The sequence below is a fragment of the Vibrio sp. genome, assembly GCF_984391705.1.
In genome coordinates this window covers 57,672-115,342 of sequence record NZ_CFHWOM010000005.1, presented here as the reverse complement: position 1 = coordinate 115,342, position 57,671 = coordinate 57,672, and the positions used below count along the sequence as shown (strand labels likewise).

Here is a 57,671-nt window from a genome sequence, read left to right as displayed (position 1 = left end):
GTCTCTAGAGAATTTGTTAAGCATCGAGTTAGGCTGGGATTGCCTTACAGAACTCAAGCGCGAATACCTAAGGTATAAACCCACCAGCAGTTGCTTATGCTTGTACCAAGTTAAGCAAAATGAGCATCATCATCTGGTTTATCTAAAAGCATTCTCAGAAAGAGTAAAAGTAGAAAAAGCCCAGCAAAAGATTCAAAGCAGCTCCTCTCTTGCTCAAACTCATTGTAGAACGGACACTCAACATAACATAGTCATTCATCGTTACCCGTTTGATGCTCAATTACCCGCCTTAGAACGCTTAGTCGACCCAGAACAAAGAGAGCAGCTTCTAGAGCGTTCATTCTTCACACCACACAACACGACGCATACCCAACTGACACCGCTGCAATACAAACCCGAAAGACGTTTTGTCGCGAAACTAACCCTAGGAAATGGTATGCGCGCAGTGGTTAAGCTCTACACACCACAGCGCTATCAGTGTTTGAATGTCAGCTACTTAAAGCGTCCACACAGCCCCTTTGGAAAAATCCTAGGGAAAAGCGACAAGCATTGTATGCTGATTTACGAATGGGTCGATGGTGAGCCGCTCCATCAACAAGATCCAATGGATGCAGAACACCTCACGCATTACTACATTTGCGGGCAAAAACTGGCGCAATTTCATATGCGTCCACTGTCGAAAAAAGTCCCTCGAGTTAAAGCCTCTCATTTTGCCCACTTGCTTCGCCAACATGCCAAATCCATCAGTACAATACTGCCACAACAAACCGATCTCGCTCTTTGGCTGGCCCACGAGATCGCCCGTCGTCTCTCTAACCAAAAAAAAGAGAAATGCTTTATTCACGGAGACTTTTATGCTGAGCAAGTCTTAATTACCTCTGACGGCGCTGAGTTCCTAGATTTTGATAATTTAAGCTGCTGGTTTAGCGCATTTGATTTGGGGAACTTTCTCTCTCACTTACTTTACAAATCAGAAATAGGTTTACTCTCAAGGGGCAACTTTGACAAAGTGAAGCGCATATTCCTGGATGGTTATTCAGGAGAAAGAAAGGTTGATCAAGAGCAGGTTAGTCTATTCCTTGCTATTGGCGTATTCCAGTTAATCTATCATCCACTTAGATTTGGGTTACCCAATTGGCAAACCAGCTCCAAACGATTGCTGACCGAAACATTCATAAACTTAGTAGAATCGCATGTCAGCGAGCCTAAGTGGACATTCCGCCAATTAATTGCCCGTTGTTTAGATGCCAATATTGTCCAGCAGGAGTGTGACTCAAATGTGGTGGCACAATACCCAATAACCCAGACATTTTTGGCTCGTTTCAAAGCAGACAAAAGAGCCTTAATAGAGTACACAGTTGATGCAGGCGACGAGACCACAATTATCGGGAAAGTACGAGCGAAAGGATTAGACAAACGCAGTTGGGAGATTCAGAAAACGCTATACGATCAAGGTTTTGATGATAAGGCTCATGACAACATTCAGGTACCCAAACCGCTCTTCGCTTTGGCTAACCTTAACGCTTGGTTTCAATTAAAAGTGGATGGAGAGATAGCCTTCACTCCATTTTGTGAAAGTACCAATTCCGAGTTTCCTCAACATCTTGCACTTGCAATTTACAAGCTTCATAACACTGGATTACAGCCAAACAAAGAACATTCTGTTGAAAAAGAGTTGGAGGTTCTTAGGACCAATCTCGCACACGTTATCGTCCACAGGCCTGACCTAACACAGCGACTCCACCAGCTACTCGAAGCATGTACGGTCTTGTGTTCACCATTAAACACTGAGGTTATCAGGCCTATCCATAGAGACTTCTATCATGATCAAGTGTTGTGGGATGGTGAAAAAATCTATCTGATCGACTTCGACCTTGTGTGTTTTGGGTCTCCATACCTCGATATAGGCAATTTTATCGCTCATATCCAAGAGCAGTGTCTTCGATTACACGATAACCCATTCTACGCACAAAATAACATTCAACAGTTCGTAAACCGATACCTTCTCCTCTGCGGCCACAAAGAAGCAATGCAAGATATCGAAATCTATCGTTTGCTCACTCTAGTTCGTCACATAGCCATTAGTGACAGAATCCCCCAGCGACAACCATTCACTGACAAAATTGTCTCTTTTTGCGAAGAACAAATCCTAAACTTCGGCCAGTAAAAATAATCGTCATCAATTCACTTTTGATTGATCGTCTTTCTAATAGCAGCGTATCAGGTATTGAACTTTGGACTAGTCCCTGATGACCGCCTATTTGCCTCATAAATGGGTTGAGGCGGTGACAAAGTAAGTAAATTCAACACTTGTTGTTGAAACAAAATCTAATTACGTTTTTCTGGCAGTGATCTAGTCATGGCCAGGGATGGGGACAATACAATGAATGTAAAATTAAGTGCTATAGCAGCGACCGCTTGCTTTGCTCTGATTGGCTGCAATGACGATGACGAATCCAGCTCCCTTCAAGCAGTACATGCCACTGTTGATGCACCTCTAGCAAATGTTTGGGTTAATAATGCACCAACTTTAGTCGGGGTCGATTATGGCGTAGGTTCTGGATACCTTGAGGTTGATGCAGGATACAACCGAATTGAAGTCGAAGTTCAACTTCCGGGCGGAACAACGACAACCGTTATTCCTAAAACTAAGCTCTACCTAGATGAAGACAACAAGTACACTGTTTTTGTTGTTGGACAAGCCGACACTGGTTCAAGTAACCCAGTGGAAGCTCTTGTAGTCGAACGTTCTGCTGAAGGTGAGGCTAACGCCTCTACTTTAGACGTCCAAGTCGTCCATGCCTCTGCTGGCGTACCGGATGTAGACCTCTATGTAACTGCACCTGGCGCAGACATTAACAGCGCTAGTGCTCTAGATACCTTAGCGTTTAAAGATGCAACTGGTGTACTAAATATTGCAAGCGGGGATTACCAGGTTAGACTAACTTTAGCCGGAACAAAAACCGTGGCTTTCGACTCGGGCACAATCAGTTTAGCGGCAAACAGTGAGTTGACTATCGCGGCAATCCCAAACCAGGACAGCGACGGCAGCGCCCCAGTTAAACTGCTCGTTTTAGATGGTAATAGCTTTTCAACTATTTTCAATGAATCAGAAAGCGCAGAGATTCAAGTCGGGCATTTAGTCAGCGACGCACCTAGGGTAGATGTGTCTCTAAATGGTTCTGAAGCGATTTCTGATCTCGACTTCAAAGACCTGTCATCATATACAGCTATCACTGGTGGGACTTACGACATTGGGGTGTACCCAGATAATACTCCTGGAACACTTGTTATTGACGCTCAAGACATTGCTCTTGATAAAGGGCTTGATTATGCAGTATTCGCCGTAGACAAACTCGCGACTATTGAAGCCTTATTGATTGAAACAGAAAGACGCCCAGTCGCGACTAGTGCGGTACTTAACGTGATTCACGCTGCGCCTTCGGCATCGACTGTTGATGTCTACCTCACTGCATCAACAGACATTTCAGCAGCCTCTCCAGCTATAACCAATTTCGACTTCAAAGAGTATGAGCAAGGTATTTACGTTGCAGCAGGCGATTACTATGTAACCATAACTCCAACAGGAACAAAAACACCGGCCATTGGGCCTGTATTTGCCACACTTAATAATGCGACGGTCTATCAAGCGATTGCTATTGATGAAACTCCAACAGGTTTTGGATTATTGCTTTCAACCATTACAGACTAACGAGATATAGGCAATTTAAAATTAGGACGTTTCCTACAAATGCCTATTAATATAAAAAAGCTGGCTACTGCCAGCCTTTTTTATGCCTAAACGAAATAACCATTTCACCTTTTTTTATCGCTCTCTACCACATCAAAAAATCGCACAAAGCTAGCACTAAAGTACTAATTTATATAGATTTTGATTTTTACATGATATTTTTCACAGTAATAAATATGGATATTAATTTGGTTTAAGGTTAAATATATAGTGTCATGTAAAGTTATTTCATATTAAACGAAATTATCAACCAAAGACGCGGGATCTAAAAATTCCTTAGTAATTTATCTAATGCTATAAGGTTAATATATCCATGCTTTTATTACGGAGGTGCCAATTGAATGACTAGCCCATTACCTAGAAGGCTAAGATACATTAGAAAAAAACAAGGAATAACCCAGGAAGAACTGGGAAATAAGCTAGGGATGGAGCCGGCAGGCGCAAGTGCAAGAATCAGTCAATATGAAACGGGAAAACATGCTCCAGATTACGCAACGGTTAAGCGTATATCTGAGGTACTCAATGCACCTGTCGCCTATTTCTATTGTGAAGATGACCTATTGGCGGAGATTGTCATTAGTGTCTCTGGACAAAGTACAGTAACAAAACTAGAAATACTCGACTTTATCGACTCTTACCACTTAGCCAAATAGTTTACTTATGTGACATGAGCAATCTTCTTGCCTCAGACATCAAAAAGTAGCACTGCACAATTTCTATACACCTTTAGTTATGGCTAAGCCCAGCAACATTCCTGAGGCAAGCGAGGTTTGGGCCAAGAATCAATTTCTCAACAAGATTTACTCCCAAAGCTCTCCCATGCCTTATCTTTGTGCTGACTTGGCCTAGACTATAAGTATGGCCTTAAAAACTATAAGAAATACTTAATAACATGAACATTAGAAGAGTCTTACGTTGTTGTACTCTTTCTCTGCTGGCTCTACTCAACACCAGCTGTTTACCAGAGAAAAGTAGTATCAAAATTGGAGTGGTTTTGCCACTCACCGGCACATTCGCCATTTATGGCGAACAATCATTGCGCGGAGCTCAACTTGCTGTTGATGAAATCAATAATGCGGGCGGGGTTCTCGGCCGGTCTATCGAATTAGTCGTTCGAGACAATCAAACGAACCCAGCCAAAAGCGTCAAGTTTAGTCGAGAACTTATTCAGCAATACCAAGTATTTTCATTGCTTGGTCCAGTAAGCAGCGCTTCTCGCTATGCCATGTCGGAAGTCGCTGAGGAGTTCAAAACACCGCTCTTTTATGGTATCGACTACGAAGGACGCCACTACAGCCGCTATCTCGTATGCTACAGCACTATCCCCGAACACTACATTGAACCCATCGTGCCCTACCTTATCGAAAATGTGGGTAATAAATTCTATATCTTCGGCTACGACTATATTTGGCCCCATCGAATGTCAGAACGCATTATCGAATCGGTAGAAGAACATGGAGGCACAATCGAGAATACTGAGTTTACCGCCTTTGGCGTTGGTAATTACTCGCCAGTATTCGAACGAATCAAGCAATCAGGTGCAAACAGCCTAATGCTCATTTTACCTGGAGGCGATGGCTTCAATTTCTTGTCTCAAATGAAGTCCTTTAATTTTGAACGAGAAATTCAGGTTGTTGCTTTCGCAGCAGATGAAACCTATCTAGCTAATTTGGATTCCGCCTCTTTAGATGGCGTGCTAACTGCCCTTCATTTCTTCAACAGCTTAGAAACTCCAGAAGCAAAAGCGTTTGTTAATAATTACCAAAAAAAATTCGGCGAAGACGCGGTCGCGACCTATTCCAGTAAAGCTCACTACGACCTAATTTATCTGCTCGCAGCATCATTGGAGGAAATCGGAGAAGTCGACCGAGAAAAACTATTGGATGCACTGCCCAATACAACGCTGTATCGCGGGAGTTCTATGCTTACGGTAAGAGAAGACCATCATTTTGATCTGCCAATGTACCTAGCGCAGTTCAAGGAAGATCAACTCACCGTCATAAAAAACCTTGGTACCATTAGCCCTAGAGATCAGCGTCGTACTCCAAGCAATGACTAAGCTCAGTATTAAAGTATTTTTCATTCTATTGCCTTTGGCCGCTAGCATTCTCGGATTTGGCTATGCCTACTTTGAAGCTAAGCAGAAGCTGACTCTTGACCACATCTTCCGGTCTAGTCAGCTTTCAGCCTTACTAGGAGCAAACGAAATTAGCCACTATATTGAAGGCCGTTTTGCAGAATTTGATCGCTTAAGCAGTGCAATCTCATTCTGCAGAGATCCATCGCAATCTTTAACTGAACTGTCTTCTAACGCACTTAGCTTTACCAACGGTTTCTCAGCACTCGTCGTCACGGACCTGACAGGGAAAGTCGTTAACTTTCATTTATCTGCAAATAAAAGTAACCGTTACGTGTTACGACAAGACCTAAAAAATGCGCGAGTATTGCCACCCAGTGTCATTTCACTATTGCAAAGTTCATATGAGGAATGGCGGTTAAACTACCCGCGTAACATAGCGTTAGAGAAAAGCATTCAAGAAAAGCTTCTTAACCTCCAAGGGCACGGTGAAGAGAACTCCCAGGCTAGCAGAGACTTGAGCTCCCAGCTCAACAAGTTAAGAGGGAAGCAAAACTTACCTAAACAAGTCGTTAATCTTTCAACCACTGACGTGATAACTAGGTTGGGGTTAATATTTGACAACGAAACCTATTTCTACTCGCGTCCACTGATCAACTGTGAAAAAGAACTGGTTGGTTATTACACTGCGGTACTTGACCGAACCCTCATAGAAAATCAATTGTTTGATATAAAACGCTCTCTCACTGATAGTGGGCTCGAATACGTTGACGTCTTTGTTGTTAGGAATGATGGCCTGACATCACTCTCTAGCTCCAACTACATGCGACTAGACAAATTGCAACGAAACGGGCTTAACTCAACCATTAGCCCTGCTATTCGTAATGATCTGGGAGGAGTCATGATCAATCAACCGATCGGTATCAATGTTGAGCAACACCTAGTCTTTGACGACAACATCAACATGAGAACGGATAGTCAAGGCGTAACCCTAGTCGTCTTTGTTTCAGAAAAAGAAATAGAAAAGCAAAACAAAACGCTGGTTCGTGAGGTTTCGTTATACTTGGCATTAGCAGCCATTTTGTTCATTGGCCTCAGTTTCTATTTATCTCACTACATTGCCTCCCCTATTTCAGATTTACGACGCCGAATATCGAAATTATCTCGGATTGGACAAGCCGATACCGACTATAAAGTTCGCGACGATGAAATTGGTGACCTCTTTGACGCATTTTCCGATATGGCAACGAAGATCAAACAGAAAGAGTCACAATTAACGCGTTTGGCACGTGAAGACCCTTTAACTGGCGTGCTTAATCGTCGCGCATTTGTAGATAGTGCAGCGGAGCTAAGAAGGCTTAACGCATCTTGCTGCATTTGCATGATGGACTTAGACCATTTCAAACAGGTCAATGACACATGCGGGCATGCCGTTGGTGATGATGTGTTGATCGCCTTTTGTCATGCCGTGAGCAAAGAAACAAGAGAAGCAGACGTATTCGGCCGCTTAGGTGGTGAAGAGTTTGCCCTATTGTTACCAGAAACCGCACTCTCTGACGCTAGTCATATTGCCGAGCGCATTAGGATTAGAGTTGAGGATGAGCTAGCCGAAAAGCTTTGTTCTAGCCATAGCCAATCTGTCACTGTAAGTATTGGCATAGTCGACTGGCCCAAAGAGTTAGAGTTTAACCAAGCACTTGCTCACGCTGACAGATTTCTTTACCAGGCCAAAGCAAATGGCAGAAACCAAATTGTGGTGGAATAAAAAAGGCTCGCCAACCAGGCGAGCCGATTATTATTCTGGTGGTTACACATCAATAGATAAGCCAATTTGATCGAGTTTAGATTTAAACTCATCAATACTTCCAGCTTGATAGGTTGGTGAGCCGTTAAAATACCTCGGCTTTTCAGGAAGCATCGCATTCTTCAGCGTTTTCTCTTGTTCAAGATCATCGTGATAAACCGTTACACGATTTGGAATATCTTGTCTCAATGTCGCCATTTATGTTCTCCTTTTCATCTGACGTTGTTCTTATTAAGGTTAGAAAAGAACGAATTATTGTCAAAATCAACGAAAGAACCACACCCCAACCTCTCAAACATGTTAATTTATTGAAATATATAGATTTACAACCAATTCCATATCAAAAAACAAGCTCACCGATTAGTCAATTTGTGAGCTTGAATCCATAATTATATGGGTCAATTAACTCATTGTTGCATTGTAAAGGCAGGAATAATGTACTCTTGCATCATCGCTTGATTAGGAGTAGGAGAATTAAAACTTGTGGCAGTTCTCACAACTACCAAGTTGAGCGCATCCACAATGGCTATCATTTGTCCCCCAAAGCCGAGTGCATACACCACATCATAGTGAACACCATTGACTTCAGCGTCATCCAGCCACCAGTAATAACCATAATCATGGTTTCCTGCCGGAAGATAAGGAGTAGTAGAGCGATCTATCCACCCTTCAGGTAACAAACGTTTACCTTGCCAAACCCCATCTTGAGCAACGAGTTGACCGATTTTTAGCATGTCTCTTGGGCGTAACAAACCGCCGCCAGCTGAATTAGTGACTCCTCGGTTTTGGATAGTCATGTAAGCGTTGGTCAAACATACTGCGGCCAGCGGACTTTGTCGCCAATAGCTTGCAAAGTTGCTTACTCCCGCCTTTTGAGCAAGAAGACTTCCAACTACAGTCACGAGCCCTCCGTTGTATCGAAACTTATCACCCGGTACTGCTTCAAGCTCTCTATCCAAAACAAAAGTAACTGGGTCAAGGCTTGCCATCTCCTTTGACCTTGGGTTATTTGGGTTTTCATACGAAATAGCCCATTCATCCCACTTCAAACCCGCGCCCATCATCAGCATATGAGCGAGTGTAATTTTCGCCTTGTCGCCTTGTAATAAAGAAGCATAGGCTGGCATCAACTCTGTCAGCGTCTGTTGGTCATTTTCAATCAAACCTTCGCCAATTGCAGCGCCAACTGCCAATGATGTCATACTTTTGCTGATAGACTGAATTGTGTGAGGAAAGTTTGCATCCCAGCCATTCAAGTACTCTTCGACAACCAGCTTACCATCCTTTGCAATCAGCAAACTGGTCGTATATTGATAAGGGTTACCGGTTTCCCCACTTAAACGCACAAGCTTTTCTATGGTCTCTTTATCAAAGCTTACTTTGTCATCTGACTCCCAGTCCTGACACTCTTCACTGCCAATGGGCGTCATCATGTAGGGCAAATCGAATAGCTTGCTTACTCGATTCTTCCCCGCCAGAGTAGGTATTCGATTGAAAGTATATTGATAACTCTGGTACCTCAGTTCTCCTGCTTGAAATAAACCTTCTTCTAGCCGATTGAACTTACCCGACAAATCAACATCATCATAAATCGACGTAAACTCACCATTAGAAGAGATCACCACAGGCGCTTTCCCCCAAGCAGACGCGATATAGTCCACCCCGTCAATGCGTTCTACCTGAATGGAGTGCCCATAACTTTGATTCGCGAGAAAGGTGCCTAAATGAGCATTGGAGGGAGTATCAACAGCGCCACAGATAGCGGGAAGAAACAAACCGAGAGCCATGAAACCACAAGCAAGCCAAATCTTTGCTTTCTTTCCTGATAAAAACATAGATAAAAACTCCACATTTAAGACAATTACCAGGCTTATTTTATAAAACCAAACTTAGGCACAGTGATAATTGCTATCAATATGCGATCGATTACGCATTCAGTACAATGACCAAAGAGATTGGCCCCGAAGAAAATTATTCTGGCCAAATCACATTTTTGTTCTCTACGCCCCCAAAATATAGGCATAAGGATGAGTAGCGAGACGATGTGATGTTTTAGCCTGCAAAAAACGTTGAAACGAGAGGATGCTCTCCAAATGAAAAAATCTAATATCTACCAGGTGTTTACCCGCTTGTTTGGCAACACCAATACTACGAATAAGCCATGGGGTACCATTGAAGAAAATGGTGTCGGTAAATTTAGCCACTTCACCAATAAAGCGCTGCATGAGATCCAACAACTTGGTATTACCCACATTTGGTATACCGGAGTGATGCATCACGCCTTGATCAATGATTATCAAGATTACGGAATTGAAAATGATCACCCAAGTGTCGTTAAAGGGCGCGCTGGCTCTCCGTATGCGGTTAAAGACTACTACTCCGTCAACCCAGATCTCGCAGATGATCCAAGCCAGCGCAATGAAGAGTTTTATCAGCTAATTGAACGTACCCACCAAGCGAACATGAAGGTGATCATCGACATAGTGCCAAACCACATTGCACGCGTATACAAAGGGCTTAACAACCCCGACGGTGTAGAAGATTTTGGTTTTCAAGACGACACGTCCATTGAATACTCTCGTGACAACAACTTTTATTATATTCCGGGGCAACCTTTCCAACTACCCGAAGACCTCAGCAGTCAACCTCCGCTTGGAGGAGAACGTCACCCTCTCTTAGACACCGTCTATGATGAGTTTCCGGCTAAATGGACTGGAAATGGCTCAAGGCTCGCTCAGCCAAATTTTGATGATTGGTATGAAACAGTAAAAATAAACTACGGTGTTCGCCCCGATGGAAGCAAAGACTTCGATACTCTCCCCGATGAGTATCGATATAAAACGCACCAGGAGCACTATGAATTCTGGCAAAGTAAATCTGTCCCAAATTCATGGATAAAGTTCAGAGATATAGCTCTGTTTTGGATTGATCATGGCGTTGATGGCTTTCGTTACGACATGGCGGAAATGGTCCCTGTCGAATTCTGGAGTTACATGAACTCATGGATCAAACACGTTAACCCTAATGCCTTTTTGATGGCAGAAGTGTACCAGCCTAACTTATATCGAGATTATATTCAGTTAGGAAAAATGGACTATCTATACGACAAAGTTGATCTATACGACTCGCTAAAAGCCATCATTCAAGACCGCGGATCTAGCAAAGAAATTGGCCGCATCCAGCATGAACTTAAGGACATAGAGCATCATATGTTGCACTTTCTCGATAACCATGATGAACAACGTATTGCCTCACCTGAGTTTGCCGGAAGTGGCGAGAACGGTAAACCTGCCATGCTCGTATCTGCATGCTTATCGAGTGCCCCAACCATGATCTACTTCGGCCAAGAAGTGGGGGAACCAGGTGCAGAGTATGCCGGGTTTGGTACACCTTCGCGCACATCAATCTTTGATTATATTGGCGTTCCCCACCATCAACGATGGGCAAACAACGGTCTATTTGATGGTGGACAGCTGAGTGACGCAGAAACCCACTTACGTAATTTCTACAGAAAGCTTCTCAACGTGACACTTTCAAGCCCTGCGTTATGCGGAGAATACCATGACTTGTATGCCGCCAATTTCGAACACTTTGGCGATATGCAAAACAAGCTCTATACATTTGCTCGTTCATGCTCAGAGCAAAAAGTCATCATTGCCACCAATTTCTGTGACCAACACGGACGATCTCAAACTCTCCAGATTCCGCATTCACTCGTTCAACACTGGGCACTAAACGATGGCGATTGCCCTTGCCAAGATTTGCTCAACGACACCCGTTACACACTCAAGGTAAGTGACGGTAGTGGATGCATAGAGGTAGACCTCCCACCACTCGCAACTTTGTTTATCGAGATCCAACCTTTTGTTCAAGAGGAGCAACAGTGATGCCCTTTCCATTTATTTACCATGGGCAGTCTTCTCAATGGGTAACAAGAGAAGGCAACACCTTAACCGTTAAGTTAGCTACTGAAAAAGCGACCAAGTTCGACAAAATATATCTTCGCCATGAACCCGATAATGAAGAGTACTTAGTCGACATGATCCACTGCGGAGAAACAGATTTTCTTAATTATTGGCGAGCTGAATTTGAACTTAACAGTGACCGAGCAACAACTCATTACGTATTTAAGTTGTTAGTTGGAAACTGCCAGTATTGGCTCGACGCCAAATGTATTCAACCGCGCGTACCAAGTAGAGAAACGCATTTCAAACTCAATGCTTGTCATCAACCGCCAGAATGGGTATCTGAGCAAGTTTTTTATCAGATATTTCCTGACCGCTTTTGCAATGGAAAGCCCGAGATCAGTGTTCGAAACAATGAATATCAAGTCTCTGGTGGCACAAAATCAGTCGTGGCCAAAAAATGGGGAGAGCCCGTCGATACACAAAATGGGTTGGGTGGCTGCGAATTTTATGGTGGAGACTTGTACGGCATTGAAAACAAACTCGATTATCTTCAAGAGCTTGGTATCACTGCGTTATATCTAAACCCTATTTTCACTGCGCCGAGCAACCATAAATATGATACCGCAGACTATAAGGCGGTTGATCCGCACTTAGGTACCAACCAACACTTTGCCGAGCTCTGTGACAACCTGCATCAAAGAGAGATGAAAATCATGCTCGATGCTGTGTTTAATCACACCTCAACCGATCACCCATGGTTTAACTTACAAGGCTTGCACCCTGAAATTGGAGCATATCAAAGCACTTCTTCGCCCTATCGAGATTACTACTTCTTTACTAGTGATAGCCAAGAGTATGTGGGCTGGAAAGGTATAAAGTCTCTCCCCGTGCTCAACTTTAAACATCCTGAAATCCGTGACTACATCTATCAAAGTGAAGATGCAGTTATTAAGTATTGGCTTCAACCACCCTACAAGATCGATGGTTGGCGATTCGATGTAATTCATATGCTTGGCGAAGGAGAAGGGGCTCATAACAATGCCCACTATGTAAAAGCATTCCGAGACTCCGCCAAAGCTGTTAACCCGGACTGCTACGTTCTAGGTGAACACTTTTTTGAGGCTACTCAATGGCTACAAGGTGATCAAGAAGATGGCGCAATGAACTATTATGGCTTTGCTCATCCCGTCCGAGCATTACTCGCCAAGCTTGATATCTCATTTGATCCAATTCAAATCTCTGTCGATGAGTTTCTTGATTGGCAAGCAGAAGCACGAGCTAAGGTACCCTGGGCAAACCAATTGAGCCAGCTCAATCAACTCGATAGTCATGACACAGCCCGTTTTTTAGAGTTAGTTAAAGATGACCCTCGCCTCTTCAAACTTGCCGCCACTTTGCTGTTTAGCTACGTGGGTACACCATGTATTTACTACGGTACAGAATTGGGGCTATTAGGGGGCCATGACCCCGATAATCGTCGCTGCATGCCTTGGGAGCAAGTTGAACATAGCCCGTTCCTACCATTCTTCCAACAACTCATTGCACTCAGAACAGGGAGCCCTGCCCTGCAGAAGGGGGATTACATCCCTCTTTACAATGACGAAGACTGCTTCATTTTTGGGCGCCAGTTCGAGGGCGAAGTGGTTATCTGCGGTTTTAACCTGACGGAGAAGACCAAAACCGTCCCAATCGAACTATGGAAAATGGCAGTAGACGATCTTACTTTAGTGTCTCTGTTTAGCCAGCAGACCTTAGCTATGAACAAAGGTAGTACCAAGGTAACGCTACCACCTTTATCCAGTGAGGTTTTCACTCTCAAACAGAGTTGCTAAAGCTCACAATAATTTAATCTGATATAAGCGGCACAATAAAACGATTGTGCCGCTTTTGTTATATATAGAGCTCTAAACCGACTTTGATATAGCCTATAACTATACCAAGCTACTGATTATCTATTTTTGTTTTATATGCACTGGGTTTAAATTGGGGCATAACCTAATGACAAGGATTGATAACAATGAAAAAGTTCGTGAAACCTCTTTCTCTTATTACGCTTGCTGTACTTGCTTCTAGCCCGGTCGCAGCCATGACCGAAGGTGAGATTACTATTTGGATCAATGGAGACAAAAGCTACGAAGGTCTCGCACAAATCGGTAAACAATTCGAGGAAGATACAGGGGTTAAGGTGATCGTCCAACACCCTGAATCATTAGAAGCACGATTTGAGAAAGTCGCAGCAAAAGGTATGGGGCCAGACATCATATTTTGGGCTCACGACCGATTTGGTGGCTACGCAGAAGCTGGGCTTTTAAAGGAGATCAATCCAAGTCAAGAGTTTAAAGACAAGCTAGTTGACTTCAGCTGGGACGCTGTAACTGTCAACGGTAAGCTAATGGGTTATCCAATGGCTATTGAAGCACCATCCCTTATTTACAATAAAGATCTACTTCCTGAGCCTCCAAAAACATGGGAAGAGCTTGCTGAGATCCACAAGAAAATGCAGGCACAAAACAAGACCGCCATTATGTGGGATGTGAAAAATGCCTACTTTACTTGGCCTATGATCTCATCTGGAGGCGCTTACGCATTTGAGAAAGTCGATGGTGGCTACAACGGAGCTAAAACTGGCGTAAACAACGAAGCGGGCTTGAAAGGCTTACAGTTCCTGGTTGATATGGTCAAGCAAGGTGTCGTCAATCCAGATATGGATTACTCGGTTTCAGAAGCCGCGTTCAGTAAAGGGGAAGCAGCGATGACCATCAACGGACCATGGTCTTGGGGCAACCTAGACAAGATGGGAGTAAATTACGGTGTCGCTGTACTGCCTACGCTAAACGGTGGCAAAGGGAATCCTTTCGTTGGTGTGCTAAGTGCAGGCATTAATGCGGCGAGCCCAAATGGTGACTTAGCCGTTGAGTTCCTTGAGAACTACTTGTTCGTTGATGAATCTCTGAAGATTATGAACGATGATAAACCATTAGGCGCAGTGACATTAAAAACCTTCCAAAACGTTCTCGAAAAAGATGAGCGTATCAAAGCCACGATGACCAATGCTGAAAATGGCGAAATCATGCCAAATATTCCACAAATGACCGCATACTGGTTCGCAGAAGGTGCTGCAATTGACAATGCAATGCAAGGAAAGCAAAGCGTGAAAGAAGCGCTAGACACCGCAGCTAAGCAGATAGTCAACTAACAGCTCAATCAATCCACTGTATTTCATTGATCCCACTCGTAGCTACTATGGCAGCTGCGAGTGGTAAGTCCTTTTGTTCGATATTTCCCGGAGGTTAGCCTCCGGCTTTTTTTGTGATGAGATCAATCAATGCTGATGTGGGCTCTGTTATCGCACCTACTTTAGTGTATATCCCCACTTGACCCAACTGTTCCTTGTTTAACCAAAGAGGCACAAGACCTCGTCGCTCAAGCTGATCGACCATTTTAGCTGTGTAGGGCATGATTGCGTCACTCATTTTCACCATATCAATACTTGCTGAAAGCGAGTCTAGCTCATAGATCACCCGTGTTTCTTGCGCTGCGACCGTAAACAGTTCTGCGCCCTCTTCCGTCAGCACATCACCGTGACGAGCATGATCCGGCGTCACCTTTAACAGCGGATAGTTCAACGCCGATTCTTCAATATCCATTTGACCTAGCAGAGGATGATTAGGTCGTACATACCATGCTTCGTACTCTTGAAACAAGGGGATAAACCGGACGCGGTAGCGGCTATTGATGGCGTTGACCTCATGCCCTACAAATAAGTCGATTTCATCGTTGACTAGGTGGTGTAGCATAGATAAGCCGTTACCAAACTCAATATGCATTGAACTCGCTGGATACTGCTGGCAAAACTGCTCGATTGCCTCAGATGCAAAGCAATCCCACCAAGCTTCACCAACCCCAAGCTTCACCTTACCACCACTTCTTAGCTTCATATCGGAAAGTTGGTGCATCATTTGGCTATGTTTTTCTTGCACCTCTTGTACGTAACGGAAGTAAACCCAGCCATACTCTGTCAACTCAACACCTTTAGAGCGACGAATGAAAAGCTCCGTACCTAACTGCTCTTCCAGTTTTTTTATCGCCGTCGTGAGTGACGGTTGGCTAATGAAAAGCTTGTCGGCAGCGGCCTTAATGCTGCCTTGACGAGCAACCTCATAAAAATAACGGTATTGTTTATCCATTTTCTATATCACAGCTATGATTGACCGAGTCAGATTAGCGTTTGGTATTGATTTTTTCTATAACTCAATTCAAAGATTCAATTATTTTTGTCATTAATTGTTGGGTATAGTCGCGGTTAGATTCTGCTTCATTTAATAGGTATTAAAGATGGAACAACGTTGGTGGCATAACAGTGTCGTGTATCAAATCTATCCTCGCAGTTTTTGCGACTCTAATGGTGATGGTATTGGTGATCTACAGGGCATAATCAGTAAGCTTGATTACTTAGAAAATCTCGGCGTCGATGTTGTGTGGCTATCACCAGTCTACCAATCCCCGATGGATGATAACGGCTACGATATTTCCGATTATCAGGCAATCGCCCCTGAGTTTGGCACTATGGACGACATGCGTGAACTGCTTGAAAAAGCCAGTGAACGCGGCATCCGTATTGTAATGGATCTCGTGGTTAACCACACTTCTGACGAGCACCCTTGGTTTGTCGAAGCCAAACAGAATCCAGACAGTGAATATCGTGACTTCTACATCTGGCGCGATGCAAACCCTGACGGAAGCGCTCCTAGCGAATTGGGTTCTATCTTCGGCGGCAGTGCATGGCAATGGGATGAGGACAACCAACAGTACTTCTTCCACCTTTTCTCTAAACGTCAACCGGACCTTAACTGGGAAAACAGTGCCGTTCATGACAAAGTATTTGCAATGATGAATTGGTGGATAGACCAAGGCATTGGAGGGTTCCGCCTCGATGTTATCGACCTAATTGGTAAAGAGGTAGACAAAGGCATCACTGGAAACGGTGAAAGACTACACCCTCTATTGCAAAAAATGAATCATGCAACCTTCGGTGATAAGGACTTACTCACGGTAGGTGAGACTTGGGGAGCAACACCAGAAATTGCAAAACTTTACAGCAACCCAGCACGTAATGAATTATCTATGGTGTTCCAGTTTGAGCACATCACCCTGACATGGCAAGACGGTGACAAGTGGCAACCTAAGCCGCTAGACCTGATTGAATTCAAGAAAGTGCTGACTAAATGGCAAGTCGAGCTGAAAAATGAAGGCTGGAACTCACTGTTTTGGAACAACCATGACTTACCACGTGTCGTCTCTAAATATGGGTGTGAAAACGAGTACCGAGTGCAATCGGCCAAGATGCTTGCGACAACATTACATTTCATGAAGGGAACACCTTATATCTATCAAGGTGAAGAAATCGGCATGACTAATGTCGCATTCGACACACTTGAGCAATACAAAGACATTGAAACACTCAACTTCTACAAAGTAAAAACTCAATCCGGCATTAGCCATGAACACATGATGAGTGCAATCCATGAAAATGGCCGTGACAACGCTAGGACGCCAATGCAGTGGAACAGCGCCAACCATGGTGGATTTACTCAGGGTACTCCATGGATTGAAGTGAACCCTAACTATCCAGAAATCAATGTTGAAAAGGCGCTAGAAGACAACGAATCGATTTTCTATCATTACCAACAGCTCATCAAACTACGCAAAACGCATCCTGTGATCGTTTACGGTGATTTCATTCCATTACTTGAAAGCCATAACAAGGTATTTGCGTATGAGAGGAAAGATGACAACGAGCATATCGTCGTGATCAACAATTTCAGTCGAGACTCATTTGAAATCACTCTGCCAGAGCACTTAGTTGGTAAAACATGCGATACTCTGATAACCAATACTGAAAGTTTCACAAAGCTACCCGATACCTATCGATTAGCACCATACGAATCATTTTCAATTAAATTAGGTAGTTAGCTCTAATTCATTATGAGCGCATTTATGCGCTCATAATCTTCTTATCGCCACCCTTCACTTTCTTTTTCTCCATTGGCAATAATCATGATAATCTCTGCGCACTTTCACGCAGTGAACTTTGTTGTCTAATGGTTTATTGATAATGAACACGAACGCTCTTTCAACAAGCAAGCAACCCTTAACCACACATCTAAGCATATTTATAGCGATTCTCGCTTGCTTCCAACTCTCGTCACTATTTGTCGTTGAGCCACTCAACTTTCAAGTCGTTTCATTTGTTAGTGCCGTTATGACGGTCAGCTTTCTGAAATATCGTTGGCAAGTGTTTCCAACCATCGCTGCTGCACTTTTTATTTACTACTTCGGAAGTGGCCGTGATCTCGTTACCTCCCTAACATTTGCCATCACAATGCCACCTTTGCCATTGGTTGTGGCCCTAGCCTTCCACAAAGTTTGCCAGCAAAGAAAAAACATCACGCCTTACCAGCATATGGCCACCTTTTTTTTGTTCTATGGCGTTGGCTTTCCCATACTGAACGCTCTCAAGCTGATTACCCTGAACTCACTAGTTGCCGATTTGGCGGTATCACCACAGTTCCTATTTTACTCTTCAATAAGCAGTGCCTTGACCCAGCTGCTGCTCACACCTCTCATTTTGTTTGCCACCTACGCATTGAGTAAAAATCAGGCTCACCGATACGTTTCGCTAGATAACGAGTTAAGAGCCAGTAATAGTAGTAAGTGGTCATTCACCATCTGGCTGAGCTCCTGCCTTACTTTGATAACAATCGCTTTGTTTTCACAAGAGCCTTTAGCCTTGATAACTATTTGCTTGGTCGTATTTCTAATTGTCACGACGGGAATTGGTAAGCATGGCGTGCTACGTCCATTAGGTATCGGAGCTATGGTCATCCTATTGATGGTTTATGTGGGTGTACAGAGGGCCAACGAGTCAGGCCTTGAAGAAAGATTCTATGGCCTTCTAATGATGCTTATGCTGATTACCGCGCTCAGCTACCTCATAGCTGGGTACGTTTTGCAGCATCATGAAATGTTAAAAACCCAGATCCGCGCTGAACGAATCGATCCATATACTGGCCTGTTCAACATAAAACAGCTAGAAGAAGACATATCTTCGCATCAAGACATCGTATTGGTTTACCTAGATTTAGTGCCGACTTTATCCAAACTAGGCGATATCGGCCATGAAGGAAAATCTCAGCTTATTGGTCAGATCCAAACAGAGCTATTGGAAAGTGACTCGTTAATTCGACGTTGTTATAGACCGCCATACACATTAGGTATTCTGGGCTTTATGGTCACAGGCAATGAAGTAGACCAAGAGCTGACCAAACTCACACGTATGTTGCAAGATTTCCAGTTTTACTGGAAAGGAACCTCCATTTCGTTGGTCGATCCGACACTGCACTGCATCAATGTCTCCCGAGATCAGAATATCCACGATTTGATCTCGCACCTTTGTGGTCAGCCACCGATTACCGATACCACCCTAAACTGGGTCGAAGAGCCCGCGTTCGAGGGTAAAGTTGATAAGCTGAGTTACATCCAAAAGGCGTTTAAGTACGATTGGTTTGAGCTAAACTGCCAACCTTACCTCAAACTCAACTCAATCTCTCAAGCATACAGTTTTGAGGTACTGCTGCGTATACGCCCAAGCGATGGAGTGCGGTTGACCCCAGCAGAGTTTTTCCCGCTGGTAAACCAATTTGGTCTTGAAACTCAGTTGGATAAGTGGGTGGTATTCCACACCTTTAAGATGTTAAACGAACAGGTAAGTGACTGGAGTAAAATCGATAAATGCGCGATTAACTTAACCGCTAAATCGCTTGGTGTTGCCCATTTGGCCAACGATATATTAACGAGTGCAGCACAGTTTAATATCCCATTACAAAGAATCTGTTTTGAGATCACGGAATCTTCCGCACTACAGAATGAGCAGCAAGCAATTGAAACCATTACGACGCTTCGAGAGGCGGGCTGTAAGATTGCGTTAGATGACTTTGGTACCGGCTACGCGAGCTTTGCTTATCTGCGACGCCTACCGCTTGATATTCTGAAAGTAGATGGCGAATTTGTACGAGAGCTACCTGAAAAAGAGTCTGACCGATTAATTGTCAGCTCCATTAGCAAAGTGGCCAAAGAGATTGGACTAGAAACCGTGGCGGAGTTTGTTGAAAGCCACGCTCATATTGAAATTCTTAATGATCTAGGCATTACTTACGCTCAAGGGTTTGGAGTAGCGAAACCAAGACCACTCATTGATTTCTTACACGAAATCGCCCCAGCATAACAATAAGGGCATGTACACCATGCCCTTAATCTTAGCTACGCTACCTAAAACAAATATTACCAACTGCTATTAAACTTCACCTGCATAGCTCGGCTGACCGGCAGCTTTTCACCACCGACGAGTACCACCATTTTACCGGTGAACTCTTTCTTTACTTTTTCAATAGCGGAAACGTTAACGATAGTCGAACGATGAACCTGCCAAAACTGGTCAGGGTCAAGCTGAGTAAGCAACTCTTTCAAAGACGTTCTGAGTAAGTATTCAACTGTCTTTCCCTGCTCTTTTTTATACAAACAAACGTACTTATCTTCCGCTTTAAAGTAGAGAACATCAGAAGTCGAGATTAGGTGGATGTCCTCACCTTTACTCGCTCGAATCCAATTGAGGTAGTTCGGAGTTTTCTGCTCAGCGAGCTGCTGCATCTGCTGGAAAAGTGCCTGCATATCTGGAGCAGTCGATAAAGGCGCATCGCTAAATCTTTGCTTAAGCCGAGATACACATTGCTCTAGTCGACTTTCAGATAGAGGCTTAAGCAAATAGTCCGCAGCATTATTTTCAAAAGCTTGCACCGCATACTCATCATAAGCTGTAACAAACACAATGATCGTGTTCCTACCTGCCTGCAATAACTGTTTGGCCACTTGCATTCCATCGCATTTAGGCATTCGAATGTCCAAAAAAGCGATGCTTGGCTGGTGTATTTCAATGAGTTCAAGCGCCTGTTCACCGTTTTCCGCTAGCCCTTTAATCTCGAGTTCAGGCCAAGCGTCAGCTAACGCTTTATCTAGGTGAAAGCGAAGTAAAGGCTCATCATCCGCAATAATTGCAGTGATAGGGGCTTGGCTCATAATTCATTCTCCAATCTGTTCATGGTTAACTCGGTAAGGCTCCCAATGGAATAGATACCTTCGCTTTTACGCCGCCAGCCTGGGATTCCAGCAGAGACAAGCTTGCGTTGGAGCCAAAGAGTGTTTTCAGGCGCTGCTGAGTATTTTCTAAACCAACACCGTGTCCCGACTTACCTAGCCCGCTATTCATACCGACTCCGGTATCAATGACCTCGATAATCAAGTCTGATGGGCTTTGCTTCACAGAGATACTAACGCTTCCGCCATCGACCTTTGGCTCAATTCCATGTTGAATCGCATTTTCAACCAAAGGCTGAAGGACCAAAGGAGGCAGACTTACATCTTGAACTAACTCGTTATCAATAGAATAACTTAACCGACTGCCTAAACGAATCTGCTGAATCGCAAGATAAGCATCAACCATCTCAAGTTCAGTGTTGAGAGACGAATACTCCTGGCGACTCGACTTTAGAGTACCTCTGAGTAGGTCCGTAAGTTTTTCTAACATGATTTGTGCTTGCTTAGGGTCTTGTTCGATCAACACACTCACGTTAGCCAACGTATTGAACAGAAAGTGCGGTTCTATCTGGCTTTGTAGCTGTTTTAGTTGGCTCAATACCATCGCCTTTTCATGTTCACTCTGCTTACGTTTGGCAATTTCCGCTTCTTTTTGCGCAATCAGTTTTTGCTCATGGGCATAGAAAAACACAAAGCAAGTACAAGTAAAAACAAAACCAAGAATGACAACCGGTTTCAGCTGACTCAAAGTGGCAAAATCATCATACTTTTTAAGTACGTAATAAGCATTTACCGACCCCAAACACATCGACCCCGTTAAGGACATAACCGTAACCAAGCGCTCGGAAATCGAAGGCATTAACAGTGCGATCAAATGTGCACTGCCCACCGCACTATAGCCATAACCTAAGCTGATCAACAAATGTTCCTCATAACTGCTCGGCCAAATGGACTGAGTGACAAAGGCAATTACGAGACAGAATAGTGAAGTTACAATCAAGCTTCGAATAGAGTCTTTGCCATGACGCTTCAAAGTCTCACTCATTAGAATCTCCCTTTAAGGTTGATAAAAATCATACGCTTATCAGATAAATTTGCATATACGGACTCTTTGCTTCCCGTCATAAAACGGAGCGCCGTCTCAATATTCAGCGACGAATCACCGGAATCATAGGCTTGATAGTCTAGCCATTGGGTTGCGATTAAGCCTCCGTCTTGTGGAGAGTAAAGAAAGTCTGCCGTTGGCGTAAATTTGTTTAACCACAAATAATCTTGCGACCACTCCCATTGGCTCCATGCGCTAGAATCTAGGCTCCAATGGAGCATCATGTTATGAGCAACTAAATTGGCGTGATTTAAGCCTTGTGCATAAGAAAGCGATAATGGCTGAGTTAAGTCCGATTGGTTAAGTGTTCGAGCGCGTTCAAAAGCTTGATCCCATTCAGAGCTGCTCCAGCTCCGGTTGTCGAACCAGTATTCAAGAATAACATTGTTACCAACCTCGTTAGCCCAGTTAAGACCCGTCAAAAACTGAAAACCATGCTCATCACGCTTAATCTCGACGGGCTCGTTTAGTTCCCCTTGTTGGTAGGACAGATATTGCTTTTGATACACAGCAGATGAGTGAATCGCCCAAGCAGAATCAAGCACAGTGACAAAAGAGCCACCGACTAAACCATGCCTGACGTCATCATAATAGGCCAACAACTGGTACTCGCTGTCGCCGATGAACGCATATCGCCTTAGGCCGACTCCTTGCTGTTCAGTTTGCTCTTCTAATTCACTCCCATCTTGTTGGGTATAGTTTGAGTTTGAATAAACCAAGCTCCAATCACCAAGATCATCGAAGTGAGAAACCATAGCGGTTAATGTCCCTTCTTCCACTTGAATACCCACCGGATTGCGACGATAAGGTTTAAAAACATCCAATGGGCGATAACCATAGCCGACTCCCCAATCAAGACGCATTTTCCCCAGAGTAATATCCAGCGACACATCCGCTACAGTCGCTCCTCCTTGCCAAAACAGCTCCTGAGCGATCAGCTCTCCCTTATATTCAGAACTATCTGAGTTGGTGTAGACATCACTCCCCTTTACCGCAAATAAACCTGTCCACTGGTAGGCCCTGAGCTCGACATCAATCACAGCATCTAGCGCTTGAGTTTGATGTTGCTCTGCTGATCCAATCAACACAGAATCTTGATGAACGGTTGAACTGCCGCTCAACGTCCAGTCCCATTCCAAATTGATTTCGCTAGCGAACGCAGGTATCGCAATCAAACTCGTAATTATGGTCAATGCTGTCTTCATTTCACAGCTCCGACACTGCGTTACGCGTCAAGTAAGCTGGGTTATAGTACTTATCATCTAACGTTTTAGGGGTAATCTGTTGATACCTGATGACCGTCTTCTTCGCTGGTTGAATCTTATCGAGTAAAGTCATCGAAACCACACGGTTTTCCCCACTGAGTTTTCCTCCCTCAAACCATGCCTGCTTAGCCAATTTGCCTGAACGTAGATAGAGATCGGCTTTGATTGGAAAATCGTTATTGGCGTCTAGCCAAAGGTCGATGCGGTGATAACTTGCTCCCTTAGTTGTCGAACGTAATCGAAGCTGGTTAGTAATCTTCTGCTGGCCTTCAAGGTTGAGGGTTTCTTCCGAAACATAGGTTGCATGGTAATCTTTACTCCATGTCAGAGTAGAAATATCTCCGACCGACGCCTCTCCTAGTAGTTTTTGCATCGCGGTTATTCGGATAGGACGACGACTCTTTGGCATGACCAGCCAATAATTATCACCGAGCATCAACATTTTTTGCCCTTGCTCAACTTGAGATTTGAACACCACTAGGGACTCTCTATCTTCTCGAGTGTACACGTGATATTCGCGCGTTTTATCTAGTTGACCGTTTTCGTATAACGCCACTTCGGAAACAACTTTCGCCGCATCATAACCTTGGCGAAAGTTATCAGCATTCAGTACCATCTGCTTCACATCCAAAGGCTTTGACTGCGCACTTAACGCCTGACTAAACAGCAACACTGATAAGACACCGAGTTGTTTAATGAGATTACACATAAGTTAGTGCCTCCGTAATTGGTTTGTTTACCCCTTTGCGTGCTGACAGCCAAGCGGCAGTAATGCAGATCAATGCCACACCCAAGGTACATGCAAGTACAAGCTCAAATGAGAAATAGATAGTCAATGGATAGCCCTCAGTTCTCCCGGGAGGAGGTGGCATTTGAACATCAACAACCATCAGCAACAGGGCTGTTAACGCGCTTAGCACACCACCGACTAACGAACCAATAACCGCTAGCAGCCCCGCCTCTTTAACAAAACCGGAGACAATTTCTCTTGGGTATGTGCCTAGTGCAGATAAGGTCCCGATCTCTCTGGTACGCTCGGTCACCGACATCGTCATGGTATTGAACAGTGCCACGAATACCACCAGCGCCATTACCGCTCCCATAATGCCGAATATGCGGTCATATAAGTCCTTCACTTTGCTGTAGAAGAAAGCGCGGTCTTGCCAAGGTGTTAGTTCTACTTCTTGGGCTAGCTCCATCTTTGATAGTGTCGCATCAACCCAATTTTGTATTTGGAGAGTCTGCTTAGTGTCGAACAAGAACACCGACAAGGTGCTCACTTTGTCTGAAGACAAAAGGTCTTGGGCCGATTGAATGTGCAAGTAAAGCTGTCTCTTATCTAGCTCCGGGACACCGGTTGAATATATGCCACGAACTTTAAAGTCCAAGGCATTCAGAGCGCCGTCACTGGTTGTTGCCAGTAGTGTCACCCAGTCGCCAATAGATACTTTGAGGTTCTTGGCCAGATCCAAACCCAGCATGACTTCAGGTTCGTCTGAGTTATAACGAGGTGAACGGACATTAGAGAGTGTTTTACCTTCTCGCACATCGAGAAAAGGACCTTTCATATCAAATTCACGATCGTTAACACCAGAGCCAACAAAAATCGTCGATTTATTACCATTGGAAATCAAGCCATTGAATTCGATTCGAGGTTGTATGCCGCGTATTGTTTTGTTGACAATTAAGCGCTCAGAGATAAGTGCGCTGTCGGCAAGGCCATTTTCCAGCGGCATCTCCTCATCCATTTCAAAGTAGCCAGGTTGACTGATGGTAATGTGGCCCGTCTCACGAGCGGTAGACTCTTTTAATGAGTCGTATGTATAAAGCCCGAAACCACCAGCAGATGTGAGTGCAAACACCGCAATAGCAATAATTAGCACAGACAGGACACTTCGGCGGCGATTACGTTGTAGGTTGAGAAACGCAATACGTACGGAAAGTGGGATTAACTTGCCCATTTCATCGCCTCCTTACTGATTTCACCATCCACAAGGTCAATCGTTCTATCGCAGTGCATGGCCATGCGCGCGTCATGCGTCGCGACAACAAAGGTGGTGCCCATTTCGTGACCTAACGATTTCATCATTTCCACCACAACCGAAGCCGTGTGACTATCCAGACTTGCCGTTGGTTCATCTGCGATAACCATTTCTGGCTGGTGAACCAATGCGCGAGCAATTGCAACTCGTTGTTGCTGCCCCCCAGAGAGGTTATCTGGCCTATGTTCAACGAACTCGCTGAGCCCCACACGTTCTAGAATTTCTAGCGACTTCTGTTTTTGCTCAGTGAGCGACAATCCGTTGAGCATTAACGGGTATGCGACGTTCTCCCAAGCAGACATGACAGGAATTAGGTTAAAACGCTGAAATACGAAACCCAGTTTAGAACGGCGATACTGAGCGGCGACCATAGGATCACGAGGGTAAGCCTTACCAGCCAGCTCAATATTACCTTGGTAATTCATTTCCAGTAGCCCAAGTACATTTAGCAAGGTACTTTTCCCAGATCCAGAAGGACCACAAAGTGCCACCATTTCACCTTGATTGATGCGCCCACTCACTCCCTTTAATGCGTCAACTGTCTGCTGACCAAGCTGGTATTGCTTGCTGATATCCTTAAACTCCAGCATAACGCCTCCTTAAGCTGCTTGTTCAATGATGGCTTGCGCTTGCAATGTTAAAGGGTGCTGACTGTTCTTCTGCTGCATTTCCTTTAACCATTCATTAGCTTGCTGAGGCTCTTGCGCACGTAACGCTGCTCGGATTGCGTACAAATAGATCCAAGAGGTAGCATCGTAATGCTGGTGTTGGAATTGTTCATCAGCCAACAGGTCTAGGTATAAATCGTACCCACGCTCGAAGTGATTAAACATGTCTGGCAGCGAAGTAAAAGTCGCTGCGGCAATGGCTTGAGCAAGAAGAGATTCAGGTAGACCTTGGCGGATCTGCTGCTCATGAATAGGTGTCGCATCGTTTTGTAGTAAATCTAAGCCTTTTGCTATCGTCGCAAGCCCTTGCTCTGTGTATTTCATTTTGTTCCAAGGCATAAAGGCATCGCGGCCCTTCAATGTTTCCGTACTACCCAAATAAACCAAACTCAGCGGATCGGCGCCTTCTTTGGCAATCGCATCTTCCAAGGTTTGGTACACCACCTGTACGGCCTCTTCATCTCCTTCCGCCGCCTGATTGTATTGGTTAATAAGAGCATCGCTAGGCGCAGCCCAGACGTTAAGCGTTACTACGGTTGAAATCAGCGCAAAGATTGTTAACTTTTTCATCGACTTGTTCCCTATTCCTTGATTTGACCATGTTAGATTAGATTCAAACGGATCGTTAATCTGCGGTTTGCGACAAACGGAATATTCACGGACTAAATGGTAAATATGCGGAGTAAACGGTTATTGTCTAAGCGAACGCGTCACTAATTGGTAGAATTACAATTAAAGGGTGGTTAAAGTAGCGACCAATATCAAAGGGTGCTATCACACTAGATTCAGGACATGAAGTATGATTGATGACAACAAAGTAATTGATAACCTAAAAGATCTTGAAACGTTTCTACTTAGCGTTGAAAGCGGTGTACTAGGGTTGCAGAATGTAGCGGGTGTTGCCTTAGCGACGCAAAACTCAACGGGTCGACACTTTGTCGCAGTGCTAGATGACAAGCACCAGCTGCTTTTAGGTCATTGGGTTACCGATGAAATCTTTGAAACTGGCCAAGAAATGGTTCGCCATGGTGTGCGAAAAAAGCACTAATCAATTGAAATATATGGCTCACTTCATGTGAGCCATATTGCTATACGAGCGAGAGTTGACACTAACCCCTTAAGGCATCACGCCACGTCAATCCAATCACTAACAATCGTCAATGTAGACTGCTCAAAGTCGATTTCTAGCTCACAACCAAGTGGAGTAACAAGCATAGGATGAGTGTGGCAACTGTCGAAACCCGACACAATTGGCACCTCTTGACCATTCAAAACTTCCAACAACACATCCAATGGTTGCCTTCCCGTTCCTTTGTCGTCAAACAATTCGTGTTTCCCTAAAATGATGGCTGATATTTTATCAAACACGCCGCAAGCCTTAAGATGACTGAATGAACGTTCGACATCCGCAATGCCTTTCAAACAGTCCTCAACCAGCAGGATATCTCCCACTTTAACTTCTGGCATATAAGGGCTGCCCCAAATACCACTCATCGTATTTAAGTTACCGCCAATCACGCGTCCACTCACTACACCAGAGCCTAAGAACTGCCAATCATTCGGCTGGACAGGCTTAGCTTGCGCTTGACTCTCCCAGTCAATCATTACGTCGGTCCAGTTTTTCGGCATTGTGTATGAGTATGGAGCGCTTGGCTCACTGTCCTCAGTTACAAGTAAGTCAGCAAAGGACTGATACGTTTCGTCTACTAGTGGAGGGAATTCACCGAACGACGCCACCAGCGCCGGACCATAAAAGGTAATTAATCCAGTTTGAGCATAGATGCCCATCAGAAGCGCCGTGACATCTGAATAACCAATAATAATCTTAGGATCACGTCTTAAAGCTTCATAATCAATGTAGGGCAACATCGCGTTGCTGTTACAGCCACCAATCACCGACATAATGCAACGAACTTGCGGGTCACGGATTAACTGATTGAGCTCCTCAGCTCTCTCTTGAATACTCCCAGAACGGTACCCATCACTTTGACCCGTTAACATTCCTGCCTTTAAATTGAACCCTTTGCGACGCAAATAAGACTTCGCACGCTCAAATCGATTAGGTGCGAATACAGTCGCAGGAGAGGAAGGGGAGAAAAAACCAATGGTGTCACCCGGTTTAAGCGCTTTTGCTTTTAACATGATCAAATCCTTGATTAATAGAGCAAACTTAGGCTCCTTAACATACTAAACATAAGCTACTGATAATCATGGATAAGCACAAGCATTTACTGAACAATGACGCGCTAGACATCCTCAGGCATAACCAGTTGGTTGCGACCTTGGCTTTTTGCTTTGTAAAGGCACTCATCTGCCGTCGAAAACGCGCGTTTAGACACCTTAAGACCCTCCAGCATATATGGCTCGCTTGCACCAACTGAAATGGTTACGTTGAGCTTCTGCTGGTTTACCTCGTAGCTTTGGCTCCCAACAGCGTTGATCAAAGCTTGAGCTCGAAGACGATAATGTTCTCCATCTTTCAACACAATCAGAAACTCTTCACCGCCCCAGCGAACGATAAGCTCATCTTCTTCTAATTGAGAAAGCAGCCTTGACGCCGTTTCTTTTAACACGCGATCACCGAACTCGTGCCCATATTGATCATTGATTGACTTGAAGCGATCAAGATCAATCAGCGTGACACGGTAGACTGCTTTACTGTTTAACAATACCGGTCTGTTTAATTCCTGCTGATATAAACGACGGTTTCCTACCCGCGTTAAAGGGTCTTTGAAGGAGAGATCGTGCAGGTACTGGCTGCGTTTACGTTCTGCAAGCCAGCGCAACACCAACCAGACAACAATGAGTAACACCACCGCCAACCACAAATAAAGAACTCGAACACGTTGCTCTGTTAATCCCTGCTCTAGCTGAGTGAGTTTGTTTTGCACATCAAGTAGATCACGCTCTTGCTCTAACTCTTCAAACTCAAAAGCCGTTTCTAGGTTATGAATTTCTTTTAGAATTTGGCGATGCTCTTTTTCGTGGTAAGTCTGGTACACAGCCAAGGCTTCTTTATATTCTCCGCGCTTTTCTAAGATATCCGCTAATACGAGATGGCTTCGAATCAACCAGCGCTTATGCTCGATTTGAACAAACGTCCAAATACTCTCGACAATGGCTTCATGCGCTTTATTTACCTTGCCCGAGTCTTTCAACGCTAACGCATATTCCAACTGACAAATGCCTTTTTGCTTAGGGTACTTATCTATTGATTGAACTTTAATACACTGCTGAGCTACGTCGATCGCCTTTTCGGGTTTACCTTCAAGTAGCAACAACCTCGCTTCCGATTTTAAACGGATAACCCGATAATACTCGGGCGTTTGCTCGCTGATGTATCTGAGTCCTTTGTCAAACGCTTCACGAGACTTACCTATCTCACCAAGCTGATTGTAAATAAACGATTGGTTCATCAATATCACCAGTAACGTTTCTGGTTCAGCATATTTTGAGTTCGCATAGAGCAATTCTGCTCGGGTCAAATACTCGAGTGAACGTTGCCATTGCTCCGAATGTACATACAACAGACCCAAATTATTGTTAAAACGAGCATTGAGCTCACTCTCTGGGTACTTAGCTCCTAGTTTAATACCTTTATTAAAGAACTTTTGGGACTGCTTGAGTTGGTTGTTGGCGTTGTACAAAATTCCGGCGGTGTTATACGCCTCTAACAACAGAAACTCTGCCTGGATTCGCTCGGCAAACTCGATAGCATCAGTTACTGTTTCAATTCCTTGCGTGTAGGTACCGCGTTTAATGTCTCTATAAGCACTTTCTATTTGTAACTTAGCAAGCAACCAGCTCAAACGATGCGCTTGGGCAATTTTGTTAAGTTGAGAGTCGATGCTTTCTAGGGTGTCTGGCTCCCTTTTAGCAGCAATTCTACGAATCCAAAGTGAATAAACCTGCTCAATAACTTCCGGTGGACGCGATAGATTGGCACGCCAATGCTCGAGCTTCTCTAACGCTTGTTGGGGATTAAGGTTAGCGGATTGATAAATTTCGATTAACGGATGTTTTGCATTAATCGCCAACAATTGCTGTTTTGGCGTTAATACATTGGACGTGTTGGAAGATAAAGCTACTTTTTGGGGTTGAAATAGGAACGCCTCTAGGGTCACGACAACCATTAAAGAAAGCGCCATTAGAACTAACGCTGTGGTAGCTTTTTTGAACATTAAGTTGACCCAAGACCGATATTACCTTCACTTCTTAGAAATTATACAGGAGTTAGCGAGTTTTCATAAACACGCTTGATAATAAGGTATTCAATCTATGCGATACGCGTAACCGACATCAAGTCCAACTATGCGCACAAATGGCTATCACGACGCTTTCTCTATCACTAAGTAGGTGTGCAACTCAGGAAACTGATCAAACTCTAAGTGACGAATCACACAACCGAGTTCAATAAACAGTTGAAGAAAGCCGTTAGTTCCGAGCGAGGAGTAATAGACTTGCGGTCCCATAAAGTCATTTTCATGATCGCCAGCTTGGTCTGTGCCTCCAAACGAAAAAATGAACACGCCACCTGGGTTTAGCGCGTCGACGATCTTAGTGATGACATTTTGCTGCTCTGTAAGCGGGATATGCCAAATGCTATCCCACGCGGTAATAAAATCATATTTCTCAGTGAGTGTATGCTGGCAAATGTCCCCATGGTGAAACTGAATGTGTGGGTTTCTTTTCTTCGCCAACGCGACCATTTGGCCCGAAACGTCTAGCCCTTCTGGCTCGAAGCCGTTTTCTTGCAACAGGTCAATAAAGCGTCCTGTACAGCCGCAACCGATATCAAGCGCTTTACCTCTCCCTTTTACAAAGCTGATTGCTTTTTGGTGGGCTGCGATACCATTTTGTCGATCAAATGTCTCACTCTGCCACATATGCGTAATTTGATCGTACGCTTGACCGATCTCACTTGGTTTCATCGCCACCTCAATTTCATTACTACAAAATAGAGAATAACCATAGTTACTCAAATGGAAAATTACAACCTTTATATTTATGAATTTAATATATAAAAAGGCACATTCTCGATATTGAATGTGCCTTTAATAAAACATTAACTTGATTGAATATTATTTTTTAGGTGGTGTACCTTCAGCGTTTGAAATAATTGCATCAATTTGAACTGAAGCACCTAAAGCAATATTACTTACACCAATCACTGTTCTTGCAGGCAACTCTTTTTCAAAGAATGAGATATAAACATCGTTTACTTCATCGATATCTGCCATATCACGTAGTTGAATATTCACTTTAACAACATCATCCATAACGTGGCCAATGCTTTCTACAATAGATTGAATATGAGTCAAACACTGCTTAGCCTGCTCTTTGACACCACCTTCAATTAGAGCTCCGCGCTCCATGTCGATTGGCAGTTGAGCCGCAATGTGGTTGTAATGAGAGAAAGCCACAGTTTGTGTATATAGTGCGTCAACCGGTGCCGCATCAGTGTTATTTGGACGAATTACGATGCCATGACGGTCCTCTACTTCTTGTGGTGGCGTGCCATCACCATGAGAAATAACTACATCAATTTGCACCAATGCCTCTTGTGGTAAAGCTTCAACTACAACCACAGAACGTGCTGGCACGTAACCCACTGTACGCGCGATAGCGGAATCAGGGAAGAAGGTTGTGTACACCTCATTTACTGCATCCAAATCATTGAGGTCTTTTAGGTAAATCGTTGATTTTACGATGTCATCAAACGGTACATCGATGCTTTCTAAAATGGCTTTGACATTCTTTAGACACTGAGCCGCTTGAGCTTTAATACCACCCTCTACAATTTCTCCTGTCGAAGGTTCAATTGGCAATTGCGCAGAAATATTATTGTAATGAGAGAAGGCTACCGTATGTGTCGATAGATCGTGTTGAGGCGCATTGTCTGTGTTTCTTGCCAACTTAATAAGCTCGCAAGGATCTTGAGGGTAAGTCCCCTCCCCGTTAGAAATAAGAGCATCCATTTGCACCAAAGCGTCGCTCATTGGCAGAGCAGAAACAGCAACCACGGTACGAGTTGGGAAATACCCTTTGAAGAATGAAGAATAAGCTTCATCTACCGCTTTGATATCATCAATGTTTTTGACAAATACATTGATTTTAACCACATCTTCCATAACGTGACTGATACTTTCTACGATTGCTTTAATATTAAGTAAACACTGAGTTGCTTGCTCTTTTACACCGCCAATTACGATCTCGCCCGTTTCAGAGTCAACTGGAAGCTGAGCTGAGATATTATTGTAATGTGAGAAAGCTACCGATTGTGTTGAGAATTCACTAATAGGAGCATTGTCAGTATTTCTCGATAATTTTATGATCACGTCACTCATTTTAAGGTTTATCCTTATAATTCTTTTATACTTAAATAAGTATATATGTGGGTGTTATTGGGAATAATCAGAAAGTCAGAAGATACTAAGTCAAAAAATATCAGCTAAATGTGACATCACTCAAAAACCAATTCCACTAGAACGAGCAAACGGGCATGGATATTTAATCAGTCGAGACTAATTATCCCTACTAAATATAGAATCACTCTACTTACCAAGTTAATTCTCTGTATTAATTCTTAAATTATGGGTAAAAAACCAAAGGCGTTGAGTATTCAACTCCGCATTTTACTTCAACTCTGTTAGCGCCTTCACAATAACCTTTTCAAAATTGATCACCAACAAAGACCTAGCTGCAGTTTATCCCCCGAATAGTGCATAAATACTTCGCACATTAACTAGAGATACCTCTGTACCCTATACTTTGTTACACTCCGCCCTTTAATGAGCAAGGTCCCTAATAATGATGACTGACGAAGAAAGAATCGAACTGCAACGTAACAACCCTTTGCACGGGCTTAAGCTAGAAACTATGTTGCAAGAGTTGGTGGATTTTTATGGCTGGGACATTTTAGATACAGCAATGCGCTTTAATTGCTTCAACACCAAACCGTCTATTGCGAGTAGTGTGAAGTATTTAAAGAAAACCGAATGGGCAAGAGAAAAGTTAGAAAACTTTTACTTGTATCGATTTAAGCGCATGCCGCGCGCGAGTGCAGAAGAGTATGACTTGCCACCAAGAGCTCGTACTTTCCCCCATGGTCTTGAGCCTAAAGAGCCGATGCAGCTTACCGTTGATTCCATTTTGAAGTCACAAGCCAAAGCAGCATCTGCATTTAAAAAGCGCTCACCTCGCGGGCGTTCTACGCGTCGATAATTCTACCTTAGAAAGGAATAGAGCCTTGCCTGATGAATCAAGCAAGGCTCTATTGTATGTTTAAGTCACCAGTAAGAAATTACAGTCTCGGCTGATTTTCCCTTTCAGCGGCTTTCATCAACAGACAAATCAGTGGTCTACGAACTCTGTTGATTGCGTTTTTTCTTCTTCTTTCCCGTACCCGCTGGTTTCGCACGAGGCTTCATAGGTAAAAAGTAAGCTTCACTTTGGTCATCTTCTACCTCAAAACCCTCGACTTGCTCGCGCTCAAGCTGGAACTTGTTTTTCTTTTCGATCACTTTGAAATGGTGGTAATCATCGTAATCAATTAGCGATAACCCTAGACCAACTTCACCCGCGCGCCCACTGCGGCCAATTCGATGCATATAGTCTGCTGGACTACGTGGTAGATCAAAGTTAATCACCACCGGCAGTTTTTCTATATCAAGACCACGTGCTGCGATATCAGTAGCGATGAGGACTTGAATCTCACCTGATTTAAACCCGTCAAGCACACGAGTACGAGCACCTTGCCCTTTATCACCATGGAATACCTCCGCAGTGATACCACGTTTTGACAGCTTTTGAGCTAAATGATTACAGGCATTCTTAGCATTCACAAAGATCAAAGTCTGTCGCCACTTGTGCTGCTTGATCAGGTGCGCCAGTACCGCAGTCTTCTCACCTTTGTTAACACTAAACACGCGCTGTACCAAAGTGCTTGCTTCCGCACTTTGTAGTTGTACTTCAATCGGATCGCTCAATAAGTGTTGTGCAAGAGTCGTAACTTTATCTGGGAATGTCGCCGAAAAAAGCAGTGTCTGTTTTTCTTCCGGCAGTAATGTAAGGATCTTATTTAGTTCTTCGGTAAATCCCAGACTCAACATACGATCCGCTTCATCTAGAACAAGTGTTTTAACTTGGTCTAATTTAATCGCGTTACTCGATACTAAATCGAGAAGTCGACCCGGCGTCGCAACAATGATGTCACTCCCACCACGAAGAGCCAACATTTGAGGGTTCACTGATACACCACCAAACACCGCGACAGTTTTGATCTTATCTCTTAGGTGATACGAGTAGGATTTTACGTTGTATGCAACCTGTGATGCTAACTCGCGAGTTGGCACTAGGATCAAGTGAGAAACGTAGTTGCCGCGACGACTAGATTCACCTTGCTCAATAATTTTTTGCAAAATCGGCAGTGAAAAAGCAGCCGTCTTACCAGAGCCCGTATTTGCCCCTCCAACAATGTCTTTTCCATCAAGGACATATGGAATGGTATGAGATTGAATGGGGGTCGGTTGGCTATATTCCAGCTCTTTTAGTCGCTCGACTAAGGTTGGAAGCAGGCCAAGGTCGGCAAATGTCGCTTGCTGTGTTTTGTCTGTCATGACGATAAGTGGCTCAGTACTTGGTAAAGGGCGTGTATCTTATGCTATTTAGCTCGAGGATGTTAGCGATAATGAACCAAACAGGTCACATCTGTTTTAACGGTTCAGCCCCTTCACTCGTTGACACAAGACTAAGCTTCAACAAGTGACGTAACCCAGCGCTTAGCAAGCTTTTTATCGAATCAAAAGAGAATAGCGTTCTTTGTTATAGCTCCCGCCTTAAAGGAGTGCTTGTACAATCTCCTAATTGAAAACTCTTTGGCTTTCGTTCTATTGTACATTCATAAGATTAAAAATATTTTTGAGTGAATGTCGAAAATGGCGAAGCACAAACGTCCTTGAGAAGGAAACAACAAACCAGAAGGAAACTAAAGATGAAATACATGCTTTTGCTTTACGCTGCACCAGATCGAGAGCCAGCATTTGGCACGCCTGAATTTGACAAGATGATGGAAGAGTTTGCCGCTACCTCAGAGGCTTTCGAAAGAGATGGCGTATTTGTCGCGGGCGAGGGGCTACAGGAAACTGAAACAGCCACTTCACTGCGGATAAAGTCCGGTAAAGTGGAAACGATGGACGGCCCCTTTGCAGAAACACGCGAACACTTAGGCGGATTCTATATCATTGACGTTCCTGACCTAGATGCCGCGCTGCGATGTGCAGAGATGATTCCTGTCGCTAAGTTTGGCACTGTCGAAATAAGACCAGTGTTAGATTACAACGAAGCTGGCTAACGTATGAATAATGCCCCTTCAAAAGCTATCGCTGTCAGTCATATTATCCATGATGTCTTGAGTAAAGATAGAGCGCGGCTTTTGGCTGGGCTGATTTCACGTCTTGATGACTTTCAAGTGGCCGAGGATGCCCTACAGGAAGCGTCAATTGCGGCGTTGAAGCACTGGACTCGTTCTGGCCCGCCTCATAACCCTACCGCTTGGCTAATGAGAGTGGCTTTAAACAAAGGCATAGACCATTTTAGAGGGGTGCAACGAGAACGAAGTAAAGCGGGTGACCTTGCTTGCACTTCCTTTGATAATACGGCGTATGATGTTTCTGAAACTATTCCTGATGAACGTCTGCGCCTTATCTTTACCTGTTGTCACCCAGCCTTGGAAGAAAAGTCGCGTATCGCTTTAACGTTGCGTACCGTCTGCAATTTGACCACAAAGGAAATTGCAGCCGCGTTTCTTGATAACGAACAAACCATGGGACAGCGTCTCTATCGTGCAAAAGCAAAGTTAAAAGCCAAAGGTATTCGTTTCTCAGTGCCAGATACAGATAGATGGCATGATAGATTAGACACGGTGTTAACAACCATCTATTTGATATTCACCACTGGCTATGTCATCGAGGCTGAGTGCTCTCGTTCTTTATGCCAAGAGGGTATCTTTTTGGCCAGACTTCTCAACCAACTGCGACCCAATGATCCGGAGATAGAAGGTACGCTTGCATTGATGTTGCTTACGAATGCCAGAAGCAAGGCTCGACTAAATGAAGATGAAACCATGGTGCCTATTGAGGAACAAAACGCTTCACTCTGGCAACAAAGTTGTATTGATGAAGCTCACCAGCTTCTTGCCAATGCACTAGAAAAAAGACAACCAGGACCTTTTCAGATCAAGGCAGCTCTTGCAGATTGTCATATGGCAAAGCCCCGCCCCGATTGGCATCAGATGGCTTTGCTTTATCAATCACTATGGCGATTCGAACCGACTCCAGTTGTTGCTTTGAACTGGGCAGTCGTGATTGCAGAAACCGAGCACCCCAAGTCAGCACTCAAAAAATTGGATGAGTTAAAAGAAGAGCTGAAAGATTACCAACCTTGGTATGCGGCACGTGCGCATATTCTCAGTAAATTAGGACAAAATGAAGAGGCTAGCCACTTTTACACTCTTGCTATTGAGAGGGCTCCGAGTGTAGCGACACGTGAATTTTTGAAGTCGAGATTACGAGCAGTCACTAGCTGATTGACTCTTTAACAGTCTCATTTCCTCCCTTCCACCAGCCCCCCCCCGTTACAGATAATCATCTTTATCAAGAAATGGGTAACTTTGTTTGTAAATGACGAACTGAAAATTTACATAAAATGTAGATTCCCTTCAAAGCCGAAAAGTTAGAGTAAAGATTCTAATTGAGAGCATTCAAACCTAATGGTAGCGTGCGAGATGTTAATTTTATTGCATATCAATTAACAAAAACACTAACAACTCAAATAAAGAAAAATAAAACAATAAAGGCTCTCTATGAACAAACATACAGTTGGCATCATTGGTATTGGCCCTCGCGGACTAAGCGTGTTAGAGCGTATCGTCGCCCTCTCAATAGATACTCCGCACAAACCAATAAACATAAAAGTCTTTGACCCGAACCTTCCAGGTGCTGGATGTCATGATGTCAAGCAACCGAACCATTTACTCGTAAATACAGTGAGCTCTCAAATCACTATGTTCGCCGACGAAAGCGTTAGTGAAGCTAGGAATGTTATTTCTGGGCCTACTTTTTACCAATGGTTGTGTGAAAGGCCGAAGGATGAATTAAGCCCTAAAACCGTATTGCCCAACGAGTACTACTCTCGCTCTCTATTTGGAGAATATCTGAACTGGGTATTTCACTATCTTGTTGATATCTCGGCACCTCACATCACGATCGACTATGTACCTTGTGAAGTGATTGATATCGATAAGTTAGACAACCATTCCTGGAATTTACGAGATGACCGAAATATTGTCACCAATGTTGAATACCTTTACTTAACAACAGGACACACAAAAGCCAAATACATCGAACCCGATAATGCGCTAGAAATAACCAATCCATACCCGGTTAAAGAAAAGCTCAAATATATATCTTCGGATCAAACTGTTGCTCTCCAAGGTCTTGGGCTAACGGCGTGCGACATTCTGGCTGAACTGTCTATTGGGCGAGGCGGTAAGTTCATCCGTACTCAAAATGGTTGCCTTGAATACTCTCCTTCTGGAAACGAGCCCCGGATCATCGCATATTCTCGTACCGGCTTGCCTTTGTCGGGTAGGGCTGAAAACCAAAAAGGCACATCTGAGCAATATCATGCAAAGTTTCTAACACCTTCAAAGGTCGCTACGTTTAGAAAACAGGGGGCCATCAATTTTGTCATTGATGTACTCCCTTTGCTTATCAAAGACATGGAATATGCCTACTACGAAAGCTACCTAAGCCAAAAGAAAGGGCTAATCGCTGCACAAAAATTCTGTAACCAGTTCCTATATTCTTATCCGAACGAACAGGAAATTTTAGTTGCGAAAACAATTCCAATTGAAGACAGGTTTAGCTGGGAGAAGCTGGCAGATCCAGTCCCAAACTACGCGCTAAAGTCTCCGGAAGTATTCATTGCGTGGCTGATTGATTATCTTGAAGCCGACATTAAAGAAGCAAAAAAAGGAAACATTAGTAGCCCAATTAAATCTGCTAGTGATGTATTACGAGACTTAAGAGACATTATTCGAGATGTTATCGACTTTAAAGGTCTTAGCGAAGAGTCACATCGCTGGGTTGATTCTGTGTTTATTCCTTTGATGAATCGAATCGCGGTAGGTCCACCAAAAGAAAGAATTGAAGAGATGGTCGCCTTACTAAAAAGTGGTGTCCTCAAGTTAAACCTTGGCCCCTCGCCTGAGGTAATGACTTGTTCGAGTACTAACTCAATCACTCTCAAATCAACGGTGTGGCCTGAGCTAGAAGAACAAGCTGACATAAAGATTCATGCAAAGATCTCAATGCATAGTCCAAAAGATGACGGAACTAAACTCTGGCAAAACCTTTTAGTAAAAAAATACACAAGGCTCTATTTCAATGGTAATTACCATCCAGGTGGTATTGATGTAACACAGGACATGAATGTAATAGATGCTAACGGTATAGAGCAAAGCAACATCTGGGCATTGGGTATGCCGACAGAAGGTAATAAGTTTTACACCTTCATCGTACCTAGACCAGGTGTTAACTCCACGGCAATTGTCGATGCGGGTCGAGCAGTTAATACCTTGTTCAAACAGTTGTCTTGCACACCAATGGAAGGTAAACAACATGTCACAAGTTAAACTACTAAACCGCTTTACCCTCGCAGGACTAGCGGCGACATTAGTTGGGAATGGTATTGGCCGATTTGCCTACATAGCATTGATGCCAGTACTCATACAGAGCGGATGGTTCTCAAGCGAAGATGCCTCTATTCTGGGTGCAGCAACACTGATTGGCTATATCTTCGGTGCACCAGCTTCAAGCTTTTTACAGCGATATTGCTCTACCGGAACACTTATACGGGCCTCTCTCTTACTGAGTAGCTTTAGCTATCTTGGCTGCGCGTTGAAGTCAGCTCCGTTTGAATGGTTTTTAACACTGAGAACTATTGCGGGTGTATCGGGAGCTGTTCTTATGGTGCTCGCGCCACCTGTGATCGCGAGCCTTCACCCACAAGAGATGAAAGCACGAATCAGTGGTGTTGTTTTTTCGGGGATTGGTCTTGGTGCCATGATTTCAGGAACCATCATACCTTTACTGATCTACCAAAGTGTCGAAAGTGCGTGGTTAGGTATGGGAGTGATAGCATTCCTTGCTACTGTTCTAACTTGGAACGCATGGTCAACTGAGATAAAGCCAAAGCATTGTGCTAAAAGCCCATCGACTTTTGATGCTTTATCTAAAAACGAGCGTGTCAGCATAGGCTGCGTGCTGTTAGCCTATACGTTTAACGCTATTGGTTATTTACCTCATACGCTCTTTTGGGTTGACTATATTGTTCGAGAGCTAGAAATGAGCTTTTCAAGCGGCGGATTTTATTGGGCAGTCTTTGGCATTGGAGCCGCTACAGGGCCAATAGTTACCGGTATACTTGGAGACAAATTTGGGCTTAAAAAAGCACTATTAGCCGCGTTTTGTTGCAAAGCATTGGGGGTAGCTCTTCCACTATTAAGCACCAGTGAAATGGCGCTTTTTGCTTCATCTCTACTGGTTGGTATGTTCACACCTGGCACCGTAACACTGGTATCCACTTATACCCTAGAAATCGTTGGGCCGCAGCTCCATACGAAATCTTGGGGGGCAATGACAATGGCTTTTGCAATATCTCAAGGTGTTGTAGGCTTTGTGATGGCTCACTATGCTCCGCAGCTCACCAGTTATAACGCCCTGTTTATGATAAGTGCGAGTGCACTCATTTTATCCATACTCTGCATCGCATTTACATCACCTAAACAGCAGATGTTGAATGCTGCTCAAATAAGTTCGTAGCAAAGGAATCGCTCATGAAATTATATTTAAATGATACGTCTCCATTCTCTAGGGCGGTGTTAGCTACCGCATATATGTGCCATGCACCATTAGAACTTGAATGGGTCGATCCATGGCAAACCCCACAGGTATTGGTCACAATCAATCCGTTTAGTACCATACCAGTTTTAGAAACTGCTGATGGAATTGCACTTAGCGAGAGTTTGACGATTTGCGAGTTCTTACTACAAACTCACCCAATAGAGACACTCTCAATGACCAAGGCTAACGCTCCCAAACGTATGTCGTTATTAGGGTTAAGTAAAACGCTAATGGAAGTGTCATTTCGCTGCGCTGCGTTAAGCCGTTTCGACGCTGAACACAATGTGCTAGTGGAAAGAGGAAAAAGCGGTATACAAAGATGTATTCAAGCAATCATCGAGCAGCTAAATGACACTCATGATTTGCTAAAACCTGATTTCTCGACCTTGTACCTACATGTGGCATTGGATTACGTTTTGTTCAGGCATTCTAGCCTTCTTTCAGAGAAGGAGAGCGACATTATTATCACCGCCTTACAAGCTTCGCCTTTCAAAGAAACATTAGAAAAGTTGAGCCTCGATTCGCTTTCCAATAAACCTCACTTTAGCGAGCTGGGTGATTAGTTAAGAAAAAAGAGTCAACCTGACCGCTTGACTCTTTTTTAAAAGCAATTGATGTTAGTACGGGACTACTGTTGATTACTGCAGCTGGTGCCCCGTCTTCTGCGCTAGTTGCTGCATGGCCTCGGCAAACGTTGTTGTTCTACCTTTAGCCTTAACTTGCACTACCTTATACCCCATACTTTCTAGAGCTTGGCGCTCTGTCAACACGGCTTTGTCATCTTGTTCACTGCCCTGAGCAGGCTGATGAATGTAACACCCCTCTAGTTGACCGTCTTCAACCAATTGGTGATGTTTCAAAGCATCAATATCTAAATTCATAGTACTTCTTTTAATTAACAATAGAGAGTTTGTGTGGCAGGTTACATGCGCTTTAAAGGCTTAACAACAGTATCTAAGCCTTCTATTTTTAGCGCCAGACAGAGTTTAAGCAGTTCACCTAATTCCCCTTCAGGGAAACCTTTCTTATCGAACCAAAGCAAATACTCTTCAGGTAAGTCAATCAGCACTCTTCCTGCATATTTACCAAATGGCATTTGCATCCTAGCGAGCTTCAATAAGTTTTCTTTTTCTAACATCTTACCATTCTAAGGTTGTTCCCAGCCCTTAAGAGTAACACCTAATCGATCAACCCAATAGTTAATCGCGTCTTTCGCATCATCTAAGGAATCAATAATGGTAGAAAAGTCTTTGTTGCCAGCTTCGCGATCTATCGCAGCAAAAAGAGGTTTACCTGTTTGAGCATCGCTCACCAATAGCTCTACACTCGCGCTACCAACATTGGTATGTTCACCAGTCGTGACCTTTGAAATTGTGGAAATAGCGAGCCCTACGGGTAACACGCTGCTCGTGACAGCAAGCACAGGGTTAGGCGTTTCGATGTTACTTAAAGCGACACTAATACGTAGACTTTTTCCTGTTGGCGATTGGACAACACTTTTATATGGACTAATTTTCTCTGTAAGCCTTGATACCATATGCTCACTAAGCTCTTTGATATCATCCCCGTCCAGTGCGCTTTCATCTGTGACGACAAATACTTGGTCTATCACCACTGAGTCGTATTCACTTAATTTAGCTCGAAGACGATCTGGATCTTGAAGACCGATACGTGCCCAAACTAAATCTACACCACCCGAGGGCCCAGGCTTAAAGTCTTCATAAGTCGTGAACTTGGTCGGGCGCTTGATTGGCCCATTTGCGCATCCAGCTAGAACAAAGGCAGATAAGAAAAGAATCAGTAATTTTGTCAACTTCATAAATAGCACTCTCACACACAGACAAATGGAATGCTATATTATAAATATAAATTAGTCGAACTCTATGTCTCAGAGTGCCACCGATTTCATGAAATTATGCGTCATGCACCGTATGAGCATATTCCACAATCACTTGATTGCCCTCAATGTAGGCATTTTGTATTTCACCATCAACACTCATTCTGCTTTTTAGGTAAACCACTGTTGGTCCACTGGGGTTCTGCTCTTTCAGGGAAGGAAAGGTGTGCCTAGGTTCAAGCTGTAAATGACGGCAAAAATGGCTCACAAATGACATTGTCATAGGTCGCTCGCCTCTCAATACTTGAGAGAAGGTTAGCTGATTCATACCCAACTTTTTGGCAAATTCCATTTGGGTCAAACGCATTTTCGACTTTTTTGACATCCAAGTTTGATAGAGAGCCTCTCGGTCTTGCTCAGTGAATTCCATGATGATTCCTTTGTATACGTTGCTGAAATGAATTGTCAGCGTTTTCATACACCGGGATGTCAGGTAACCGTTATGGCAGCTTAAAGGTTTGGTTCAGATTCTTTCTTACTCGGTCAGTTATTCGCGAATCCCAACAACGAATATATACAAATTATTTATACAATTAAAAACTTAACCCTTTGTTTTTAATATCTTATTCATATCATTATTATGAATTAATCAAGTCAATTGATGTCAGAAATTTCAAATCGAGAATATGCTTCCACAAACTATGATTGATTATCGCTTTTAACCAAAACATTCACTACATTTCGCGTGCTCATACGCACTTCTGGCAAACTATCTGAAAAGTTAGGACGCAAAGCCACCGGTCTGTCGACATTAACTATGTCTATGATAGCGGAGCTGCCACTGAGCTTTAATATTGAGTGTTACGTATGCCGAGGTGTCATCTTGTTTTGTCAGCAAACTAATAAAGGACAGATGATGAATCAACTCCCTCAAAAAACTTTAATCGCAATCGCTCTAATGACGATAAGTGGCACGGCCGCTGCTCATGGTTACGTTTCCGCCTATGGCAATGGTGTCGCGGAAGGTCGCGCTGCTTTATGTAAATTCCCAACCAGCGATACAAACGAAAAAAACACTCAATGCGGTGCAATTCAATACGAACCACAAAGCGTTGAAGGGCCTGACGGTTTCCCAGAATCAGGGCCGCGTGATGGAAAAATCGCTAGTGCAGAAACATCTCTCGCGGCCGCCTTAGATGAACAAACTGCTAGTCGCTGGGTAAAGCGTCCGATTCAATCAGGTCAACAATATTTTGAGTGGACATTTACAGCCAACCACGTAACTAAAGATTGGAAATATTACATCACCAAACCAGACTGGAATCCAAATCAACCTCTTGCTCGCCAGTCATTTGATTTACAACCATTTTGTGTTGTCGATGGAAACATGGTTCAACCGCCAAAGCGTGTCAGTCATTTATGTAATGTCCCTGCGCGCGAGGGCTACCACGTAATTCTCGCAGTATGGGATGTGGGTGATACCGCTGCATCTTTCTACAACGTTATAGATGTAAAGTTTGATGGTGATTTACCTGTTGATCCAGATTGGAACCAAGGAGGTCAAATTAACCCAACGATGGATCTTAGTGTTGGTGACACTGTGTTTACTCGTGTATTCGATCATAGCGGCGAAAATGTTAGCTATAGTACAGAGCTCGAGATCAGCAGTGAAGAACAAGGAAAAGCGAATCAATGGGCACATGCTTTAGCAAGCAAAATCAACCATGAGCAAGATTTAATCCGCGCAGGGGAATTAAAGGAAGACGGCTCATTTGTGCCAACCTATGGTTCAAATCCAGTTTATCTAAAAGCAGGCTCAACCCTAGAACGCGTTGAAATTGGTTACAAGATCGATTCTACAGAGCCAGAACTGGATCTTAGTGTCGACGGTTTACAGTCTGAATACACAATTTCTGACCAGCCAACAGAGCTGAATCTTTCTCTATCAGCAACTGGCAATCTCAATGCGGAAATGACGGTGTACAACCACCATAAAGAGGCTCTAGCGTCATATTCAAAACGACTAGAGGACGGACAATCAGAGCCAGTTAACTTAACTCTAGCCAAATCGGAGCCGGGCCATCATATGCTTGTCGTTGTGACCAAAGATGACAACGGAACACTGGTTAACCAAGATACTATGGACTTCCACTTAGTAGAAGAACAGACGCCACCGCCATCAGACGAGTATGATCATGTCTTCCCTGAAGGAATGGATAGCTATACTGCAGGGACTAAAGTGTTAGCTAGTGATGGCAACATATACCAATGCAAGTCTTTCCCATACTCAGGGTACTGTGTGCAATGGTCACCGTCGGCTAACCACTACGAACCTGGTGTAGGCTCGCACTGGGAGTCTGCTTGGGACAAACTGAACTAACCATGTAACGAGGGGCGACATCGCCCCTTTTTTAGATCTGATGACACACGATATTGAGATCTTCGCTTCCACTTTTACCATAGAAGAACAGCTTCTTACCTTCGATATAGAAATGTAAGTCGGACTCGAAACTCGCTAGACTGTTTTTATCTCGAATAAAGGTCGGCGACTGTTCTGGTTTTAGATTCCAGTCCACTCCCGTAAACCTTTGCTCCATTCTTTGCCCCGTCACTTTGTTCTTGGCCATTAAAACAACCTCATAAGGTTCAACCAGCCCAGACTTATGATGCAAAGCCCCAGATTGATAATAGAGCACGCTATTGTTGGTTGGGAAATACATGGTAGTGAGTTCATCTACCTTCGCATACTGCTTATATGCTTCAGAGCTGAAGCCTGCTTTGGTTTCCGAGCAATGCCAACGCGTGCCACTAAATTCAACATCACTCAAGAAATAGTAATAAAGGCCAAAACCCGTCAATACACCCAAGAAAAGAGTTAATGCAACTCGCATCGAACCTCCTTGTTATCCAAAGAGTCTGCGATGTTTCTCGCCAAGTGATGCTTATCGACCCGGTAGAAGTGCAACATGTGATTGCGCTTACCTGTGGCTTGTTGTAGCCAAACCGTCAATGTGACTTGGTCTGGCTCATAAAGCGAAGGGTATAGCCTTATATAAACATCAGCACCGCATATAGTGGGTACCAAGGCTGCTAATTGCTGCTTCAACTCAAACACACCGATAAACCCATCAGTCACATCATGGAGGTAGTAGTTTGTGTCACCATTTGAGAAATGCTCATACTTATGTTTTTTAATGTAAGAAGGCTTGGTGACCATAGGTTTAGAGTAAAAGAGTAACAGCAAAGTCGCCAGCGTCGTCAGCATAAACACAGCCCCTAACATGTAAGGTTGTATCACCTTTTGCTTCCAAAATGGCAATGACGAGGCCTTTGGTTTTATATCTGTAGAAGACGTTTTTGTCTCTTCTATGTTGAGAGATTCTTCTGTGCGTTTATCCAACCATTGAATATCGAGAGAGTCAGCCTGCAGGTAGTAACCTACTTTGCTAATTGTTGTAATCTCTGTCCCTTTTGCTTTGAGAGACAATAGATTCCTACGCAGGCCAGAAATAACATTCGTCAAAGCCTGATCTGTGACAACCATACCTTCCCAACACTGGGCAAAAAGTTCTTCACGTGATACGGGTTCTTTGGCTTGCAGCAATAGCAACAGGACCTCATAAGGCAGAGGTCGTAATACTATTTTATTACCATTTTGATTGCGTAACGTCCGTGTTGCACATTCTAAAGTTAAGTTCGAAAACTGAATCGCTTGCATTACTTCATTCAATTTGTTTAGAAGGCAACTTATCTAGCTCAGTAAGCACGAGCTGAAAAGTAGAGATAACCTACGAAGAGGTACTCCGGTCCAAATTTTGAAAAAAGACAGTCTACCGATAAGTTTTTATAAATCAAGAATACACAGAAATGGTTATTTAAAAATAAACCTTTACTTAACAGCCAAATAGCTAACATAGTCAATCAAAACAAAGCAATTTCTCACTATTGAGACAAAATATAAATGTCGATTTCGTGTGCTTTCAATTTAGTTACCGAGATCACAAATTTGTAAAGTGCATGGCCTAATTCATTCGTTCACTTACTAAATGAGAAATTACAAAATGGGAAAAGCTCTCTTACTTACCGCCTTGTTTTCTGGCTTTGCTTCAGCACATGGTTTTGACGGGTTTTACTTAGGTGCTGGTCTTGGAAGTACGGATTTTGATGACGGGGGTATCTTCAACGAAATTGATGAGCCCCTCTCCACTGAGACAAAGGGAAGTACGGTCAAGTTAATTGCAGGCTATCAGATCAACCGCGTTCTAGGTATAGAAGCTCAATACACTAGATACGGTGAAACAAGCATTGAGATATCTGATCAAAAAGCAGGTGGTATCGAACATCGTTCTTTTACCCTTGGTGCAAACCTTGGCTATTCATTTGATAATGGCCTTCGCCCATTCGCTACATTTGGTATAGGGTCTATTGAATACACACTTAAAAATAGATTCCACTCAAAAGATGAGTCTGGTAGCACTGTTCGGTTAGGTGCTGGCCTAGAATACACTCCTTATATAGTTAACGGCTTTACGATTCGAGCGGGTTATGAAGCTGACTACTATGTATTAGAAGATACATGGGCCGACCGCGATTACGACCAATCTATAGGTTCTTGGTACTTAGGCACAACTTATAAGTTTTAACTTAAGTCGATGCGAGTAGTATTGACTACTCGCTTTAGTCATTCTTGGTCAAAACTTTACTTTCCATGACAACCACCACTTCCCATCAATTGAAATAAGACTTGCCCACCAAGCCTCAAAAACAAAGCGAACCAACAATTTTTATAAATTTTGTGTCTACAGAAACAGTTATCAACAAATTAAACTTTTAATTATCAATCACTTAATTACAGATATAGCTCAACCCACTCACAATTAAATAAAACATAAATGTGTTTTTTATTTGGTTTCGGTTTAGTTACTTGAATGAAAACTGAATAAGGTTTGCAGCTCAATTTTTCCGTTCGAATATTAATGAGAAAACACAACATGAAAAAAGTTCTACTGCTTACTGCACTAGTTTCAAGCTTTGCTTCAGCACAAGATTTCGATGGCTTTTATCTTGGTGCAGGTCTTGGTAGCACAAATTTTGAAGACGGCGGCCTAGTGAGCGATGCAAACTACGCGTTAGGTAGCCAAGGTCACCTATCTACTGACTCAAGTGGTACTTCAGTTAAGCTAATCGCTGGTTACCAAATTAACCGTATAGTAGGTATCGAAGCACAATACACAAACTACGGTGATACTGATGTTAAGCTATCTGGTTCTAAACTTGGCAAACTTGAGCACAGCAGCTTCACTGTAGCCGCTAACCTAGGTTACACATTTGACAATGGTCTACGTCCTTTCGGTACTATTGGCCTAGGTTCAATTAACTACAAAGAGACTGGCGCAGGCGCAGCACAAGGTTGGGATTTTGACGACAATGGCGGTGCAGTACGTTCAGGTTTGGGTATTGAATACGCACCAGCATCATTTAACGGTTTTGCTATTCGCGCAGGTTACGAAGCGGATTTCTACGTAATGGATGTTGGCCTTGAAGACTACAGCCAGTTTGTAGGTTCGTTCTACATTGGTTCAACTTACAAATTCTAATTAAGAAACAGCGAGTCAATTGACTCGCTGATTACAACGTCAGGGCTATCTCAGCTAAAAGAAGCTGGAGATAGTTCGCTTTATCCAGTCCATCAAACGTTTAAACAAACTCCCCTGCTCAACATCTTCGAGAGCAACGAGATCTGCACGAGCAACCTCTTTTCCTTCAACGGTATAGATAACGTTGCCGACTTTCTCTCCTTGAGAAATTGGCGCGGTAAGCTCACCATCAGTTTCAATCTCAGCAACCAACTTCGAAGAGTCAGCTTTACTTAGAGTTAAAAAACTATCTGAGCTTACACCGACACTGAGTGAGTCTGTTTGGCCCATCCAAACTTTGACCTCACTGAGGGTTTCACCAGCTTTAGCTGGAGAGATGGTGTCAAAGAACCTAAAGCCATAACTCAGTAGCTGCTTACTTTCCGATTCTCGGCTTTTTGTGCTACTCGAGCCCATCACGACACTGATCAGTCTCATATCACCATTGGTAGCCGAAGTCGCTAAGCTATAACCCGCTCCGCTGGTATAGCCAGTTTTCATGCCGTCGACATTTAAACTGCGATCTCGTAACAAGCCATTACGGTTGTATTGGGTGATTCGTTATAGGTAAACGCGCGTTCGCTATAAAGTGGGTAAATCGCAGGTAAGTCTCGAATGATTGCTTGGCTTAAAACGGCAATATCCCGCGGAGTAGAATAGAGTTCATTGCTGTCTAGGCCATGTGGGTTTGAAAAAGAGCTGTTTGTCAGCCCAAGTTTTGTCGCCCAGCTGTTCATCAAGCTAACGAATGCTCCTTCACTCCCCGCCACATGCTCTGCAATCGCCACGCTTGCGTCATTACCCGATTGTACAATCAGGCCGCGATACAGATCATTCAGAGATACCTCAGTTCCAACTTCAATAAACATCTTAGAGGAGTCAGGGAAGTTTTTTGCCCAAGCTCTTTCACTGATCGTCACCTGGTCATCAAGAGAGATATTGCCGTTCTGGACCTCTTGGCCAGCGACGTAAGCCGTCATTAACTTGGTTAGGCTTGCTGGGTTTAACTGGTTATCGGCGTTCTTTTCCACCAGTACCGCCCCTGTATGGTAATCAATGAGGATATAGCCCTTAGAGCCAATGACTGGAGGATCAGGAATAATCGTTGGTGCAGAAGAGACACCAAAAGAAGCAAACGCCAGAATGGATGATACGAATAACGTTTTTCTCATAGTAACGCTAAAAGCCTTATTAGAATTAGGGAACCCTTTGAGTATAAACAACCTTCTTGTCCACACAGCGGCTTTGTAATCAATCGTTACCTTTAAACTAGGTTTCTAGCAATTATTGCGAATTTGCACCCACTTTTTATACAAAAAAGCCAACGCTAATGCGTTGGCTTCAGTAAATGTAATCTTAGTCGACTATGACTATGCAGCTTTCTCTGTAAGGCTCTTGTTTACCATACGGTCTCTGACTTTGAACCATAGATAAGTAGCAACTATTGAGAAGAACAAATAGGACAATGAGAATACAAATGGCGATGTGACCAAGCCTTGATTAAAGCCCCACAGAACACCGACAACGGTGATCGATATTTTTGCCAAAAGCCCACAGATCAAAAGAACCAACGCCAATTGAGGGAAACGACTGCTTCTAAAGGCAAACCAGTAACATGCGCCCACCGCAAGAGTAGCAATGTATAAACCCAACAAGAAAGAATGAAGGTGTTCAGCAGATGCCACACCAGCAGTCACCGAAATGATAAATAAAATAAACAACTTCATACGCACCTCGCTTTTTAAAACTAGAAAAAGCTTCCTTTCATTTTTGCAAACTCATTTTGCGTATATTTTCACCTTTCTAAAGAAAAGATCAAGAGGTCAAATTGTATCTTTTTTGTACAAATAATCGCCACACCCCAAAGGTAAATAAAATGTTAAATCATTGGTTTTCATGAACTAAGCTATTACTTGAATTTACATGATTTTACAAAATGCCAAGTTTGAAGTGTTACATGCAGATAACATATGAAACATTTGGAAACTTTCTTTTTTTGTGACAAAAAACATTTCAATAATGAAGTTAGCAGCAAAAATCACCTCTCGAAATCTAAGTTTCCAATTTGATCCTCTTCCCTTTCTGATTCTTCTATTTTTAGTGTGAGCTTAGCCACTCTTCCTGCCCTCTCGACTCGTATCACTTATACAGCTCTGCTACCTTTGCGTCACATATTTTTACGTACTACATACCATGCCTTCTGAGTACCGAATTCGAAAGATCGTAGAGATCGGAGATACGCTTCACCGTTGCGGCTGTGCGCCATACAAACTTGAGAAATACACTCAATTCTATGCACGAAAACACGGTGTTGATGTAATGATTCAAGCAACACCGACCACAGTTAACTACCAGTTCCCAGATGATAACAATGCAGTCGTGATGAAACGTCACCAGCCTGCATCTATTAACTTGAGTTTGCTAGCCAACACCATCATTCGAATCAATCAACCGAGCCAAGAGCCTGTTCCTGAACCCGTTGGTTATTCAAAATGGGTTATCGCAATGGCGAATATGGGCATCCCACCAGCGTATCTTATGCTAGTGGGATCAACGATGGATGCCATTTACATTTCGGTCTTTTTAGGTTTCATGGTTTGGGCGACTCAGCAACTCTGTAAAGCTAGACGTTCAATAGCCGTTGAATTTATTGCCGCACTGTTCACTGGAATATTGGTTGCTTTCTTTGCCAGTACAGGCGCTGAAATACCCGTTTGGGCGCTATGTATTGCCGCTATAGTCTTGTTTGTGCCCGGACTTTCTATCGCAAACTCACTGGAGTGTCTCGCCTTCAACGATTTGGTTTCAGGAACCAGTTTATTGGGGCAAAGCGCACTGACTTTAATTAAGCTCTTTGTCGGTATCGTAATGGGGTTGAATATTGGGGAGTCTATTTGGGGACAAGCAGAACCCCATAGCTATATCAATGAAGTACCAATCGTATTGCACATTTTCGGTCTCTTTCTTATCTCGACTTCACTCGGTGTGATATTCAACGCGAGACCGAAAGATATCCTCTTAGGTTTACCTGTGGCTATGTTAGGTATGTGGGGGCCATTTTATTTAGGCTTTGAAAGTGGCTGGGTGGTAGGAACTTGGGTAACGACCGTACTGATTACTTTGTACGGAACTTGGGTTGCGAAAAAAATGGATTTAACGGGTTCCATCTATATTGTACAAGGCATCATCATACTTGTTCCCGGCAGCCGAGTCCTAGTGAGTGCTAGCCAGTCCGTTTTCGAGCAATCAATACTCCCAATCCCAAGCATTGGCTTATCAGCGCTGTTTATGTTTTCTGCCATCGTGGCGGGGCAAATCACCGCTTACTCTATCTATTCACCCAAAATAGAGCGCTAGCTAATAAAAAACCCTATCCAAACGTCGCTATCTAAGCAGCTTTTGAATAGGGTTCTTTACCCCTGTGTTTCATTTTACGGCTGAAACTGCCTTTCCCTTTTTTCGCTTTTTCCACTCTCACTTTAAACAATTCACTGGTTACAACCGCCTTAAGGGCATTATCTTTTATCTCACCGCGCCCCACTTCTAATTCGTGTTGCAACGAGTGCTCTTTCCTCATTTTCTGAGGTTTATTCTTGGCCATATGTGGCTCCTTTGATTATCGATTTAATTGGTCACTACAATGAATTTACTCAGCAACCAAAGCAAACGAATGTTACACGAATAATATTCAAAACTGTACAAATTTAAATCTTTTACCTAGCGCAAACTTTGAATGAAAAAGCCTGTGACAACTGAGATTTGCCCCGAAATCTTATTGACTTAGTTGCACTTCAGCCTACACTGGATTTCAGCTAGAAAACGGTTCTTGTTTACCCCGCCGTTTCGTTGGATTTATGTTTGTCCGCCGTAACGTCGTGCTCAATAGCAATCTCCTTTTCCACGCTATCGGTGCCGTCATGGCTTTTGCAAGATTTATCAAGGATATACACTATGTCTAACACTGTAACTGGTACAGTTAAATGGTTTAACGAAACAAAAGGTTTTGGTTTTATTAAGCAAGAAAATGGCCCAGACGTTTTCGCTCACTTCTCAGCAATTACAGGTGACGGTTTCCGCACTCTTGCTGAAGGTCAAAAAGTGGAGTTCGTAATCACTCAAGGTCAAAAAGGCCCTCAAGCAGAAAACATCAAAGCGGTTTAATCACAACCACTTACAGCATACAATAGCCAGCACTATCGCTGGCTATTTTTTTAAGTATTACTATGGCACTCAAACCAACTATCTATAAATTTCGTCTTTCACTCTCTGACACGAATAGAGATGTGTACGATTCAGCACAACTGACTATCGCGCAGCACCCGTCCGAAACCATTCCTAGAATGATGGCTCGTGTTCTGGCGTTTTGTGTAAAATACCAACCCGATCTCGTATTCACCAAAGGTCTTTCTACTATTGAAGAGCCAGACCTATGGGTAAAATCACTCGATGACCAAATCCAGTATTGGATTGAGATTGGTGAACCTTCTCTAGATCGAATCAAAAAAGCTACTCGCCTTTCACCAAGCGTCGATGTGTTCAGTTTTAACAGTAAGTCTGAAGTGTGGTGGGAGCAAACCAAAAACAAAGCGCACCAGTACAACGCTAACTTCTACCGCTTTAACTGGGAGTCGATTGAAGCACTATCTGAAGTTATAGAACGAGGCATGGATATTTCTGTCATGATTACTGGTGACAGTTTATTCGTCGATGTCCCTCAAGGCTCTTTTGAAGTACAGCTAGAAACCCTCTATACCCATGACTAAGCTCGAGAGTGCGCTAAAAGAGATTGGTGCTGATTGCTTGCAGATGACACCACAACAGACTTCGCAGTGGTTAGTTTTTTGCGAGCAATACGATAACTTGTTTACTCAAGTATGCGATAAAAAACCGGATGTTGTGTTTACTCATCATCTGTTGGGCCTATTAACCAAAGCCCATATCGAGTCGCAAGCGACGGTTGAAAGTCACAAACAAGCTATACAAACAATGCAAGAGACGTTCGCCCAGCATTTATCCCCTGAGCAGGCGAGTAAGTTTGAAAACCAGAGCCTTTTAAAACTTGAGCTGGTGACCCATTTATGGCTTTACCTACAAGGCTACCTCAAAATGGATTTCAGCTTGGCTAACGATCATGCAGAGCAAACCGCACTAACTATCACCGACATTACCTCTCAAGATAGTCAAATACTGAGAACCCATTTTCTACAAAGCTATTATGCCGGAGAAGAACGCTCTCCAATTAAGCGTTCGGCCTCTCCACTCTTTTCTTGGCTAAAATCTTTGTTTAACCGTTCGAATAGTTCATCTTAGGCCTGAGAATAACGAGTGCGCCCATTGGTTCATCATCCGCCTTAATCATAGGGCTCACTTGTATTTCCATCCATTCACTATCACTCAGTTCGCCAAATTTTCGGAGCAATGAAATTCCGCTGTACTCTCTTCCATTGTGAATCGCGCAATATAGCCAGTTCGATGGGCTAGGAGTTTCTGTCGATTGATTTGAAATCAAAAATTCGAAGCTTTGCCCATACAATTGACTCGCACTGACATTCAACCACTCCGTAGCGGCTGGATTGCAGTAATCAATATTCCCCTTGTGATCGACGGTGAAAATAAAATCACTGATTGAATAAAGTAGCAACTGGCTGAACTGGTGCTGCTGATAGAGATTGTTATAGATACTGCTAAACTTCTCACTTAGCTCACCCATTTCGGCATTATCAGCATGCTTGTAGGGCTTCAACTCTTCCGCTAGTTGTGAACCATCAACTTGATTTAACCAGTAAATCAGCTCTCTGATCGGTTTAGTGATATGACTACGAAGTAAGTAAATCATCACACTAGGCAAAATTAGTAATGCAGCCAAATAAGGTATCGTTCTATATACGATGCTGATCAGACTCTGCGGTTGATAGGGTGTAATTAGTTCTATCGATACAGGCATCACATAGTCTTCTCTCATCAAAGAGTAGACGCCTACAATAACGCTATCTTCGAAAGCCTGACTTTGTGTATTCAATATCCAAATCGAATCATCGGTAATAGGTAGGAAGTGACTATTTTTGGCGATGGAAATCAGTCTAAAGTTATGACCGATGATCTTCGATACTTTTTCATTCAGTACGTGGTTAACCTCTTTAAAAAACAGTAATCGACCGTTCGTTTTCATTGTTCCGTAGCCATCTTGAATCGGCGCGCTTGAAAACAGGTAAGTACCACTGTCATGAAACAAAACGCCACTAATAGTTTGGGCGCTGAACTCAGATTTCACATTCGATGAGTGTCGCACAAACGGTATACGACCAAAATTATTGGTTTGCCCCTGAGTAAAGATAACTTGTGACTGGCTGTCTAGTATTGCAACTCCATCAAGTCTTAATGATTCAAGGGCTACTGAAGAAAAGTTAGCCTGCGTAAAGCGTTGATTCGGCAGCTCAACAAATGCGTACATATCCTGCCATTTGGCGTAATCGGTTGTGAGTAACTTCAGTTCACTCAGTTCGTTTCTCATCAACTCCAACGCTAACTCAGTCATTCTCTTGTTATGTTGGAGTCCCGCTTTTTCACCTTGATCACGCTCTGTATACAGCGAAATGGCTGAAATGACCCCAATCGTCAAAGTCGTCACAACAATAAAAATAACCAACAACTTTTTTTCTGTCGAACCTAACAAAGCCTGAACTCCAACATCTAAACAACGGGCTATTCTATGTCTGCTGGCAGTTAGGGTCTGTTCTTTAAAGAACACCTGTATGAAAAAAGGCCTTCATACGAAGGCCTTTTCTTACAGGTAATGGTGAATCTTACAAATAGGCGTGAGGGCCAAACACTTCATAGTGGATTCGGTCACGCTCGACACCAGCGTGAGTTAACTGTTTAACTACACTCTCCATGAATGCCACTGGGCCACAAATGTAAAAATCCGCTTGTTGCATTGGTAGAGCATCATACACTAAACGTAAGTCCATCTGACCACTAAAATCCGCTTGATCATTTAAGTACCAAGCAAATTGCTTCCAACCTTGTTGTTCAATCAGCTCTGATGTCTCTAACTTAAAGGTATGTTGCTGAGCATTGTTACAAGCATAAAGGTAGTTCACCTCTTTCTTACCAGCTTGAGCGAGTGTGTGCAGCATTGATTGCATTGGTGTTGCCCCCACTCCTGCAGAAATAAGTACAACAGGAGCGTTCTTTTCCTGGTAGTAAAAATCACCTGCCGGAGCATAAAGGCGCACAACATCGCCAGCTTTCACTTCATCATGCATGTAGTTTGAAACGAGACCATTGTGCTCACCTACTTCACGTTTGATAGAAATGCGGTAGTCCTTACCGTTTGGTTTGTGTGATAACGAATACTGACGAATTTCAACGTTCTCAGCCAACGTTGGCTTCACCTCAATACCAATGTATTGACCAGGCTGATAATCTAATACTGCCCGACCATCGACAGGCTCCAGAACGAAGCTGGTTACAAACTCAGATTCAACCTTCTTCTTGGCAATCTTGAATTCGCGAGCATTCTCCCAACCTCCATTTGCTTCACTGCGCTGTTGATACAAATCACCTTCACGATCGATGAAGATCTGCGCTAAGAACAGATAAGCCGCTGTCCAAGCTTCTTCTACCTCGGGAGTGAACGCCTCAGATGCCAGCTCGCGCAATGTTTCGATCAAGTGATGGCCAACAATTTGGTAGTGCTCAGCTTGAATGTTAAAGCTTGTATGCTTGTGAGCAATACGCTCAACGGCGGAAGTTAAAGCCTCTAAGTTCTCAATATTCTTCGCGTACGCAGCCACCGCTTCGAACAAAGCCACACTCTGGCGCCCTGTTTTCTGGTGCGTCATATTGAAAATGTCTTTGAGCTCAGGGTTATGTGAAAACATTCGCTGATAAAAGTGCTGGGTTAATGCAGGCCCCGCGCTTTCTAGTAATGGAATTGTGCTCTTTACAATATCAATATGTTGATTGTTAAGCATGGAGTTCTCCTCAGTTAGCTATTCTTGTTTTTGTTTATAATTAGAATGACTGTGTCACTTTACTATCTCCCCTAGAGCACAAAAGGTGCCAACTTTCCCGATACCGTAATCTCTTGGTTTTTGAGCTAAAATACATTTAATAAAAGTCAATATGACCCTTTGAAATTAAGTCATAATGACACTACAATATAAAAATCACTCACTCGCACTGAGTGTAAAACAATCAACTTAAAAACAAGCACTTAACTCACTATGCAAGATATCTCTGTTTCTACCCTCATCGATATGACCATCGGCCTTGCTGCAGGTGATAACGACTATGAGAGATTTAACAAGCTGCTCGATGCGATTCGCAAAGCAATCCAATGTGATAGCGTCGCGTTACTCTCTTTACAGGGAGAGACTCTAGTACCTCTCGCGATACAAGGCTTAACGCGTGATACCCTTGGCCGACGTTTTAAAGTCGAAGAACACCCTAGGTTTAAGATGATTTGTGAGTCTCGCAACGCAATTCGATTTGATGCTGATAGCGAACTTCCGGATCCATTTGATAACCTTCTGCTTGATTACGAAGGCGATCTTCCTATGCATTCCTGCATGGGCTTACCTCTCGTTTATGCAGATAAGCTTATTGGCGTACTAACCCTTGATAGCCTAACGCCTAACCTGTTTGATGATATCCCTACTCGAAGTTTAGACGCACTCTCAGCGATTGCTTCTTCAACCCTCAAGGTTGCGTTAACCGTCAGCCAACTAGAGCAGCAAGCTAAGCAGACACAGCAGCGTTTTGAAGAGCTCAACGAAGAAGCTTGGGATCGTGATGGGGGAGAGATCATCGGCACCAGTGAATCTATGCAACTGTTAAATAGCGATATTGAAGTTGTCGCTCCATCCAATTTTAATATCTTAATCCACGGTGAAACCGGGGTGGGCAAAGAACTAGTAGCGCGTAGCCTTCATCATCTATCTCCACGAAAAAAGCAGCCTTTGGTCTATGTGAACTGTGCTGCAATACCTGAAAAGCTGGTCGAAAGTGAACTTTTCGGCCATGTGAAGGGCGCATTCACCGGCGCAGATAAATCACGCATGGGTAAATTTGCTCTTGCGGACGGCGGGACGTTGTTCCTGGACGAAATTGGCGAGCTACCACTTGCTGCCCAAAGTAAAATATTGCGGGCGCTACAAAATAATGAGATTCAACCTGTGGGCCAAGATAAGGTTGAAACCATTGATGTCCGAGTTTTAGCGGCAACTAACAGAGACCTAAAACACGAAGTGGCAGAAGGTCGCTTTCGCTCCGATCTCTATCACCGTTTAAGTGTCTACCCAATCCAAGTTCCAGCCCTTCGAGACCGTGAAGGCGATGTCATATTACTGGCCGGATACTTCTTGGAACAAGCAAGACGAAAGCTCGGTATAGTGCAAATTAAACTGGGCAAAGAAGCTAGGTTAGCTTTAGCTAATTACAATTGGCCGGGAAATGTTCGTGAACTTGAGCATGTGATCAATCGCGCCGCACTCAAAGCTCGCGCTCGCGGCCGAAACGGAAATCTAATCACCGTCTCCATTGATGATATCGGCGATCTTCATTCTGTCGAGGGTTTGGATATTCAATCAATAGCGACTAAACACGAGCCTAATCACAAACTCGATTGGTCAAAAGGTTTACGTGAAGCAACTGAAGACTACCAGAGAACCTTAATCACAACCGTATTGACGGACGCCAATTTTAATTGGGCCAAAGCCGCACGCGAATTGAAAACAGATCGCGCTAACCTGACTCGATTGGCGAAAAGACTAGGCATTAACGTGACGAAGAAACATCAAATAGAACTGAATTAAGTAAGTATCCTATCGATTACAAGTTAGTTACAATAGGCCGATAAGGATGGGACGGATTAGCCTTACCCATCCAACCTAAAGTCAACCTCTAGCTATAATGAAAGGAATGTTATGAAGTTTATTCGTTGGTTCTTGGGCCGCGTCATTCTGTTGCTCAACTTTATTTTTTCTCCAAGAGGCATAAAGCGCTCTTCTGATGAACAGCAAGCTGCAGACTCGAAAGCACAGTCGATGGCACTATATCAATTTGAAGCATGTCCATTTTGTGTAAAAGTTCGCCGCGCAATGAAGCGTCAATCAGTGAATATTGAGCTTCGAGATGCTAAAAATGATCCAACCCACCGCTCTGATCTAGAAACAGGTGGTGGCCGTATTAAAGTGCCGTGCCTTCGTATTGAAAAAGATGGCCAGGTAGAATGGATGTACGAGTCTTCAGATATCGTTACATATTTGGAGAAAGAGTTCGCTTAAATCGCTAATCACTAAGGTAGGGTCTATGCCAGCAGTTCAACTTGATGTTTCTTCTATCAAAGCAATTGTGTTCGACCTTGATAACACCTTAGTGAGCTCTAGCATGGACTTTAAGTGGCTAAGAGAGCAAATTGGCTGCCCTTTGGACACAGACTTGCTCTCTTTTGTTGAAGAA

52 protein-coding genes, 1 pseudogene and 1 riboswitch (2 of these 54 cut by a window edge) are annotated in these 57,671 nt (G+C 43.5%); of the genes and pseudogenes, 27 read left to right on the top strand and 26 right to left on the bottom strand.

From position 1 onward, the window contains the following. The 5 genes from AC4MRV_RS06035 to AC4MRV_RS06015 form a co-directional block, all read left to right on the top strand. Positions 1-2,167: the 3' portion of a phosphotransferase gene (locus tag AC4MRV_RS06035; protein ID WP_491186525.1), read on the top strand. It extends 65 nt beyond the left edge of the window; 2,167 of the gene's 2,232 nt are visible here — the last part of the coding sequence; its start codon lies beyond the left edge, outside the window; its stop codon occupies positions 2,165-2,167. Between the two features lie 216 nt (positions 2,168-2,383). Then, positions 2,384-3,712, top strand: coding sequence for a DUF4397 domain-containing protein (locus AC4MRV_RS06030; RefSeq protein ID WP_491186524.1), 1,329 nt, complete (start codon positions 2,384-2,386; stop codon positions 3,710-3,712). A 380-nt stretch (positions 3,713-4,092) separates the two neighbouring features. Then, the gene (locus tag AC4MRV_RS06025) at positions 4,093-4,404 is read left to right on the top strand and encodes a helix-turn-helix domain-containing protein (protein ID WP_491186523.1); all 312 of its coding nucleotides are present in this window, start codon (positions 4,093-4,095) and stop codon (positions 4,402-4,404) included. Positions 4,405-4,643: 239 nt separating this feature from the next. Then, positions 4,644-5,810: a substrate-binding protein gene (locus AC4MRV_RS06020; RefSeq protein WP_491186522.1), complete on the top strand. Its 1,167-nt coding sequence runs from the start codon at positions 4,644-4,646 to the stop codon at positions 5,808-5,810. Beyond that, positions 5,803-7,593 carry a diguanylate cyclase gene (locus AC4MRV_RS06015; RefSeq protein WP_491186521.1) on the top strand — a complete coding sequence of 597 codons (1,791 nt, stop codon included), beginning with the start codon at positions 5,803-5,805 and terminating at the stop codon, positions 7,591-7,593. The genes AC4MRV_RS06020 and AC4MRV_RS06015 overlap by 8 nt, the downstream gene beginning before the upstream one ends. Positions 7,594-7,635: 42 nt before the next feature. Here the strand turns inward: AC4MRV_RS06015 and AC4MRV_RS06010 are convergent, their stop codons facing one another. Together AC4MRV_RS06010 and AC4MRV_RS06005 are read right to left on the bottom strand one after the other, a co-directional pair. Then, positions 7,636-7,830, bottom strand: a complete 195-nt coding sequence (locus AC4MRV_RS06010; RefSeq protein WP_491186520.1) for a hypothetical protein — start codon at positions 7,828-7,830, stop codon at positions 7,636-7,638. Positions 7,831-8,039: 209 nt separating this feature from the next. After that, positions 8,040-9,467, bottom strand: a complete 1,428-nt coding sequence (locus AC4MRV_RS06005; RefSeq protein ID WP_491186519.1) for a serine hydrolase domain-containing protein — start codon at positions 9,465-9,467, stop codon at positions 8,040-8,042. 258 nt (positions 9,468-9,725) lie between these two features. Between AC4MRV_RS06005 and AC4MRV_RS06000 the strand changes: the two genes are divergently transcribed. From AC4MRV_RS06000 to malE, 3 genes are all read left to right on the top strand, one after another. Beyond that, complete coding sequence (locus AC4MRV_RS06000; RefSeq protein WP_491186518.1) at positions 9,726-11,519, top strand: alpha-amylase family protein; 1,794 nt, start codon at positions 9,726-9,728, stop codon at positions 11,517-11,519. Next, on the top strand, positions 11,519-13,372 hold the full coding sequence (malZ, locus tag AC4MRV_RS05995; protein ID WP_491186517.1) for a maltodextrin glucosidase: 1,854 nt from the start codon (positions 11,519-11,521) through the stop codon (positions 13,370-13,372). The genes AC4MRV_RS06000 and malZ overlap by 1 nt, the downstream gene beginning before the upstream one ends. A gap of 185 nt (positions 13,373-13,557) precedes the next feature. Further along, complete coding sequence (gene malE / locus AC4MRV_RS05990) at positions 13,558-14,736, top strand: maltose/maltodextrin ABC transporter substrate-binding protein MalE (RefSeq protein ID WP_491186516.1); 1,179 nt, start codon at positions 13,558-13,560, stop codon at positions 14,734-14,736. A gap of 94 nt (positions 14,737-14,830) precedes the next feature. On the opposite strand, the gene AC4MRV_RS05985 is transcribed toward malE, so the two are convergent. Continuing rightward, positions 14,831-15,727, bottom strand: coding sequence for a LysR family transcriptional regulator (locus tag AC4MRV_RS05985; protein ID WP_491186515.1), 897 nt, complete (start codon positions 15,725-15,727; stop codon positions 14,831-14,833). A gap of 148 nt (positions 15,728-15,875) precedes the next feature. Between AC4MRV_RS05985 and AC4MRV_RS05980 the strand changes: the two genes are divergently transcribed. Together AC4MRV_RS05980 and AC4MRV_RS05975 are read left to right on the top strand one after the other, a co-directional pair. Beyond that, the gene (locus tag AC4MRV_RS05980) at positions 15,876-17,513 is read left to right on the top strand and encodes a glycoside hydrolase family 13 protein (protein ID WP_491186514.1); all 1,638 of its coding nucleotides are present in this window, start codon (positions 15,876-15,878) and stop codon (positions 17,511-17,513) included. Positions 17,514-17,655: 142 nt separating this feature from the next. Further along, positions 17,656-19,824 carry a sensor domain-containing phosphodiesterase gene (locus AC4MRV_RS05975; protein WP_491186513.1) on the top strand — a complete coding sequence of 723 codons (2,169 nt, stop codon included), beginning with the start codon at positions 17,656-17,658 and terminating at the stop codon, positions 19,822-19,824. A 56-nt stretch (positions 19,825-19,880) separates the two neighbouring features. Here AC4MRV_RS05975 and AC4MRV_RS05970 read toward each other — a convergent pair whose 3' ends face one another. The 7 genes from AC4MRV_RS05970 to AC4MRV_RS05940 are packed head-to-tail and all read right to left on the bottom strand — an operon-like array spanning position 19,881 to position 26,340. Further along, positions 19,881-20,672: a LytR/AlgR family response regulator transcription factor gene (locus tag AC4MRV_RS05970; protein WP_491186512.1), complete on the bottom strand. Its 792-nt coding sequence runs from the start codon at positions 20,670-20,672 to the stop codon at positions 19,881-19,883. Between the two features lie 25 nt (positions 20,673-20,697). Then, entirely contained in the window at positions 20,698-21,735 is a 1,038-nt protein-coding gene (locus AC4MRV_RS05965) for a sensor histidine kinase (RefSeq protein ID WP_491186511.1), read from the bottom strand. Further along, on the bottom strand, positions 21,735-23,000 hold the full coding sequence (locus tag AC4MRV_RS05960; protein WP_491186510.1) for a hypothetical protein: 1,266 nt from the start codon (positions 22,998-23,000) through the stop codon (positions 21,735-21,737). Before AC4MRV_RS05960 ends, AC4MRV_RS05965 begins: the two co-directional genes overlap by 1 nt. Before the next feature lies 1 nt (position 23,001). Beyond that, complete coding sequence (locus tag AC4MRV_RS05955; RefSeq protein ID WP_491186509.1) at positions 23,002-23,769, bottom strand: outer membrane lipoprotein-sorting protein; 768 nt, start codon at positions 23,767-23,769, stop codon at positions 23,002-23,004. Continuing rightward, on the bottom strand, positions 23,762-25,021 hold the full coding sequence (locus tag AC4MRV_RS05950; protein WP_491186508.1) for an ABC transporter permease: 1,260 nt from the start codon (positions 25,019-25,021) through the stop codon (positions 23,762-23,764). Before AC4MRV_RS05950 ends, AC4MRV_RS05955 begins: the two co-directional genes overlap by 8 nt. After that, positions 25,009-25,692 (bottom strand): ABC transporter ATP-binding protein, encoded by a 684-nt coding sequence (locus AC4MRV_RS05945; RefSeq protein ID WP_491186507.1) that lies wholly within the window; start codon positions 25,690-25,692, stop codon positions 25,009-25,011. Before AC4MRV_RS05945 ends, AC4MRV_RS05950 begins: the two co-directional genes overlap by 13 nt. 9 nt (positions 25,693-25,701) lie before the next feature. Continuing rightward, complete coding sequence (locus tag AC4MRV_RS05940) at positions 25,702-26,340, bottom strand: hypothetical protein (protein WP_491186506.1); 639 nt, start codon at positions 26,338-26,340, stop codon at positions 25,702-25,704. Between the two features lie 229 nt (positions 26,341-26,569). Here AC4MRV_RS05940 and AC4MRV_RS05935 point away from each other — a divergent pair, with 229 nt between their 5' ends. After that, entirely contained in the window at positions 26,570-26,818 is a 249-nt protein-coding gene (locus AC4MRV_RS05935; protein WP_491186505.1) for a hypothetical protein, read from the top strand. A gap of 77 nt (positions 26,819-26,895) precedes the next feature. Here the strand turns inward: AC4MRV_RS05935 and AC4MRV_RS05930 are convergent, their stop codons facing one another. From AC4MRV_RS05930 to AC4MRV_RS05915, 4 genes are all read right to left on the bottom strand, one after another. Continuing rightward, positions 26,896-27,912, bottom strand: coding sequence for a S66 family peptidase (locus tag AC4MRV_RS05930; RefSeq protein WP_491186504.1), 1,017 nt, complete (start codon positions 27,910-27,912; stop codon positions 26,896-26,898). A gap of 104 nt (positions 27,913-28,016) precedes the next feature. Beyond that, positions 28,017-29,951 carry a tetratricopeptide repeat-containing diguanylate cyclase gene (locus AC4MRV_RS05925; protein WP_491186503.1) on the bottom strand — a complete coding sequence of 645 codons (1,935 nt, stop codon included), beginning with the start codon at positions 29,949-29,951 and terminating at the stop codon, positions 28,017-28,019. 147 nt (positions 29,952-30,098) lie between these two features. Then, positions 30,099-30,701 (bottom strand): class I SAM-dependent DNA methyltransferase, encoded by a 603-nt coding sequence (locus AC4MRV_RS05920; protein ID WP_491186502.1) that lies wholly within the window; start codon positions 30,699-30,701, stop codon positions 30,099-30,101. Positions 30,702-30,851: 150 nt separating this feature from the next. Then, positions 30,852-32,117 (bottom strand): RidA family protein, encoded by a 1,266-nt coding sequence (locus AC4MRV_RS05915; protein WP_491186501.1) that lies wholly within the window; start codon positions 32,115-32,117, stop codon positions 30,852-30,854. A gap of 463 nt (positions 32,118-32,580) precedes the next feature. Here AC4MRV_RS05915 and AC4MRV_RS05910 point away from each other — a divergent pair, with 463 nt between their 5' ends. Beyond that, on the top strand, positions 32,581-32,994 hold the full coding sequence (locus AC4MRV_RS05910; protein WP_491186500.1) for a VF530 family protein: 414 nt from the start codon (positions 32,581-32,583) through the stop codon (positions 32,992-32,994). Positions 32,995-33,131: 137 nt separating this feature from the next. Here AC4MRV_RS05910 and AC4MRV_RS05905 read toward each other — a convergent pair whose 3' ends face one another. Beyond that, positions 33,132-34,388 carry a DEAD/DEAH box helicase gene (locus AC4MRV_RS05905; RefSeq protein ID WP_491186499.1) on the bottom strand — a complete coding sequence of 419 codons (1,257 nt, stop codon included), beginning with the start codon at positions 34,386-34,388 and terminating at the stop codon, positions 33,132-33,134. Between the two features lie 374 nt (positions 34,389-34,762). Here AC4MRV_RS05905 and AC4MRV_RS05900 point away from each other — a divergent pair, with 374 nt between their 5' ends. The 5 genes from AC4MRV_RS05900 (at position 34,763) to AC4MRV_RS05880 (ending at position 40,297) form a co-directional block, all read left to right on the top strand. After that, positions 34,763-35,122 (top strand): YciI family protein, encoded by a 360-nt coding sequence (locus AC4MRV_RS05900; protein ID WP_491186498.1) that lies wholly within the window; start codon positions 34,763-34,765, stop codon positions 35,120-35,122. Positions 35,123-35,125: 3 nt separating this feature from the next. After that, positions 35,126-36,355, top strand: a complete 1,230-nt coding sequence (locus tag AC4MRV_RS05895) for an RNA polymerase sigma factor (RefSeq protein ID WP_491186497.1) — start codon at positions 35,126-35,128, stop codon at positions 36,353-36,355. Positions 36,356-36,631: 276 nt separating this feature from the next. Next, positions 36,632-38,464, top strand: a complete 1,833-nt coding sequence (locus AC4MRV_RS05890; protein WP_491186496.1) for an FAD/NAD(P)-binding protein — start codon at positions 36,632-36,634, stop codon at positions 38,462-38,464. Beyond that, entirely contained in the window at positions 38,451-39,653 is a 1,203-nt protein-coding gene (locus AC4MRV_RS05885) for a YbfB/YjiJ family MFS transporter (protein ID WP_491186495.1), read from the top strand. Before AC4MRV_RS05890 ends, AC4MRV_RS05885 begins: the two co-directional genes overlap by 14 nt. A 14-nt stretch (positions 39,654-39,667) precedes the next feature. Beyond that, on the top strand, positions 39,668-40,297 hold the full coding sequence (locus AC4MRV_RS05880) for a glutathione S-transferase family protein (protein ID WP_491186494.1): 630 nt from the start codon (positions 39,668-39,670) through the stop codon (positions 40,295-40,297). Between the two features lie 75 nt (positions 40,298-40,372). Here the strand turns inward: AC4MRV_RS05880 and AC4MRV_RS05875 are convergent, their stop codons facing one another. The 4 genes from AC4MRV_RS05875 to AC4MRV_RS05860 form a co-directional block, all read right to left on the bottom strand. After that, positions 40,373-40,615 (bottom strand): hypothetical protein, encoded by a 243-nt coding sequence (locus tag AC4MRV_RS05875; protein ID WP_491186493.1) that lies wholly within the window; start codon positions 40,613-40,615, stop codon positions 40,373-40,375. Positions 40,616-40,656: 41 nt separating this feature from the next. Beyond that, complete coding sequence (locus tag AC4MRV_RS05870; protein WP_491186492.1) at positions 40,657-40,872, bottom strand: DUF3820 family protein; 216 nt, start codon at positions 40,870-40,872, stop codon at positions 40,657-40,659. Between the two features lie 9 nt (positions 40,873-40,881). Next, complete coding sequence (locus tag AC4MRV_RS05865) at positions 40,882-41,553, bottom strand: DUF3313 domain-containing protein (RefSeq protein ID WP_491186491.1); 672 nt, start codon at positions 41,551-41,553, stop codon at positions 40,882-40,884. A gap of 94 nt (positions 41,554-41,647) precedes the next feature. Beyond that, positions 41,648-42,001, bottom strand: coding sequence for a helix-turn-helix domain-containing protein (locus AC4MRV_RS05860; RefSeq protein WP_491186490.1), 354 nt, complete (start codon positions 41,999-42,001; stop codon positions 41,648-41,650). A 323-nt stretch (positions 42,002-42,324) separates the two neighbouring features. Beyond that, positions 42,325-42,414: riboswitch (cyclic di-GMP riboswitch) on the top strand. 73 nt (positions 42,415-42,487) lie between these two features. Between AC4MRV_RS05860 and gbpA the strand changes: the two genes are divergently transcribed. Beyond that, positions 42,488-43,951, top strand: a complete 1,464-nt coding sequence (gbpA, locus tag AC4MRV_RS05855; protein ID WP_491186608.1) for an N-acetylglucosamine-binding protein GbpA — start codon at positions 42,488-42,490, stop codon at positions 43,949-43,951. A 31-nt stretch (positions 43,952-43,982) separates the two neighbouring features. Here gbpA and AC4MRV_RS05850 read toward each other — a convergent pair whose 3' ends face one another. Then, positions 43,983-44,462, bottom strand: coding sequence for a hypothetical protein (locus AC4MRV_RS05850; protein WP_491186489.1), 480 nt, complete (start codon positions 44,460-44,462; stop codon positions 43,983-43,985). Next, the gene (locus AC4MRV_RS05845) at positions 44,447-45,289 is read right to left on the bottom strand and encodes a winged helix-turn-helix domain-containing protein (protein WP_491186488.1); all 843 of its coding nucleotides are present in this window, start codon (positions 45,287-45,289) and stop codon (positions 44,447-44,449) included. The genes AC4MRV_RS05850 and AC4MRV_RS05845 overlap by 16 nt, the downstream gene beginning before the upstream one ends. 343 nt (positions 45,290-45,632) lie before the next feature. Between AC4MRV_RS05845 and AC4MRV_RS05840 the strand changes: the two genes are divergently transcribed. Next, positions 45,633-46,214 carry a porin family protein gene (locus tag AC4MRV_RS05840; RefSeq protein WP_491186487.1) on the top strand — a complete coding sequence of 194 codons (582 nt, stop codon included), beginning with the start codon at positions 45,633-45,635 and terminating at the stop codon, positions 46,212-46,214. A 348-nt stretch (positions 46,215-46,562) separates the two neighbouring features. Then, positions 46,563-47,168 (top strand): porin family protein, encoded by a 606-nt coding sequence (locus AC4MRV_RS05835; RefSeq protein ID WP_322414059.1) that lies wholly within the window; start codon positions 46,563-46,565, stop codon positions 47,166-47,168. Between the two features lie 54 nt (positions 47,169-47,222). On the opposite strand, the pseudogene AC4MRV_RS05830 reads toward AC4MRV_RS05835, so the two are convergent. Further along, a pseudogene (locus AC4MRV_RS05830) lies at positions 47,223-48,379 on the bottom strand (D-alanyl-D-alanine carboxypeptidase family protein). Positions 48,380-48,577: 198 nt separating this feature from the next. Beyond that, positions 48,578-48,934 (bottom strand): NADH:ubiquinone oxidoreductase, encoded by a 357-nt coding sequence (locus AC4MRV_RS05825; RefSeq protein ID WP_491186486.1) that lies wholly within the window; start codon positions 48,932-48,934, stop codon positions 48,578-48,580. A 466-nt stretch (positions 48,935-49,400) separates the two neighbouring features. On the opposite strand from AC4MRV_RS05825, the gene AC4MRV_RS05820 reads away from it, so the two are divergent. Further along, on the top strand, positions 49,401-50,564 hold the full coding sequence (locus tag AC4MRV_RS05820) for a threonine/serine exporter family protein (protein ID WP_491186485.1): 1,164 nt from the start codon (positions 49,401-49,403) through the stop codon (positions 50,562-50,564). A 31-nt stretch (positions 50,565-50,595) separates the two neighbouring features. Here AC4MRV_RS05820 and AC4MRV_RS05815 read toward each other — a convergent pair whose 3' ends face one another. After that, positions 50,596-50,808, bottom strand: coding sequence for an alternative ribosome-rescue factor A (locus AC4MRV_RS05815; protein WP_491186484.1), 213 nt, complete (start codon positions 50,806-50,808; stop codon positions 50,596-50,598). A 350-nt stretch (positions 50,809-51,158) separates the two neighbouring features. Between AC4MRV_RS05815 and AC4MRV_RS05810 the strand changes: the two genes are divergently transcribed. The 3 genes from AC4MRV_RS05810 (at position 51,159) to AC4MRV_RS05800 (ending at position 52,517) form a co-directional block, all read left to right on the top strand. Beyond that, positions 51,159-51,368, top strand: a complete 210-nt coding sequence (locus tag AC4MRV_RS05810) for a cold-shock protein (protein ID WP_005470115.1) — start codon at positions 51,159-51,161, stop codon at positions 51,366-51,368. Positions 51,369-51,430: 62 nt separating this feature from the next. After that, positions 51,431-51,970 (top strand): YaeQ family protein, encoded by a 540-nt coding sequence (locus tag AC4MRV_RS05805; RefSeq protein ID WP_491186483.1) that lies wholly within the window; start codon positions 51,431-51,433, stop codon positions 51,968-51,970. After that, positions 51,963-52,517 carry a hypothetical protein gene (locus AC4MRV_RS05800; RefSeq protein WP_491186482.1) on the top strand — a complete coding sequence of 185 codons (555 nt, stop codon included), beginning with the start codon at positions 51,963-51,965 and terminating at the stop codon, positions 52,515-52,517. The genes AC4MRV_RS05805 and AC4MRV_RS05800 overlap by 8 nt, the downstream gene beginning before the upstream one ends. Here the strand turns inward: AC4MRV_RS05800 and AC4MRV_RS05795 are convergent. Both AC4MRV_RS05795 and hmpA read right to left on the bottom strand, forming a co-directional pair. After that, positions 52,492-53,880 carry a CHASE4 domain-containing protein gene (locus tag AC4MRV_RS05795; protein ID WP_491186481.1) on the bottom strand — a complete coding sequence of 463 codons (1,389 nt, stop codon included), beginning with the start codon at positions 53,878-53,880 and terminating at the stop codon, positions 52,492-52,494. The two genes, AC4MRV_RS05800 and AC4MRV_RS05795, sit on opposite strands and share 26 nt — an antisense overlap. A gap of 130 nt (positions 53,881-54,010) precedes the next feature. Continuing rightward, entirely contained in the window at positions 54,011-55,183 is a 1,173-nt protein-coding gene (gene hmpA / locus AC4MRV_RS05790) for an NO-inducible flavohemoprotein (RefSeq protein WP_491186480.1), read from the bottom strand. Positions 55,184-55,435: 252 nt separating this feature from the next. On the opposite strand from hmpA, the gene norR reads away from it, so the two are divergent. From norR to AC4MRV_RS05775, 3 genes are all read left to right on the top strand, one after another. Further along, complete coding sequence (gene norR / locus AC4MRV_RS05785) at positions 55,436-57,025, top strand: nitric oxide reductase transcriptional regulator NorR (RefSeq protein ID WP_491186479.1); 1,590 nt, start codon at positions 55,436-55,438, stop codon at positions 57,023-57,025. A gap of 111 nt (positions 57,026-57,136) precedes the next feature. Then, on the top strand, positions 57,137-57,496 hold the full coding sequence (locus AC4MRV_RS05780) for a glutaredoxin family protein (protein WP_491186478.1): 360 nt from the start codon (positions 57,137-57,139) through the stop codon (positions 57,494-57,496). Positions 57,497-57,521: 25 nt separating this feature from the next. Beyond that, a protein-coding gene (locus tag AC4MRV_RS05775) for an HAD family hydrolase (RefSeq protein ID WP_491186477.1) crosses the window boundary here: on the top strand, positions 57,522-57,671 show its 5' portion. Its footprint extends 447 nt past the window's final position; only the first 150 of its 597 coding nucleotides appear in the window; the start codon lies at positions 57,522-57,524; its stop codon lies beyond the right edge, outside the window.

What these genes read in the sequence shown, in the direction of transcription:
- AC4MRV_RS06000 (WP_491186518.1), top strand. Translation starts at nt 9,726, where the DNA reads ATGAAAAAATCTAATATCTACCAGGTGTTTACCCGCTTGTTTGGCAAC.
- AC4MRV_RS05860 (WP_491186490.1), bottom strand. Translation starts at nt 42,001, where the DNA reads ATGGAATTCACTGAGCAAGACCGAGAGGCTCTCTATCAAACTTGGATG.
- gbpA (WP_491186608.1), top strand. Translation starts at nt 42,488, where the DNA reads ATGAATCAACTCCCTCAAAAAACTTTAATCGCAATCGCTCTAATGACG.
- AC4MRV_RS06010 (WP_491186520.1), bottom strand. Translation starts at nt 7,830, where the DNA reads ATGGCGACATTGAGACAAGATATTCCAAATCGTGTAACGGTTTATCAC.
- AC4MRV_RS05805 (WP_491186483.1), top strand. Translation starts at nt 51,431, where the DNA reads ATGGCACTCAAACCAACTATCTATAAATTTCGTCTTTCACTCTCTGAC.
- AC4MRV_RS06015 (WP_491186521.1), top strand. Translation starts at nt 5,803, where the DNA reads ATGACTAAGCTCAGTATTAAAGTATTTTTCATTCTATTGCCTTTGGCC.
- AC4MRV_RS05910 (WP_491186500.1), top strand. Translation starts at nt 32,581, where the DNA reads ATGATGACTGACGAAGAAAGAATCGAACTGCAACGTAACAACCCTTTG.
- AC4MRV_RS05800 (WP_491186482.1), top strand. Translation starts at nt 51,963, where the DNA reads ATGACTAAGCTCGAGAGTGCGCTAAAAGAGATTGGTGCTGATTGCTTG.
- AC4MRV_RS05940 (WP_491186506.1), bottom strand. Translation starts at nt 26,340, where the DNA reads ATGAAAAAGTTAACAATCTTTGCGCTGATTTCAACCGTAGTAACGCTT.
- malZ (WP_491186517.1), top strand. Translation starts at nt 11,519, where the DNA reads ATGCCCTTTCCATTTATTTACCATGGGCAGTCTTCTCAATGGGTAACA.
- AC4MRV_RS05970 (WP_491186512.1), bottom strand. Translation starts at nt 20,672, where the DNA reads ATGAGCCAAGCCCCTATCACTGCAATTATTGCGGATGATGAGCCTTTA.
- AC4MRV_RS05955 (WP_491186509.1), bottom strand. Translation starts at nt 23,769, where the DNA reads ATGTGTAATCTCATTAAACAACTCGGTGTCTTATCAGTGTTGCTGTTT.
- AC4MRV_RS05965 (WP_491186511.1), bottom strand. Translation starts at nt 21,735, where the DNA reads ATGAGTGAGACTTTGAAGCGTCATGGCAAAGACTCTATTCGAAGCTTG.
- AC4MRV_RS05950 (WP_491186508.1), bottom strand. Translation starts at nt 25,021, where the DNA reads ATGGGCAAGTTAATCCCACTTTCCGTACGTATTGCGTTTCTCAACCTA.
- AC4MRV_RS05935 (WP_491186505.1), top strand. Translation starts at nt 26,570, where the DNA reads ATGATTGATGACAACAAAGTAATTGATAACCTAAAAGATCTTGAAACG.
- AC4MRV_RS05885 (WP_491186495.1), top strand. Translation starts at nt 38,451, where the DNA reads ATGTCACAAGTTAAACTACTAAACCGCTTTACCCTCGCAGGACTAGCG.
- AC4MRV_RS05945 (WP_491186507.1), bottom strand. Translation starts at nt 25,692, where the DNA reads ATGCTGGAGTTTAAGGATATCAGCAAGCAATACCAGCTTGGTCAGCAG.
- AC4MRV_RS06005 (WP_491186519.1), bottom strand. Translation starts at nt 9,467, where the DNA reads ATGTTTTTATCAGGAAAGAAAGCAAAGATTTGGCTTGCTTGTGGTTTC.
- AC4MRV_RS05920 (WP_491186502.1), bottom strand. Translation starts at nt 30,701, where the DNA reads ATGAAACCAAGTGAGATCGGTCAAGCGTACGATCAAATTACGCATATG.
- AC4MRV_RS05780 (WP_491186478.1), top strand. Translation starts at nt 57,137, where the DNA reads ATGAAGTTTATTCGTTGGTTCTTGGGCCGCGTCATTCTGTTGCTCAAC.
- AC4MRV_RS05890 (WP_491186496.1), top strand. Translation starts at nt 36,632, where the DNA reads ATGAACAAACATACAGTTGGCATCATTGGTATTGGCCCTCGCGGACTA.
- AC4MRV_RS05895 (WP_491186497.1), top strand. Translation starts at nt 35,126, where the DNA reads ATGAATAATGCCCCTTCAAAAGCTATCGCTGTCAGTCATATTATCCAT.
- AC4MRV_RS06025 (WP_491186523.1), top strand. Translation starts at nt 4,093, where the DNA reads ATGACTAGCCCATTACCTAGAAGGCTAAGATACATTAGAAAAAAACAA.
- AC4MRV_RS06030 (WP_491186524.1), top strand. Translation starts at nt 2,384, where the DNA reads ATGAATGTAAAATTAAGTGCTATAGCAGCGACCGCTTGCTTTGCTCTG.
- AC4MRV_RS06020 (WP_491186522.1), top strand. Translation starts at nt 4,644, where the DNA reads ATGAACATTAGAAGAGTCTTACGTTGTTGTACTCTTTCTCTGCTGGCT.
- AC4MRV_RS05870 (WP_491186492.1), bottom strand. Translation starts at nt 40,872, where the DNA reads ATGTTAGAAAAAGAAAACTTATTGAAGCTCGCTAGGATGCAAATGCCA.
- AC4MRV_RS05875 (WP_491186493.1), bottom strand. Translation starts at nt 40,615, where the DNA reads ATGAATTTAGATATTGATGCTTTGAAACATCACCAATTGGTTGAAGAC.
- AC4MRV_RS05915 (WP_491186501.1), bottom strand. Translation starts at nt 32,117, where the DNA reads ATGAGTGACGTGATCATAAAATTATCGAGAAATACTGACAATGCTCCT.
- AC4MRV_RS05815 (WP_491186484.1), bottom strand. Translation starts at nt 50,808, where the DNA reads ATGGCCAAGAATAAACCTCAGAAAATGAGGAAAGAGCACTCGTTGCAA.
- AC4MRV_RS05980 (WP_491186514.1), top strand. Translation starts at nt 15,876, where the DNA reads ATGGAACAACGTTGGTGGCATAACAGTGTCGTGTATCAAATCTATCCT.
- AC4MRV_RS05930 (WP_491186504.1), bottom strand. Translation starts at nt 27,912, where the DNA reads ATGTTAAAAGCAAAAGCGCTTAAACCGGGTGACACCATTGGTTTTTTC.
- AC4MRV_RS05850 (WP_491186489.1), bottom strand. Translation starts at nt 44,462, where the DNA reads ATGCGAGTTGCATTAACTCTTTTCTTGGGTGTATTGACGGGTTTTGGC.
- AC4MRV_RS05905 (WP_491186499.1), bottom strand. Translation starts at nt 34,388, where the DNA reads ATGACAGACAAAACACAGCAAGCGACATTTGCCGACCTTGGCCTGCTT.
- AC4MRV_RS05825 (WP_491186486.1), bottom strand. Translation starts at nt 48,934, where the DNA reads ATGAAGTTGTTTATTTTATTTATCATTTCGGTGACTGCTGGTGTGGCA.
- AC4MRV_RS05810 (WP_005470115.1), top strand. Translation starts at nt 51,159, where the DNA reads ATGTCTAACACTGTAACTGGTACAGTTAAATGGTTTAACGAAACAAAA.
- malE (WP_491186516.1), top strand. Translation starts at nt 13,558, where the DNA reads ATGAAAAAGTTCGTGAAACCTCTTTCTCTTATTACGCTTGCTGTACTT.
- AC4MRV_RS05840 (WP_491186487.1), top strand. Translation starts at nt 45,633, where the DNA reads ATGGGAAAAGCTCTCTTACTTACCGCCTTGTTTTCTGGCTTTGCTTCA.
- AC4MRV_RS05835 (WP_322414059.1), top strand. Translation starts at nt 46,563, where the DNA reads ATGAAAAAAGTTCTACTGCTTACTGCACTAGTTTCAAGCTTTGCTTCA.
- AC4MRV_RS05985 (WP_491186515.1), bottom strand. Translation starts at nt 15,727, where the DNA reads ATGGATAAACAATACCGTTATTTTTATGAGGTTGCTCGTCAAGGCAGC.
- hmpA (WP_491186480.1), bottom strand. Translation starts at nt 55,183, where the DNA reads ATGCTTAACAATCAACATATTGATATTGTAAAGAGCACAATTCCATTA.
- AC4MRV_RS05845 (WP_491186488.1), bottom strand. Translation starts at nt 45,289, where the DNA reads ATGCAAGCGATTCAGTTTTCGAACTTAACTTTAGAATGTGCAACACGG.
- AC4MRV_RS05925 (WP_491186503.1), bottom strand. Translation starts at nt 29,951, where the DNA reads ATGTTCAAAAAAGCTACCACAGCGTTAGTTCTAATGGCGCTTTCTTTA.
- AC4MRV_RS05865 (WP_491186491.1), bottom strand. Translation starts at nt 41,553, where the DNA reads ATGAAGTTGACAAAATTACTGATTCTTTTCTTATCTGCCTTTGTTCTA.
- AC4MRV_RS05960 (WP_491186510.1), bottom strand. Translation starts at nt 23,000, where the DNA reads ATGAAGACAGCATTGACCATAATTACGAGTTTGATTGCGATACCTGCG.
- AC4MRV_RS05820 (WP_491186485.1), top strand. Translation starts at nt 49,401, where the DNA reads ATGCCTTCTGAGTACCGAATTCGAAAGATCGTAGAGATCGGAGATACG.
- norR (WP_491186479.1), top strand. Translation starts at nt 55,436, where the DNA reads ATGCAAGATATCTCTGTTTCTACCCTCATCGATATGACCATCGGCCTT.
- AC4MRV_RS05880 (WP_491186494.1), top strand. Translation starts at nt 39,668, where the DNA reads ATGAAATTATATTTAAATGATACGTCTCCATTCTCTAGGGCGGTGTTA.
- AC4MRV_RS05900 (WP_491186498.1), top strand. Translation starts at nt 34,763, where the DNA reads ATGAAATACATGCTTTTGCTTTACGCTGCACCAGATCGAGAGCCAGCA.
- AC4MRV_RS05975 (WP_491186513.1), top strand. Translation starts at nt 17,656, where the DNA reads ATGAACACGAACGCTCTTTCAACAAGCAAGCAACCCTTAACCACACAT.